This is a genomic window from Candidatus Omnitrophota bacterium (assembly GCA_028699255.1).
Classification (GTDB): Bacteria; Omnitrophota; Gorgyraeia; order 2-01-FULL-45-10; family 2-01-FULL-45-10; genus FEN-1322.
This window is the reverse complement of sequence record JAQVUX010000006.1, coordinates 57,672-115,342: the sequence shown is the minus strand read 5'-3', so window position 1 is coordinate 115,342 and position 57,671 is coordinate 57,672. Positions and strand designations below refer to the sequence as shown.

52 protein-coding genes, 3 tRNA genes and 1 pseudogene (2 of these 56 cut by a window edge) are annotated in these 57,671 nt (G+C 45.5%); 18 read left to right on the top strand and 38 right to left on the bottom strand.

The window, feature by feature from the left end:
- The 9 genes from PHS46_06240 to PHS46_06200 form a co-directional block, all read right to left on the bottom strand.
- Positions 1 to 1,403: the 5' portion of a TolC family protein gene (locus PHS46_06240; protein MDD3906107.1), read on the bottom strand. Its footprint begins 268 nt before the window's first position; the window shows 1,403 of its 1,671 coding nt (coding positions 1-1,403); it begins with the start codon at positions 1,401 to 1,403; its stop codon lies beyond the left edge, outside the window.
- Between the two features lie 12 nt (positions 1,404 to 1,415).
- Complete coding sequence (locus PHS46_06235) at positions 1,416 to 1,772, bottom strand: hypothetical protein (protein ID MDD3906106.1); 357 nt, start codon at positions 1,770 to 1,772, stop codon at positions 1,416 to 1,418.
- Positions 1,773 to 1,790: 18 nt separating this feature from the next.
- On the bottom strand, positions 1,791 to 2,900 hold the full coding sequence (locus tag PHS46_06230) for an ROK family protein (protein ID MDD3906105.1): 1,110 nt from the start codon (positions 2,898 to 2,900) through the stop codon (positions 1,791 to 1,793).
- Positions 2,901 to 2,963: 63 nt separating this feature from the next.
- On the bottom strand, positions 2,964 to 5,705 hold the full coding sequence (locus tag PHS46_06225) for a tetratricopeptide repeat protein (GenBank protein ID MDD3906104.1): 2,742 nt from the start codon (positions 5,703 to 5,705) through the stop codon (positions 2,964 to 2,966).
- 9 nt (positions 5,706 to 5,714) lie between these two features.
- Positions 5,715 to 6,254, bottom strand: a complete 540-nt coding sequence (locus PHS46_06220) for a hypothetical protein (GenBank protein MDD3906103.1) — start codon at positions 6,252 to 6,254, stop codon at positions 5,715 to 5,717.
- Entirely contained in the window at positions 6,238 to 7,059 is an 822-nt protein-coding gene (locus tag PHS46_06215) for a ParA family protein (protein ID MDD3906102.1), read from the bottom strand. Before PHS46_06215 ends, PHS46_06220 begins: the two co-directional genes overlap by 17 nt.
- A complete protein-coding gene (locus PHS46_06210) occupies positions 7,059 to 8,657 on the bottom strand; it encodes a hypothetical protein (protein ID MDD3906101.1) in 1,599 nt (532 codons plus the stop codon). The genes PHS46_06215 and PHS46_06210 overlap by 1 nt, the downstream gene beginning before the upstream one ends.
- Before the next feature lies 1 nt (position 8,658).
- Entirely contained in the window at positions 8,659 to 8,979 is a 321-nt protein-coding gene (locus tag PHS46_06205) for a hypothetical protein (GenBank protein ID MDD3906100.1), read from the bottom strand.
- A gap of 176 nt (positions 8,980 to 9,155) precedes the next feature.
- Entirely contained in the window at positions 9,156 to 9,539 is a 384-nt protein-coding gene (locus PHS46_06200) for a septal ring lytic transglycosylase RlpA family protein (GenBank protein MDD3906099.1), read from the bottom strand.
- Between the two features lie 238 nt (positions 9,540 to 9,777).
- On the opposite strand from PHS46_06200, the gene PHS46_06195 reads away from it, so the two are divergent.
- Positions 9,778 to 10,248 (top strand): FecR family protein, encoded by a 471-nt coding sequence (locus tag PHS46_06195; GenBank protein MDD3906098.1) that lies wholly within the window; start codon positions 9,778 to 9,780, stop codon positions 10,246 to 10,248.
- 254 nt (positions 10,249 to 10,502) lie between these two features.
- On the opposite strand, the gene PHS46_06190 is transcribed toward PHS46_06195, so the two are convergent.
- The 21 genes from PHS46_06190 to PHS46_06090 form a co-directional block, all read right to left on the bottom strand.
- Positions 10,503 to 10,579, bottom strand: a tRNA-Arg gene (locus tag PHS46_06190).
- 30 nt (positions 10,580 to 10,609) lie between these two features.
- Positions 10,610 to 10,930, bottom strand: coding sequence for a hypothetical protein (locus tag PHS46_06185; protein MDD3906097.1), 321 nt, complete (start codon positions 10,928 to 10,930; stop codon positions 10,610 to 10,612).
- Between the two features lie 77 nt (positions 10,931 to 11,007).
- The gene (locus PHS46_06180) at positions 11,008 to 11,364 is read right to left on the bottom strand and encodes a hypothetical protein (GenBank protein ID MDD3906096.1); all 357 of its coding nucleotides are present in this window, start codon (positions 11,362 to 11,364) and stop codon (positions 11,008 to 11,010) included.
- Between the two features lie 123 nt (positions 11,365 to 11,487).
- Positions 11,488 to 14,058 carry a cation-translocating P-type ATPase gene (locus PHS46_06175; GenBank protein ID MDD3906095.1) on the bottom strand — a complete coding sequence of 857 codons (2,571 nt, stop codon included), beginning with the start codon at positions 14,056 to 14,058 and terminating at the stop codon, positions 11,488 to 11,490.
- Between the two features lie 4 nt (positions 14,059 to 14,062).
- Entirely contained in the window at positions 14,063 to 14,545 is a 483-nt protein-coding gene (locus PHS46_06170; protein ID MDD3906094.1) for a DUF2062 domain-containing protein, read from the bottom strand.
- Between the two features lie 3 nt (positions 14,546 to 14,548).
- Positions 14,549 to 15,457, bottom strand: coding sequence for a class A beta-lactamase-related serine hydrolase (locus PHS46_06165; protein MDD3906093.1), 909 nt, complete (start codon positions 15,455 to 15,457; stop codon positions 14,549 to 14,551).
- Complete coding sequence (locus tag PHS46_06160; GenBank protein MDD3906092.1) at positions 15,454 to 16,830, bottom strand: SLC13 family permease; 1,377 nt, start codon at positions 16,828 to 16,830, stop codon at positions 15,454 to 15,456. Before PHS46_06160 ends, PHS46_06165 begins: the two co-directional genes overlap by 4 nt.
- A gap of 98 nt (positions 16,831 to 16,928) precedes the next feature.
- Entirely contained in the window at positions 16,929 to 17,180 is a 252-nt protein-coding gene (locus PHS46_06155; GenBank protein MDD3906091.1) for a hypothetical protein, read from the bottom strand.
- A gap of 82 nt (positions 17,181 to 17,262) precedes the next feature.
- On the bottom strand, positions 17,263 to 17,736 hold the full coding sequence (locus PHS46_06150) for a Spy/CpxP family protein refolding chaperone (GenBank protein MDD3906090.1): 474 nt from the start codon (positions 17,734 to 17,736) through the stop codon (positions 17,263 to 17,265).
- 108 nt (positions 17,737 to 17,844) lie between these two features.
- Positions 17,845 to 18,210, bottom strand: a complete 366-nt coding sequence (locus tag PHS46_06145; protein ID MDD3906089.1) for a NifB/NifX family molybdenum-iron cluster-binding protein — start codon at positions 18,208 to 18,210, stop codon at positions 17,845 to 17,847.
- The gene (gene arsB, locus PHS46_06140) at positions 18,182 to 19,276 is read right to left on the bottom strand and encodes an ACR3 family arsenite efflux transporter (GenBank protein ID MDD3906088.1); all 1,095 of its coding nucleotides are present in this window, start codon (positions 19,274 to 19,276) and stop codon (positions 18,182 to 18,184) included. The genes PHS46_06145 and arsB overlap by 29 nt, the downstream gene beginning before the upstream one ends.
- 16 nt (positions 19,277 to 19,292) lie before the next feature.
- Positions 19,293 to 19,982, bottom strand: a complete 690-nt coding sequence (locus PHS46_06135) for an aromatic aminobenezylarsenical efflux permease ArsG family transporter (protein MDD3906087.1) — start codon at positions 19,980 to 19,982, stop codon at positions 19,293 to 19,295.
- Complete coding sequence (locus PHS46_06130; protein ID MDD3906086.1) at positions 19,979 to 20,416, bottom strand: nitrophenyl compound nitroreductase subunit ArsF family protein; 438 nt, start codon at positions 20,414 to 20,416, stop codon at positions 19,979 to 19,981. The genes PHS46_06135 and PHS46_06130 overlap by 4 nt, the downstream gene beginning before the upstream one ends.
- Before the next feature lie 16 nt (positions 20,417 to 20,432).
- A complete protein-coding gene (locus tag PHS46_06125; GenBank protein ID MDD3906085.1) occupies positions 20,433 to 20,666 on the bottom strand; it encodes a thioredoxin family protein in 234 nt (77 codons plus the stop codon).
- A 13-nt stretch (positions 20,667 to 20,679) separates the two neighbouring features.
- Complete coding sequence (gene arsM, locus PHS46_06120; protein ID MDD3906084.1) at positions 20,680 to 21,459, bottom strand: arsenite methyltransferase; 780 nt, start codon at positions 21,457 to 21,459, stop codon at positions 20,680 to 20,682.
- A gap of 24 nt (positions 21,460 to 21,483) precedes the next feature.
- Positions 21,484 to 22,791 (bottom strand): permease, encoded by a 1,308-nt coding sequence (locus tag PHS46_06115; protein ID MDD3906083.1) that lies wholly within the window; start codon positions 22,789 to 22,791, stop codon positions 21,484 to 21,486.
- A complete protein-coding gene (locus tag PHS46_06110) occupies positions 22,788 to 23,093 on the bottom strand; it encodes a DUF134 domain-containing protein (protein MDD3906082.1) in 306 nt (101 codons plus the stop codon). Before PHS46_06110 ends, PHS46_06115 begins: the two co-directional genes overlap by 4 nt.
- A 217-nt stretch (positions 23,094 to 23,310) precedes the next feature.
- Positions 23,311 to 23,985 carry a transposase gene (locus PHS46_06105; GenBank protein ID MDD3906081.1) on the bottom strand — a complete coding sequence of 225 codons (675 nt, stop codon included), beginning with the start codon at positions 23,983 to 23,985 and terminating at the stop codon, positions 23,311 to 23,313.
- A gap of 58 nt (positions 23,986 to 24,043) precedes the next feature.
- On the bottom strand, positions 24,044 to 25,438 hold the full coding sequence (locus PHS46_06100) for an ATP-binding protein (protein ID MDD3906080.1): 1,395 nt from the start codon (positions 25,436 to 25,438) through the stop codon (positions 24,044 to 24,046).
- 477 nt (positions 25,439 to 25,915) lie between these two features.
- Entirely contained in the window at positions 25,916 to 29,191 is a 3,276-nt protein-coding gene (locus PHS46_06095; GenBank protein MDD3906079.1) for a P-loop NTPase fold protein, read from the bottom strand.
- A gap of 291 nt (positions 29,192 to 29,482) precedes the next feature.
- Positions 29,483 to 29,559 (bottom strand) — tRNA-Asp (locus PHS46_06090).
- A gap of 149 nt (positions 29,560 to 29,708) precedes the next feature.
- Here PHS46_06090 and PHS46_06085 point away from each other — a divergent pair.
- The 12 genes from PHS46_06085 to PHS46_06030 all read left to right on the top strand — a co-directional run bounded on the left by PHS46_06085 (position 29,709) and on the right by PHS46_06030 (position 45,231).
- A complete protein-coding gene (locus PHS46_06085; protein ID MDD3906078.1) occupies positions 29,709 to 30,569 on the top strand; it encodes a polysaccharide export protein in 861 nt (286 codons plus the stop codon).
- A gap of 342 nt (positions 30,570 to 30,911) precedes the next feature.
- Positions 30,912 to 32,027 carry a polysaccharide biosynthesis tyrosine autokinase gene (locus tag PHS46_06080; protein ID MDD3906077.1) on the top strand — a complete coding sequence of 372 codons (1,116 nt, stop codon included), beginning with the start codon at positions 30,912 to 30,914 and terminating at the stop codon, positions 32,025 to 32,027.
- A 45-nt stretch (positions 32,028 to 32,072) separates the two neighbouring features.
- Positions 32,073 to 34,730, top strand: coding sequence for a radical SAM protein (locus PHS46_06075; GenBank protein ID MDD3906076.1), 2,658 nt, complete (start codon positions 32,073 to 32,075; stop codon positions 34,728 to 34,730).
- An 11-nt stretch (positions 34,731 to 34,741) separates the two neighbouring features.
- Positions 34,742 to 35,959 (top strand): glycosyltransferase family 4 protein, encoded by a 1,218-nt coding sequence (locus PHS46_06070; protein MDD3906075.1) that lies wholly within the window; start codon positions 34,742 to 34,744, stop codon positions 35,957 to 35,959.
- Positions 35,956 to 36,960 carry a glycosyltransferase gene (locus PHS46_06065; GenBank protein MDD3906074.1) on the top strand — a complete coding sequence of 335 codons (1,005 nt, stop codon included), beginning with the start codon at positions 35,956 to 35,958 and terminating at the stop codon, positions 36,958 to 36,960. The genes PHS46_06070 and PHS46_06065 overlap by 4 nt, the downstream gene beginning before the upstream one ends.
- Positions 36,957 to 37,619, top strand: coding sequence for a hypothetical protein (locus PHS46_06060; GenBank protein MDD3906073.1), 663 nt, complete (start codon positions 36,957 to 36,959; stop codon positions 37,617 to 37,619). The genes PHS46_06065 and PHS46_06060 overlap by 4 nt, the downstream gene beginning before the upstream one ends.
- Positions 37,616 to 39,067: an alkaline phosphatase family protein gene (locus tag PHS46_06055; GenBank protein MDD3906072.1), complete on the top strand. Its 1,452-nt coding sequence runs from the start codon at positions 37,616 to 37,618 to the stop codon at positions 39,065 to 39,067. Before PHS46_06060 ends, PHS46_06055 begins: the two co-directional genes overlap by 4 nt.
- Positions 39,068 to 39,084: 17 nt before the next feature.
- Entirely contained in the window at positions 39,085 to 40,233 is a 1,149-nt protein-coding gene (locus PHS46_06050; GenBank protein MDD3906071.1) for a glycosyltransferase family 4 protein, read from the top strand.
- Positions 40,226 to 41,548, top strand: coding sequence for an O-antigen ligase family protein (locus tag PHS46_06045; GenBank protein ID MDD3906070.1), 1,323 nt, complete (start codon positions 40,226 to 40,228; stop codon positions 41,546 to 41,548). Before PHS46_06050 ends, PHS46_06045 begins: the two co-directional genes overlap by 8 nt.
- Positions 41,545 to 43,023 (top strand): radical SAM protein, encoded by a 1,479-nt coding sequence (locus PHS46_06040; GenBank protein ID MDD3906069.1) that lies wholly within the window; start codon positions 41,545 to 41,547, stop codon positions 43,021 to 43,023. Before PHS46_06045 ends, PHS46_06040 begins: the two co-directional genes overlap by 4 nt.
- Positions 43,020 to 43,841: a glycosyltransferase family 2 protein gene (locus PHS46_06035; GenBank protein MDD3906068.1), complete on the top strand. Its 822-nt coding sequence runs from the start codon at positions 43,020 to 43,022 to the stop codon at positions 43,839 to 43,841. Before PHS46_06040 ends, PHS46_06035 begins: the two co-directional genes overlap by 4 nt.
- 4 nt (positions 43,842 to 43,845) lie before the next feature.
- On the top strand, positions 43,846 to 45,231 hold the full coding sequence (locus PHS46_06030) for a sugar transferase (protein ID MDD3906067.1): 1,386 nt from the start codon (positions 43,846 to 43,848) through the stop codon (positions 45,229 to 45,231).
- Between the two features lie 2 nt (positions 45,232 to 45,233).
- Here PHS46_06030 and PHS46_06025 read toward each other — a convergent pair whose 3' ends face one another.
- Positions 45,234 to 46,418 carry an outer membrane beta-barrel protein gene (locus tag PHS46_06025; GenBank protein MDD3906066.1) on the bottom strand — a complete coding sequence of 395 codons (1,185 nt, stop codon included), beginning with the start codon at positions 46,416 to 46,418 and terminating at the stop codon, positions 45,234 to 45,236.
- A 130-nt stretch (positions 46,419 to 46,548) separates the two neighbouring features.
- Between PHS46_06025 and PHS46_06020 the strand changes: the two genes are divergently transcribed.
- The 5 genes and pseudogenes from PHS46_06020 to PHS46_06000 all read left to right on the top strand — a co-directional run bounded on the left by PHS46_06020 (position 46,549) and on the right by PHS46_06000 (position 52,281).
- Positions 46,549 to 47,706 (top strand): GNAT family N-acetyltransferase, encoded by a 1,158-nt coding sequence (locus tag PHS46_06020; protein ID MDD3906065.1) that lies wholly within the window; start codon positions 46,549 to 46,551, stop codon positions 47,704 to 47,706.
- A gap of 101 nt (positions 47,707 to 47,807) precedes the next feature.
- Positions 47,808 to 48,020: pseudogene (locus PHS46_06015) on the top strand (AbrB/MazE/SpoVT family DNA-binding domain-containing protein).
- Complete coding sequence (locus tag PHS46_06010) at positions 48,017 to 49,333, top strand: TolC family protein (protein ID MDD3906064.1); 1,317 nt, start codon at positions 48,017 to 48,019, stop codon at positions 49,331 to 49,333. Before PHS46_06015 ends, PHS46_06010 begins: the two are co-directional and overlap by 4 nt.
- Complete coding sequence (locus tag PHS46_06005) at positions 49,320 to 50,288, top strand: efflux RND transporter periplasmic adaptor subunit (protein ID MDD3906063.1); 969 nt, start codon at positions 49,320 to 49,322, stop codon at positions 50,286 to 50,288. Before PHS46_06010 ends, PHS46_06005 begins: the two co-directional genes overlap by 14 nt.
- A gap of 7 nt (positions 50,289 to 50,295) precedes the next feature.
- A complete protein-coding gene (locus PHS46_06000; protein ID MDD3906062.1) occupies positions 50,296 to 52,281 on the top strand; it encodes an ABC transporter permease in 1,986 nt (661 codons plus the stop codon).
- On the opposite strand, the gene PHS46_05995 is transcribed toward PHS46_06000, so the two are convergent.
- From PHS46_05995 to PHS46_05965, 7 genes are all read right to left on the bottom strand, one after another.
- Positions 52,267 to 54,045 carry a carbon starvation protein A gene (locus tag PHS46_05995; protein ID MDD3906061.1) on the bottom strand — a complete coding sequence of 593 codons (1,779 nt, stop codon included), beginning with the start codon at positions 54,043 to 54,045 and terminating at the stop codon, positions 52,267 to 52,269. The two genes, PHS46_06000 and PHS46_05995, sit on opposite strands and share 15 nt — an antisense overlap.
- Positions 54,046 to 54,071: 26 nt before the next feature.
- A tRNA-Val gene (locus tag PHS46_05990) sits at positions 54,072 to 54,146 on the bottom strand.
- A 56-nt stretch (positions 54,147 to 54,202) separates the two neighbouring features.
- Positions 54,203 to 54,772, bottom strand: a complete 570-nt coding sequence (gene pyrE / locus PHS46_05985; GenBank protein ID MDD3906060.1) for an orotate phosphoribosyltransferase — start codon at positions 54,770 to 54,772, stop codon at positions 54,203 to 54,205.
- Complete coding sequence (gene pyrF, locus PHS46_05980) at positions 54,769 to 55,482, bottom strand: orotidine-5'-phosphate decarboxylase (GenBank protein ID MDD3906059.1); 714 nt, start codon at positions 55,480 to 55,482, stop codon at positions 54,769 to 54,771. The genes pyrE and pyrF overlap by 4 nt, the downstream gene beginning before the upstream one ends.
- Positions 55,483 to 56,394: a dihydroorotate dehydrogenase gene (locus PHS46_05975; GenBank protein ID MDD3906058.1), complete on the bottom strand. Its 912-nt coding sequence runs from the start codon at positions 56,392 to 56,394 to the stop codon at positions 55,483 to 55,485. It lies immediately after the preceding gene.
- Positions 56,388 to 57,176 carry a dihydroorotate dehydrogenase electron transfer subunit gene (locus PHS46_05970; protein ID MDD3906057.1) on the bottom strand — a complete coding sequence of 263 codons (789 nt, stop codon included), beginning with the start codon at positions 57,174 to 57,176 and terminating at the stop codon, positions 56,388 to 56,390. Before PHS46_05970 ends, PHS46_05975 begins: the two co-directional genes overlap by 7 nt.
- Before the next feature lie 8 nt (positions 57,177 to 57,184).
- On the bottom strand, positions 57,185 to 57,671 hold the 3' end of the coding sequence (locus tag PHS46_05965; protein ID MDD3906056.1) for an endonuclease Q family protein. 749 nt of this gene lie beyond the right edge of the window; only the last 487 of its 1,236 coding nucleotides appear in the window; the start codon falls outside the window, past its right edge — the gene reads right to left on this strand; the stop codon is at positions 57,185 to 57,187.

Here is a 57,671-nt window from a genome sequence, read left to right as displayed (position 1 = left end):
AGGGTCACATCCTGTCTTATCTTATTGAATTCCTGCCTGGCCTTGTCAAAATCTATTTCCGATAGTTGCTTTTCTGAGTACGAATCGAGCTTATCCAATATCTTTAATTTCATATCCATCGTGGTAGCTGATGTGCCGTGGTACGTACTGACTACAGGCACCCACTGCTCTTTCGTCAGCGACCATTCTCCGGATGAACCCCAGAGGGGAACTCCGACTTTTAAACCCGCGTACCATTGCTGTCCAAGTTTCTGGTCGGCATCGTTAGCATTGGACGTATCGACATCGTCGGGCGCTATCTCTTCCTTTGCCAGCCCCCATGAACCCAGAAGATCCACTTTCGGCCAGAACTTCGCTTTAGCTATGCCTTTGCCATAATTATAGTACTCTATCATCATGGAGTTTATCTTCATTTCCGGACGGTTCACCGTGGCTATGCTGAGCGCCTTTTCGTAATCCACTTCGACTTTTTTAAATTCCGCAATCTCTTTAACATCCACTTCTTCTTTAGGATCCACATTCATAGCCTGTTTAAGAATGAGACGCGCTATAGAGAGATCTCCTTCGGCTGAGGCGAGCTGGTACTTCGCCTGGCTGGCCTGGGATGAAACATTCAAAACCTCAATTTTTGAAATTATTCCCGCTTCGGCTTGCCTGGTAACCATACCGAGGATCCTCTCAACCTCTTTTGCCAGATCCTCCTGCATCCGCATATTACCTTTTGCTTTAGCCAGTGTGTAATAGGCTTTTTTGATCTGAAGCACAAGGTCGTTGCGTATTCTGCCATAATCATTTTTTGTTATAGCCAGGTTCACTTCGGATTGCTTCATGGTATAGAATAGTTCACCGCCGCGGAATATCGGCTGTTGCCCTTCTAATATCTGTTTGCGGCCGACATATGCCTGCCCGCTTATCCTACCGTGGTATTCCTGATAATCGATCGATGCCGAAGGTAACAGATTACGACGCGCTTCAAAGAGGCGCATCTCGGCAAGCCTGACGCTCTTCTTCGCTATTTGTAAAGGCAAGTGATTGTTCACCGCGATATCTATACACTCTTGCAGGTTATATATGCCGCCGATCGGCCTTTTGCTTTTAAGGCCACGCACAACGCCGGTGCCGGGATCGGAGGGAGAGCCTTTCTTGCTGGCCATCATGCTTGCGGGAGGGGTCATACCTATAGTAAATTTTTTCTCGCCGGCTGAGTTGCCTCGGTCGATATTAAGCGTCATCCGTTTCTCATTCGGAACGACTTCGCTGTTTACATTTTTTACCGCCGGCTGTAGCTCTTTTACCGGCTCACCTGAGGTCGTGGCGGCAAAAACATGACTTTCCCCTACCCCAAACATGGCAAGGAAAAAAAATAACATTCCGAAAAGAAACACAGCTTTATTTGTATTCAAAAGATTTCCTTATTATTTACTGCTATCCTGGATATTCTTTTCCGCCAAGCCATTCTGTTTTCTATATTCCCTCATGTAGTCTCTCATGTACTCGCGATGGCGCTGACGGTGCTCTTCCCGATAAAGTTTAAGATATTCCTGGTGTTTCTTGCGCCAATCGAGCGAACGCTGGCGGCATGTCTCCTTCCAGGAAGAATCCCGGGTCTCTTTATATTTGAAATAATGCGGATTTCTATCGCGCCATTTCTTCATATTTTCAAGCTGGCGCTGGTACTGGCACTCAAGAGAGGAACATATCGTCTGGTTCGGACGATATTTATTGGGAAGGAACGGCTTACCGCATATACGGCAACTTTTTTCTTCTGTCATAAGCATACCTCTCTATGTTTAGGCCTCAAGAAAAATCTCCCGGGCCGCAAGCGTTGCCGCGCCTATGCTCACGGCATCCTCGCTAAACATCCCCGGCATAACCGTTGTACCAGAATAATTTTTGAGCGCTAATTTTCCGATCATCTTTTTTATCGGCTCGAGAATAAGGTCTCCGGCCGCCTCAAACCCTCCGCCGATCACAACCGTCTTTGGGCCGAAGATGTTGACTAAGTAAGCGATACGCAGTCCTAATATCATGCCGACGGAACGCATAATGCTTAAGGCGACCTCATCTCTACCGGCGGCGGCATCTATCACCGTCCTGATGGACATATTATCGATCCTGCCATGGGCAAGCTCTACCATGGATGTTCCTACGCCTCTGGCAACGTCGTATTTAGCAAGGCGCAGTATGCCGAATTCGTCGCTCCAGGGGCCAAGATATTTTGATTCACTACGCGAAACTATACTGCCATCGTTTTTGACAACTACAGCGTTGCCCGCATCGGAATATATATAGAGAATATCGCCGGCAAGAGCATCCTTGTTCAGCGTCTTCTCGGCAAAGGCCGCGCATAGAGGCTCGTCTCCGACAAACGTCTCGATACCGAGAATATCTTCGATCTTTTTACCTATCACCCCGTGATCACCCGCAGGAATCTTTACCCCTAATCCTACGGCTTTTATGCCGCCGGCGGCCAATCCCGCTTTTCGCGCCATTTCTTCTATAGTTTTACACATCGGCTCGATGGCATCTTTTATTTTTCCATTAGGCCGCGGTATCCGAATTTTCTCTATAATATCCAACCCCATATTGGTCAGCGTAATGTAAATATATTCCTGGGCTATATGCGCGCCAATCACACGGTTGTCGGACTTATCCAGTTCTATGAGCTCCGGTTTCCTGCCACCGGTCGATACATCAAAACCCTTTTCCAGGACGAGTTTATCAGCTATATATTCTTTAATATAATTAGATGTCGAAACTATATTTATACCTGTGGCTTTGGATATCTCCGTACGGGAGATCACGCCCTTCCTGGTTATAAGCTCCAGTATTTTAAGGCTTTTGATATCCTTATCTGAAAGTTCCTGAAAACTAAATTGATATTTTTTTAATTTTTTCATTTTCTTAACCAGGTTAGTAACTAACTTTTTCCAGTATACCTTATAACCATACAAAAGTCAAATCTATCCACGCCGCTTTTCGTATATACTTCTGGCGCGTTCCTCAAAAGCCCTGGCTTCTTCACCACGTGCGGTCTTTTCATATAAAATTGACATGTTGGTCAATGTCCCCACGAGTTCCGCGCTGTCGGGCCCATAAGCCTTCTCGCTTATCAGAAGCGCCCTTTTGTAAAGAGCCTCCGCTTCCGGATATTTATTCTGATACGAATACACTGTGGCGAGATTATTCAGGCCGGTGACTATCTCCGGAGAATCCTGTCCAAGCGCTTTCTCGTCGATCTCCAGGGCTCTTATCAAGAGAGGCTCGGATTCCGAATATTTACCTTCATTACTGTACGCGGCGGCGAGATTATTCAAGGATACGGCTAACGTATGATGATCCGCCCCGAGATTATGCTCGTTTATCTCCAGGCAACGTTTGAGCAATTCTTCGGCTTCGGAGTATTTCTTCTGCGCCATGTATATCCTGGCAAGATCGCTGGAGGCTGAGGCTATTTCCGGCGAATATTTATCGAACGTCTTATTGTAGAGCTCTACCATCTTTACGTAGAAACCTTCAGCCTCGGAATATTTGCCCTGGGATTCGTATAGATTCACCAGGTTCCTGAGTGTCGTCATCGTTTCCGAATGCATTATGCCAAACACTCTTTCATCCATGTCCAACGCGCCGATCAGGACGCCTTCGGCCTCCTGATATTTACCCTCGTTCGAATAAACTGTAGCCAGGTTATTTAAATCGGAGGAAACTTCGATCGAATCTTCACCGCAAGAAGCCCTGTCAATAGCAAGCGCCTTCAATATAAGCGGCTCCGCTTCCGGATATTTACCACAATTGCAGTAGGTGGCGGCGAGATTATTAAGATAAACTGCGGCGGCGCGGTTATCTGGTCCAAAATTCTTTTCATTTATCTCTATCGCGCGCTTTAACGCGCTTATAGCGTGAGTATATTTTTTTTGGTAGGAATAAGCCGTCGCTACCCTGTTAAGCCAGCCGGCCAATTCCGCGCTGTCGGGCCCATAAGCCTTCTCGTTTATGAGAAGCGCCCTTTTGTAAAGAGCCTCCGCTTCCGGATATTTATTCTGATACGAATACACTGTGGCGAGATTATTCAGGCCGGTGACTATCTCCGGAGAATCCTGTCCAAGCGCTTTCTCGTCGATCTCCAGGGCTCTTATCAAGAGAGGCTCGGATTCCGAATATTTACCTTCATTGCTATACGCGGCGGCAAGATTATTCAAGGATACGGCTACCGTATGATGATCCGCCCCGAGATTATGCTCGTTTATCTCCAGGCAACGTTTGAGCAATTCTTCAGCTTCGGAGTATTTCTTCTGCGCCATGTATATCCTGGCAAGATCGCTGGAGGCTGAGGCTATTTCCGGCGAATATTTATCGAAAGTCTTATTGTAGAGCTCTACCATCTTTACGTAGAAACCTTCAGCCTCGGAATATTTGCCCTGTGATTCGTATATCTTGCCGAGTCCCGCATACGACGCCGCGGCTATTGATGGATTTTCAGCAATGCATCTTTCGCCTATCGCGAGAGCGCGCTTGAAAGCAGGCTCGGACATATCTATCTTAGCCTGAAAAAGATAAGCGGCCGCGAGATTATTAAGCGATATCGCCACCGACAGATCATTGGCTCCATGCAGGCTTTCATTAAGCTCAAGTTCTTTTTTAAGAATCGGTTCTGTTTCTGCGTACCGTTTTCCGTAAGAATATATAGCCGCGAGATTATTCAACGCCTTGGCAAGCTCTTCCCTGTTCATCTTAGGCGAGGTTTCGCTTATTTCCACCACCCTTTTATAAAGCGCTTCGGCTTCGGCGTTCTTCTTCAGGCATGAATAGACGGTGGCAAGATTATTTAGTCCGCTTATTATCTCCGGGGATTCCTTCCCATATATTTTCTCGGATATCGCCAGCGATCTTAATAAAAGAGTCTCCGCCTCTGCATATTTGAGCTCGCTGATATACACGGCGGCAAGGTTATTCAAAGATACGGCTACACCCGCGTCATCCGGAGCGAGCATCTTTTCGTTTATCGCGAGAGCGCGTTTGAGCAACATTTCAGCTTCCGCGTATTTCTTTTCTACCAGGTATATGTTTGCGAGATTGTTCGCCGCAATTGCCGTTGATGGATTGTCGGCCGCACCGGAAGTTTCATAATTATCGAGAAGCAGTTTATACGCGTCCCGCGCGTCCGCGGCCCGCCCCTGCGTCTCGCACACGCCTATTAAAAATTTCAGGTCCGCCTGACGCTGTGGGTAATTTTCCCCTGCGGCTTTGATATCCATCTTTATGGCGCGTTTTATAAATTTCTCGGCGCGAGTATATTTGCCCGCCTCCGCGTAAAGTTTAGCCAGGTTGCGCATAGCCGTGGCAATATCGGAATAATTTTTGCTCACTACCGTATCCCCTACGGCGAGCGTCCTTATAGCGAGGACTCTTTTTAGAGCCTTTTCCGCTTTAGAATATTTTCCCTGGGAAGTATATATGGCCGCGAGAGTATTAAGCGCCATGGCTACATTGTCATGATACGGGCCAAATTCCTTCTTTGCCGTTTCAATGGCCTGCCTGGCAAATTGGAGAGATTCGTCGTATCTGCCCTGGCGTGCGAATTCGGCGGATTTCTGATTAAGCTGATAGAATGAGCTTTCCTGGGCACAGGCAAAAGATACAGCAAATACCGATACCGATAATATAACCACACTTCTTATAAAAATCTTCGGCATAGGTTTTAACATACACCCGCCCTATCTGTTTTGCGCTGTCCGTGAATCTACAGCGGTATTATCGGAAGAAGCATTAACCGGCTGTGTCATCGTAAGTACCGGCGCGGACGGGATCGCATCGATGTCCTCGCCCTTCCTCGTAAGAGTTTCTATGACATTCGCGAAAAGCTTCTTCTGCGCCATCAGATCACTGACTTTTTTTTCAAGCTGGGCAGAATTTTTATTTATGGCGTCCTTTTCGGCAACCGTCTTTACCAGGTTCAACTGCGCGGCGGAAAGCTCGGCCTGGGCCTTAGACATATTGTCGTGTATCTTCCCATTTTCCACAATGCCGCTCGATATCATATATGTGGTGATGCCGAATATGCCCACGACCAGAAGTATCAAAAATGGCGCGCGTGTCTTAAGCGGCGGCGTGCCGCTTATAGCATCTTTGAACTCTTCGTTACCGGGGGATATCTGCCCGACTTCGTCTTCGGTCAATTTCCACGGCAGGTTCGGCTCGTGCAATTTTGTCTTCGGTATATCGGCCGCTACATTGTCTTCAAACTTTTTCTTCATATTTAATTCTCCGGTTTGGGGCATCCCCGAGCTTCTCATCGTTTACTTCCAGTACCAGGCTCATTATATCCGAGGCCACTTTTGATTCCGGGTAAAGCTCGAATATCGATTTGCCCGTGCTTGAAGCGTCTATTATCTCGTGCGATTCTCGTATAACCGTCTCCAGCGCGTATTCCGGATAGAATTTATGCACCGCTTCTTTACATTCGGAGCATATAGGGTACTGCGCGTTGAAGCGGTTCAGGAATATGTTTATATTCCTCAGATAAAATCCGAAATCTGTCTCGATAGAGGCAAGCGTTTCCATAAGCAACTTCAAGCCATGGAATGAAAGGAAATCGGCCAAGAGCGGTATTAATATTTCGTCGGAAGCAAGGATGGCGTTAAGGCCCAGGAGGTTTATATTCGGCGCGGAGTCTATAATAATGTAGTCGTAATCTTTTTCTACGGGCTTGAGCACCTGGCGCAGGCGAAATTCCCTCAGGTGCATTTTAAACAATGGCACTTCCATTGCGGACAGCGAGAGCGACGACGGGATAACGTGCATGGAAGGAAGCGATGTAGGCCTTATGATATCGGAGACATTGCCGCCGTTTATCATAATGCTATATAAACTTTTATCCGGACGCGCCGCATCATTATGGTTTAAACATGCCGTCAGGTGCGCCTGGGCGTCGAGATCCACCATAAGGACGCGCTTGCCCATGCCCGCCAGGCAATAACCGTACGCGGAGGATATACTCGTCTTCCCCGTACCGCCTTTGTAATTAAGGAACAACTGCTTTATAGCTATAGGTGTCGTCACTATTTCACTGATTTAAGGCGATATGCCTTTATCTTCTGTCTGAGATCGTTAACTTCCCTGACTACATCTTCGCAGTATTTTACGTCCGTCTGTATCTTTTTATCACGGGCTTCTATTTCCGTTTCGAGGCGCGTGATATTTTCCCTAAGCTCCTCTTCCGCATTCTCCTTGTCCTTTATAACAGTCTTGAGCGATTCTATCTCGGAGTTCATGCCGGCAATTTTATCTTCGGCGGCCGCATTTTCGGTATCGTGTTTTTTACCGATATTGACCAGTTCGTTTTCGTTTTCCCGCATCTTCTCTTCCAGATCGGCTTTAGCGTCTTCGGCGGCATGCAGTTTAATAGCCGCCTCCTTCGCCAGAGCGTCCAGCTCGTTGTTGGCCCCTTCCGTCTCTTCTATCCGCCTGTTCTTCGCCTCCAACTCTATATTCAACTGGGCGATCTTGCCTTCGAGGGCCTTCTTATTTCTGTCGACCGCCTGCACCTCCAGAGCCATCTCTTTCCTGGCCGCCTCGATATTTTTAATAGCGTTCTTTTCGGCATCGACGACGCGTTTTTCTTTTGCCTCCAATTCGGCAATCACGGCCTTTACTTTATCTTCGAGGCCCCTCGCGGCTTCCTCTGACGCCTGCAGTTTGAGCGCTATCGCGTTCTTTTCGTTTTCCAGATTTTTATAGACCTTGTCACTGTCGGCAAGGCGCTTCTCCCTGTGTTTCAGCGTATCTTCCATCTGGGCTATCCGTCCGGCCTGCTCTTTCAGCTCTTTGGTGGCGGCGTAGAGTTTCGAGCGCAAGTTTTCCATATTGGCGGCGGCTTTGTCCCGCTCGGCGCGATGTTCCTCGACGGCCTTTTCATGCTCTTTTATCTTTTTGGAACGCTCGAGCGCCTCCTGCAATTTCTTCTCTAAGCCGACTATCTCCGCATCTTTTTCTTCGAGACGTATTAAAAGATTGTCGTTCTGTTTTAAGGAATCCTCGTGCAAGCGCTTCAGCTTCTTATTCTTATCTATTTCGTCGACGTCGCTCTGTATCTTCTTTTTAAGCTCGGCGATCTCTTTATCTTTCTGGGATATCTGTAGAAATATACCCTCATTCTTCTGAAGCGCGCCGGCATGGGTCTGTTTTAGCGACTTATTTTCGGATTCAAGCGCGGTAAGTTTATTGCGGTATTCGGAGATAGATTTTTCTATCGCTGTATTTATGAGGGATTTTTCTTTTTCGCTGTCTTTTATAAGGCTTATGGATTCTCTCTTAAGCCTATCCTGCAATTCAACTATGGCCCTGTCTTTTTCTTCTATCTCGTTCAAAAGCGTGTCGCTCTTGGCGCGGGCATCTTCCTGTATCTTTTTAAGGCGGATGTTTTCGGCTTCAAGCTCGCTCAGTTTTTCATGATGGGCAGGGGTGGGGTTCTTAACACTCACCGGTGGCGGCGAGGCGACCTTGGCGTCTTTATTGAAAAGCTTCAGCAGATCTTCTTTTGGGCGCCCCATCTTAGAAGATAGCGCATCCAGGTTCAGGGGATTTTTCTTGCCGGAGGACCTGGACTTCTCTTCCTCGATCCTTGCCATTATCTTCTGTTTTATTTCGCTAATTTCCATATTAACTTAACGCCTTATAGACCTCTTCCAACGATGATTTCGCGGCGGCTAATTCCCGCTTAAGGGCATCGTTTTCCGCTTTAAGCGCTTCGGCCTCGCCAAGCTTATCGGAAGAACGACCGGATTCGAGATTTACGATTTTCTCGGAAAGGACAAACCTCTCGCGCTCGGAAGAATCAAGGCTAGTTTTTAATTTCTTTATTTCATCTTTGCAAACATTTATCCTGGCTTCGGACTTGATTATCCACGTAATGATGAAAATCAGGCATATTCCTATTATCACAAAGAACATCGTAATATTGGCCAAACCTATATCCAGCATTCGGTACCCCCTCCTCAAGCGAAACGAAGAAACTTCTTTATTTTAATAAGGTATTTTACACCATATCTCAAGCGTAAGTCAAAGTAAAATTCCACCCCGGGGTGGAATTTTGATATTTAAGTCCAGGAATTTCTGCTGAGGGATTAATTTTTTAAATATGTCGATCTGAATATTTTTCATTCTTTAACGATAATAGCAACTCTGGTGAGCCCTTTTTCCAACCTGCAGATATCCTGGAATGCCCTTTTGGAGAGGTCGATTATCCTTCCTTCTCTTACGAGCCGCTTATTAGGCCCTCTATCAGTAACCACAACTTCCGTAGACAAACCCGTATCAAGGCTTTTCACTATCAGTACCGTGCCAAAATCGTAGAACCAGCTGGCGCATGTTCTGTTTTCCGGATCGAACGGTTTCCCGTTTGCCATCGGCAATCTGGCGCATTCGTATGAATAATAGCTTGCCACGCCTTCACTTATAACTAACCCGGGCCATGCATAACCAGCCAGAGCCACCACTAATAAGATCAGAATGCCGATTTTTAAAACTTTCGCGATTCTCATGGGCTCACCGTCATGTTAAAAGTTTTTATTAACTGCCCAAAAAATATCCAATGACTTCGTTATGGCCATCGGATGTCTGCATTCTATCTTTTCATGTTAAGTTTATCATATATTCAACGAAATACAACCACCCCCTTATCCTCCTTTTTTATTTTTAACCATCGTTCGACCTCCGAGGTCGAACGGTTAACTTGACTTTGCCGGTTTTATCCGGTATATTTAGTCCAAGGTGACCAATATGAAAATATCAAAAATTTTATGCGCGGTGCTCGCGCTTTGTCTTTTTACATACAATTGTTTTTCCGAAGAAATAAAGCGCTCGGTCATCGTCAGTAAATTGGGTGGAGAGGTTATGATAAAACATGGTGGGCCTGGGACGTGGGAAAATGCAAAGATTGGAGACGTCTTAACCGAAGGGTCGTTTATTAAAACGGGTTTGGGAGGTAGAGCGGTACTTACGGTAGATGGCGCTACTCATCAAGCCGCGATTGTGGACATGGATGAAAAATCGCTCCTGTCATTTACCACACTGGCGCACGAAGCGACGACTGGCACAAATAAAACACTCCTCGACCTTGCTATAGGACAGATTCTTATAAAAGCGGAAAAACTCGATACGCCGGAATCGAAGTTCGAAGTAAAAACTCCCACCTCGGTAGTCGGTGTGCGCGGCACCAAATTTTCCGTCAAAGTTGACGCGGTGAAATAGGAAATCACGCACTTGCCCCTTGCATAAACATGTGGAAATTATCTTAGATGATAGGATCTGAGATATTTTTGGAGTCCATCGATTTTGCTTGAAGAAAACTCATAGCAAAATCGATGCATCTTAGACTCCAGGACCATAAAATTTCCTAAAGGAAATCACGCCCTTGCCCCTTGCATAAACATGTGGAAATTATCTTAGATAATTTCCACATATGCTTCGGGGCGTTTTCGCTATAGTGTTACACGGGCGAAAACTGGCGCGCCTGGCAGGATTCGAACCTGCGACCACCTGGTTCGTAGCCAGATACTCTATCCAACTGAGCTACAGGCGCTAGAAAATTTGCAGTGCAAATTCTTATTCTCTACTTCACCACGCTTCCCGACACCATTTCCCTGTCGGAGGTAATGATAGCGATACCTTTTTCATCGGACGCGGCTAATAACATGCCCTGGCTTTCGACTCCGCGCAATATCGCAGGATCCAGATTATCTACAAGCACGACCTGCCGTCCTATTAAATCTTCTTTCTTATATGAATTCCTGATGCCGGCAACTATCTGCTTAGTTTTATCGCCCACCTCAACTATAATAACATACAAACGGTCGGCATTAGGATGATCATTCACCTCTTTGATCTTCGCTATCTTCAGTTCTATCTTCCTGAAATCTTCATACGTTGCCATAAATTCACCTCGACAAAAAGGCGGACATCTTGGGGTTCGAATACTCGGATGTCCGCCGTTTTGCGTTGTCTTAAAAACTACTCCGCTACTTTTATAGCGGCGGCCTCTTTTGTGCCTTCTTTTGATTTTACCTTTACTTTTTCCCCTATCTTGAGCTGGTTCAAAGTAATGGCATTCAAAGTGGCATCAAGGACTTTCGTGCTCTGGGTTACCGTAAACTCGACGGCCTTACCGGTATCATCCGTTATGGTAACTGTGCCGTTGGCTATGCCTTTTGCCGGCTCAGCTACTGTAACATTAACCAGTTTCCCCACCACTGCCTTAGCCTGCTGTGCCGGTGTCTCCGTTTTCGCCGGAGCCGCGGCCTGATCCTGAGCAAAAGCCGCTCCGGATGCAAACGCGATCGCGATCAATACCAATGCTACTTTCCTCATCTTTCTACCTCTCCTTTTTTTACAGCCGTATGTATTATACGACTGCTTTCACCCGGACCCCAAACCCGGTAAACTCAACGTCATTATACTCTCGGGGCGTAATTATAACAAGTATAAAATGCGTCATGCCTCCATAAGGTCTATATGCATCTTTCTGAAGGCCCACTTCAAAAGCTCGAACCATAAAATGCTCCATACTCCGGCGGCAAAGCATATTACCATGTCTTCCGAATGTATCTGCCCAAAATGGAACATGTTCTGTAAAAACGGAATGTATATTACCATTAAAAGAAAGCCGACGGCGCCGATAATAACGCCGGTTAGCGCCTTGTTCGAAACCGAAAATACGGATATTATGCCTCTGGTCCACGACCGGTTCGTCAGTATAAGGCACAGGTTGGATATAATAAGCGTTGTGAATGCGAGCGCACGGGCGCCGCCTTCCGTCTGGCCAAAACGCAAGGCGAGCAGGAATACGGCTATCACTGCCGCCAGAGATGACAATCCCTGGAGCAGGCTTAATGCGAGTAACTTTTCCCCGAATAACGCGCCTTTTGGATTTCTGGGTGGCCGATTCATCACGTTCTTCTCAGCCGGTTCCGATTCGAATACTATCGAACAGGCCGGGTCTATAATCAGCTCCAGAAAAACTATATGAGCCGGATATAATATTATCGGCCAGCCCATGATAACCGGAATTATGGCGGCGCCCGCTATCGGGATATGAACGCTTATTATATACGCCATCGCCTTCTTAAGATTGTCAAATATGCGCCTACCGAGACGCACCGCCTCGACTATAGACGAAAAATCGTCGTCCAACAGCACTATATCGGAGGCCTCCCTGGCAACGTCCGTGCCTCGGCCCCCCATCGCAATACCTATCGCCGCCGACTTTATGGCAGGCGCGTCATTGACTCCGTCGCCTGTCATAGCAACCATCTCGCCGGCGGCCTTCAGGGCATTGACGATCAATAATTTTTGTTCCGGCTGGACTCTGGAAAATATATTCACGCCTGCGCATTTTTCCCGCAACTGATCCTTCCCCATTCTTTCGAGTTCCGGCCCGGTTATAACAGCTTCGGGATTTTTAAGCCCTATCTCTCTGGCGATATTCTGGGCGGTGGTCGGATAATCACCGGTTATCATCACCACCCTGATGCCGGCGCCGTAGCATTCCTGTATAGCCAGAGGAACGCTGGAGCGTATAGGATCGGCCAGGCCTATAAGACCTATGAATTTGAAATCGAAGTCATGTTGCGATGACGGTAGTGTCGCTTTATCAAACGAGGCTTTAGCCACACCCAATACACGCAAACCGATGCCGGCCATCCTGTCAATCGCGGCGGATACCTCTTTTCTTTCGTTCTCATCTAAATGGCATAGTTCCTGTATCGCCTCCGGCGCGCCTTTGGTAGAAACGACAAAGCCTTTCCTATCCGGCGTTTCCCAGACATGGGATAAGGCCATCATCTCCTTCGATAGAGGATATTCTTCTACGAGAGGCCAGTCATTGTGTATATGTTCTGTATTATAAAGGGTTGTGTGCCCCAACTCTTCGAGCGCTTTTTCCATCGGATCGAAAGGGTCTTTCTTGCTTGCGAGTATTCCGTATTCGACGACCTCATGGAAAGATTCGGGTAGCGGCGCCTGACGGCCGGGGACGATATCATAAAACTCTTTACCGTTAAACAATTCCTTTATCGACATTTTGTTCTGGGTCAGAGTGCCTGTCTTGTCCACACATAGAATCGTCGCGGCGCCCAACATCTCTACAGCCGAGGCTTTTCTGGTCAAAACATTCTTTTTGGATATGCGCCATGCGCCGAGCGCCAAAAATATGGTAAGCACCACCGGAAACTCCTCCGGCAACATCGCCATGGCTAAAGTTATGCCGGATAATGCCGCGTCAAGCCAGTTGCCGCGAGTAAAACCGTAAACCATGACTACTGCCAGGCAAAGGAATAGAGCTATAGTAAATATTACTTTGACTAACCTGCCCGTCTCCTTCTGCAGGGCGGTCGGCTCTTCCGCTATCTCCTCTATCGCCTTACCGATCCTGCCCATCTCCGTGTCAGCGCCTATCAACGCCACTCTTGCCAGAGCCTGCCCGCGCGTGATAAGGCTCCCCGAGTAAAGGAACGGAGTGTCGTCTCCTCCCGGCCGTCCAAATTTCGGTTCCGCGCCATTAACCGCCGCTTTCCGAACCGGCACAGACTCGCCGGATAGTATCGACTCATCCGCGGCAATATTTATACCCCATAGCATAACCGCATCCGCCGGCACCCTGTCGCCTTCCCTTATTATTATAATATCGTCCTTTACCACTTCTCTGCCGGGTATCCTCTTCTGCGCGCCATCCCTTACAACGAGCGCGCGCGGGCTGGAAAGATCCCTCAGGGCCTCCAGGGCCCTTTCGGATTTGCCTTCCTGATATATCGTGATACCCATTATCACAAAGACAAATCCCAAAAGCATCACCGCATCCTGCATCTCGCCCAGTATAAAATATATAGCTCCGCACGCTACCAGAAGCAGGAACATCGGCTCCTTAAATACGCTTAAGGCTATCGCGAACATACTGCGTGTATTTCCGAGCGGCAATTCATTATAACCGTCGCGCTGTAAGCGCGCGGCTACTTCCGATTCCGAGAGGCCTTTGATATTTTTTAATTCTATTTGCGGCAACGGCATATTTTTAGGACTTTCCGTTATTTTTAATAAACTTCATCACCGTAAGAATCATAACATAAGCCGTTCCCGCAGAAAATAGCGCCATAACGAGATACCCTGTTATAACGGGAAGAGCGATCCTCATAGCCGATAATTTAAATAATCCCGATAGATGAAAATCTTTTAAAAGCTCCGCCCATTGTAGTTGTATGGCCGAGCCGTCGACGCCAAAAATAAAAGCGCCTATTTTAACGGAAAATAAAAATATTACGAAACTTATCCATGTATTGGTTATAAGAGCGGCCAAAAGTGCGGCGGCGCGATTAACCTTGAAAAGTACCGCCAGGAATACGGCCGCTATGGGCCCGGCCATCGGCAATACACCGGCAAAAACGCCAATGCCGAACCCGGAAGCTATTTTCTGCGGGGTGTCGTCGATCTTTACAAGCTTCTCGTATATAAGCCTGAAAAAACCGGTTATAGCATCAAATACATTCCGTTTTCTCATGCATCATAATCCGCTGTAATAGTTATACGTAAGAAGCGACAGTTGCGATATCAGCCTTTTTGTAGGCCTGGCCGTAGTGTATTTATGTTTTGTCAGGACACATATTATAAAATCACCTTTGGGTGTATAGACGATACCAACGTCGTGGCATATGCCGTTCTCCAGTCCGGTCTTGTGAGCGACCGTAGTGGCAGGCGGTAATTTTTTAGGTATCCTGTCGTTTACTTTCTGCTCCGCCAAAAGCGCCAGGCATTTATTCGAAATATCTTTGTCTATAAACTTGCCGCGATACAGTTTTTCCAAAAGATACGCCATGTCGGAAGCGGTTGTATAATTTTCTATACCCGCCCTGCGTGATTTAAAATCCATCATTCTGCGCGATAGGTTGGTATTTTTAAGACCGAGCTTCGCAAAATAACCGTTAAGCTCTTCAAGCCCCAAACGGTTTATCAGAATATTAGCGGCCGTATTATCGCTCTCGGTTATCATCAGATAGATAAGGTCCCGTATCCTGTGTTTCGACCCGGCCACCATATCTTTCAACTTCCCGGAGCCGTCGGTCTTATCGGCCCTTCTTAATATTATTATATCATCAAAACTTAGCCTGCCTTCTTTTTCCGCGCTGAAATACGCCATCATTACGGGTATCTTGACCAGGCTTGCCGACGGCATTACTTTGTATTCACAAGACTCTATCCGCCATCCGGTCTTAATATCCTGTATCACTATAGCCGCTGTGCCTTTATATCCCCGGGTTTGTCTGTTTATATTATGCTTCAACCGCTCCCACGCAACGGCACGTTTCGCAATTATCCGGGCGCGCTCCGCCGATATTTTCTGAAAACGGTCGTATGAAAATACGAGCGCGGTTATAGCTAAGGCAATGAATAAAAAGATGATGATTTTTTTCATCTATAAAAAGGCAGAAATGTGAGAGCGAGCCAGACCACTATAGTGGTTGATAAGCCCACCGTCAGTCCGATGCCGAACCATCGCAGGAAGGTGATCCGTATATTCTTCTCTTTTTCCAACATGCCGAGGGCTACTATGTTGGCTGTTGAGCCGACAAGTGTTATATTGCCGCCGAGGCACCCCCCGAAGAGAAGCGCCCACCAGAAAGATTGCGTAGCTATGTCTTTAAAACCCTGGATTACCGGAATAAAAGCCGCTACTAAAACCACATTGTCCAGAATACTGGAACCTATGGCCGATATCCATAATATCACGCCCGTAAGAAATGTCTGGCTATTCCCAACCATTCCCGCGAGCCGTTTTGCCAGTTCATCCGTAGCGCCGGTATATTGGAGCGTACCCGCCTGAGCGAAAAGAAGCATGAAGAAAAGTAGCGTCCACCATTCTACATCCCGCTCGACGTGTTTTCTGGCATTCTTACGTTTCCAGATAAAAACTCCGCCGCAGGAAATAAGAGGCGCGGCGATAAGTATGGTATTTGCCCCGAGCCCCCACAAAAGCTCGAGACGGTGATGAAGCGCTATTGCAAGGATCGTTGCGCCGAATATCGCTAAACCTATCTTAAGGTCTTTAGTGAAAACCATCGGCTTTTCCATGGAAGCGATCCTGGCCTCCGTAAAACGCCGGATGTTCTTATCGAATTGCGCGAAGGATTTCCTGTACCAGACAAGACAGATCGCGATCGTCACCATAAGGCACACCGCCGCCAATGGGGCGGCTTTTATTATAAAATCCTCGAATGTCAACCCGGATCTCGTGGCTATCAATATGCCGATTGGATTGCCCAAGACTGTCGCGGAAGAACCTATATTGGTAGCGAGAACGGATGTTATTAGATACGGCACCGGGTCTATTTCGAGCCGATCGCATATCTCCAGCACGGCTACGATCATAAATATTATCGATGTAACTTCATCGACCATTGCGGCCATCACAGCCGAAACGGCCGAAAGTATTATAATAAACTTGAAAGAATTAAGGCGCTTTATCCCGAGAAGAAGGTGGGAGATTATATTAAAAAAATTGGCCTCTTTCAGCATTCCCACAAGCACCATCATACAGACTAAAAACAAAATAACGTCGAGGGAGGCAAACCTTACGAGATGTTCGATATCTATGGTCCTGGTTGCCAGGAGAAGTGATGTGCCGATAAAAGCAAAACTGAGACGGAAATCCCAGAAGAAAAGCGTGCCCAGTATAGACGCGGAGAATATCGACACCGCCAGTGATTGTTGACAATTCAATCCGATCTTTACAGCCGCCAGGCCTAAAGATAACGCTATAGCTATGAGGATAAGGAATTTTTTTGTCATATTTTGTTATTATATACTCTTATATCAAATTATCCAATAACAATGTAGGGCACCTTTAAAGGTGCCCTACATCATAACTAACCTTTATTAGGAATGGTTTATATTCCTAACTGTGATTTCCCTGAATTATCGGTAACGAGCGACACGTCATTACCCAAAGCGTCTACCGCTACTACGCTCTTCGGGCATGTCTTGGCGCATTCTGTCTTAGTCGCGCCACATGTGCCACAGCATCCTTTACCAAAAGTCTGGATGCACTTACTCATTTCATTAAAACAAGTCTCCGCGCTGGCCGGCACGGCAAACGCCAAAAGAGCCACAACCGCTATCAAAACCATAAAATACCTCATACTGCCCCCTTTCTTATGCTATACAACATATATAAAGATACACTACGATTCTAAAAAATGCAAATCGAAGTGCTTTCGCGTGTTACTTCTTACTCTTCCGCCTGTTCTCCATGATATTCGCCACTCTGGCATTAAGTTTGCTGAACTGCTCCGGGGACAATATCTTTCTTAAGTCCAGCACACTTTGGAGCCGGTAATCGAGCACTTGAGCCTCGAGTTTTTTCAAGTCATTATTTATCTGCTTTATCTTGTTCGTGTCCAACTTTTCCTTGTAAAGCTCCTGGTACATGGCCGCTTTTTTTACCCTTACCTCGCCGAGCGCTTTTTTCATTTCCTCTCTATACTTATTCCTGCTGGCGTCCAGCGCTTTCTTTTGCGCTTCCGTTAAATTAAGATCTTTATAAATATCCGGTTTTTTGCTTTCTACGCCGACCGCCGCCATACTTTCCTGTACGGTAGTCTTATCAACGGTTGACTCCGCGCATATAACGCCCGCCGATAAGACCAATGCGGTAAAAACAAAAAACCCTGCAACCTTGAACTTACCGATATTCATACACCCCTCCTATGTTATTCTATCGCGCAAGTATATCACACTTTGACCAAAATACAATATCTTGCAACCGATGCACAAAACCTAATCAATCTGTCTATTTCATTCACATTAGTGACAGCCGTGCTGCGCGCAGGCATTCTGCACAGTTATTTCCTCAAGCCCACCCTTAGTAAACTGACTGATGATATCTGTAACTGTTCCCGGGATAGCCCGATAAGCCTTGATCCCGCCCTCATTAAGCTTTTGCACTGCCCGGCCTCCCATTCCACCGGTAACCACAGCGTCAACCTTCTTGCCTATTAATTCGTTCATTGGCTGACATGCCCCGTGCGAGTGATGCTGGTTGGTATTACTAATGACTTCTATGGAATCTTTCTCTGTGTCAATAATGGTAAAATATGGTGCACTACCGAAATGCCCATGAACCTTGGCATTTAACCCTTCCTTATTTTCTGTTGGTATACATATTCTCATTTCTATGCTCCTTTCGTAGCAAATGATTAAAATATCTCCGTTTAAAATAAAGTGAGACGTTAACCAGGCTTATGAGCACGGGCACTTCTACCAAAGGACCTATTACAGCGGCAAACGCGGCACCTGAATTAATGCCAAAAACAGCAACCGCTACCGCAATGGCAAGCTCAAAATTGTTGCTGGCCGCTGTAAATGAAAGTGTAGCCGTTTTTGAGTAATCTGCCCCTGCTCGCCTGCCCATATAGAAAGACACCAGAAACATGACTATGAAATAGATAACAAGCGGTATCGCTATGCGTACCACATCAAGCGGAATCTTGACGATGTACTCTCCTTTAAGTGAAAACATAACCACGATGGTAAAAAGAAGCGCAATCAGGGTTATTGGACTTATGCGTGGAATAAACTTCCTCTCATACCATTCCTTACCCTTAAGCTTAATCAGGCCAAAACGGCTGATGATCCCGGCAAGAAACGGTATCCCTAAATAAATAAACACACTCCAGGCAATCTGCCCAATGGTAATTCGTACTACCGCTCCTTTAAGCCCAAGCCATGCTGGTAAGACCGTAATAAAAACCCACGCATACACGGAATAAAATAACACTTGAAAAACGGAATTAAATGCCACCAGGCCTGCGCAGTATTCGGTATCACCCTTTGCCAGCTCGTTCCACACAATAACCATAGCAATGCATCGCGCAAGCCCAATCATGATCAGCCCTGCCATATATTCAGGATATCCACGCAAAAATACAACCGCGAGAATAAACATAAGAATCGGGCCAATTACCCAGTTCTGGATAAGCGAAAGCCCAAGCACTCTTGTGTTACGGAAAACATCTTCCATCTCTTCATATTTAACCTTTGCTAAAGGCGGATACATCATAAGAATCAGACCTATCGCGATCGGAATATTAGTCGTCCCTATCTGAAATTTATTCCAAAACCCCACGATCTGCGGATAGAAATATCCTGATAATACACCAACACCCATTGCTAAAAATATCCATAGAGTCAGAAATCTATCCAGGAAAGATAACTTTTTAACTATGCCTTCGCTCACATTATTCTCCTTCACCTTAAAATAATCTGAAAATATATATCCCCGTATAGTATAGGCCAACAAGAATGAATATGATTCCGGTGATCTTCCTAGTATAGTATTCGAGCCTCGTGATCTTATTAAACCAATGGCTCAAGGATGTCACGCCCAAGGCTATGGCAACAGCGAATACAAGAACCGGTAAGCCTGTGCCAATTCCGTAAATAAAAGGCAATACGATACCGCTTTTACTGTTAATAGCTAAAGGAATAAGGCTCCCGAAGTATAGCGCGGCAGAAATAGGACAAAACGCCAGCGCAAAAATAAAACCAAGCAAAAAGGCACCCGGTGCGCCAGACTCAGCAAGTTTATTATGATGTTTTTGCGATAACGACAACCCAGGCAAGCGAAGTGGTATTACTTCAAGCAGGATGAGGCCGGTGAGAATCAGAATGGGCCCCAAAGCCTTGCCCATGTATTTCTGTAAGAATTGAGCAACCTGCGGGACACTCAAAAGAGAGTGAATAATAATCCATCCTAATACCGCATACGAAGCCATACGTCCTAGCGTATACGCCAACCCCGAGATGAACACAAGCGCCGGATGAGCTATTTTTTTGGATAGAAAAGAAATAGCGGCCACATTACTGGCTAAAGGACACGGGCTGATGGAAGTCAGAATCCCCAGCCATAATGCCGATGCAAACCCTATTAATATCTCTGTCATTCGGCTTCCTTTAATAAGTCAGCGACGGCGCTCTTCACGTAATCTAGAAATCTATTTTTATTGCCGACATACTCCCAGATCTTATCCATATTCTTCCATTTAATTTCCTTACCGTCTTTAACCAGCGACAGGATAAGTGATTTTGTATAAAGCTTATAATCGCCAGTATAGTGTTCGTTGTCCTTATCCTCTACGTTGACGACTTTATACTCTAGTTTTCCAGAAGCTACCGCATCTTTAAAATTAGTCTCTATCGCTTCCTTAGAATACTGCTCCAATTTATGGCAGGTGGGACAGCGCATGTCTCCATGAAAATAATATGCAATAAGTTGCGTGCCTTTGGCATTACCTCCTGCTTCGGCTATCGAAGAAAAAATTATGCCGCTACTACTTAGCGCGGCAACCGCCAGAAGAACTAGAAATAATTTTTTCACCTTTTCCTCATTGTGCTTATTTTGAGATAATCTTTTTAATATCGTCCTTGCTTAATACCTTACCCACAGATACAACAGTACCGTCAATCGCTAACGCCGGAGTCATCATGACCCCATATTCTGTAATTTTGACGATATCGGTGACCTTGCCTATTTCGGCCTGAATATTTAACTCCTTCACCGCTGCTTCAGCATTAGCGGTAAACTGTTTGCATTTCGGACAGCCGACTCCTAAGATCTCGATCTTCATTGCGCGCCTCCATTTATACTTTTACAGCAGAAACTTTTACGCTAACTATCGCGTCTTGAGCACCCTTAAGATTATCGAACATAGCATCAACCGGATAACTCGATTCACTGATCACCTTGATATCCTGAAATCCTGCTAATGAAATAAAATTTAAATATTCGTCTTTCTTAATAGCTCCTGCAAGGCAGCCTACGTACGCCTCAACTGACTCCTTAAGCTCTTTCGGCAGATCTTTGGCAAGCACCAGATCTGAAACCATAAGCCTGCCGCCGGATCTCAAGACCCTGTAAGCGTCTTTAAATACTTCCTCTTTATCAGGCGAGAGGTTAATAACACAGTTTGATATGATCACGTCGACCGAACCATTATCTACCGGTAACTTTTCGATCTCACCAAGCCTGAATTCTACATTCGCATAATTGCCCTTCCTGGCATTTGCCCGGGCTTTTTCGAGCATCTCCGGAGTCATATCTACGCCGATGACTCTGCCTGTCTTGCCGACTCGCCCGGCCGATAGAAATGCGTCAAATCCTGCACCGCTACCCAGATCAAGCACAACATCTCCTTCTTTTAAAGATGCGAGCGCAACAGGATTACCGCATCCAAAGCCCAAATTCGCGCCTTCGGGGACAGCGTTCATTTCAGAATCGCTGTAACCAATCTTCTTACTGATCTCTTTTACCTGATCTGTTCCGCAACAGCAAGGACTGGAGCAGCAGGATACGCTTTTCGCCAATGCGTTCGCGTAACCATCCTTGACGATCTTTTTTATTTCTTCCGATTTTCTCTTCATATTTTCTTTATACCCTCTCCCGTTTCATTTTTGAGCCATTATCCCGAAAATGTACCCAACTATAGTTGAGAATCCAATTACGAGTAAACAGAATACGAGCGTTTTGCGCCACTTTAATATTTTGTTAATGACTAAAATGCTCGGGAGCGACAATGCTGGGCCCGCCAATAGAAGCGCAAGTGCAGGTCCTTTGCCCATTCCTAAGCGCATCAGCATTTCAGTGATCGGTATCTCAGTTAACGTTGCGAAATACCAGAGCGAGCCTATGACAGATGCGACAAGGTTAGATAAAAGTCCATTGCCTCCCACAAAAGCCGCTACCGCTTTCTCCGGAAGTATTCCACCGATAAAGCCTGTTACAAAGACACCTCCGAATAATAGCGGGATTATCATCATCCCAAAATCCCAAGTCGCAGTCATCCACTCCTTTATCTCCGCACGAGTAAACCATTTCTTGAGCATAATGAGGATGGCCAGTAACATGGCGCCTGCCAGATACCACTTCATAGCGTGTACCCGCATTACAAAATTATCTTCCGGAGTTATTTTTGCAATATCTTTACGGTCAAGGCGTACAGCGTCTATGACCCTAACCCCATCAGGATTATATTCTTTTACCTCGATAAAATCTTGTGTAGAGTATTGAACGCTGGCTTTCATCACCGCTTCATTTTTCATTGTAATGGTAACATCGTTGGTATTATACCAGTCGCTGAAGACAAGGAACATTATCATACAGAAGAAATAAAGTCCCGTCTTCCATAAGGATCTGGTTGGAGGCGATGCGGGTGGCATAGCCATAGCCGCTTTGTTACGAACGTGTTCCGACTTTCTGAATATGAACGCCATGGAAAGACCTATGATAAAGGCAAAGCCTATCGCGCCTATCACCCTGGCTAATCCTATATCAAACCCTAGAACGCGCGCAGAAAGAAATACAGCCATAACATTTATAGCAGGACCGGAATATAGGAAGGCGCTCGCGGGCCCAAGCCCGGCCCCCATGGTATAGATACCTGCGAACATCGGAAGCACGCTGCATGAGCATACCGCAAGTATAACCCCCGAGATAGACGCTACCGTATAAGCTAGCGGACGATTCGCATCTGGGCCAAGATACCGCATTACGGAGGCTTGAGACAAAAATGTCGCTATAGCTCCGGCAATGAACATGGCAGGCACAACGCAAGCTAATGTATGATTAATGACATACCATTGAAGAAGCTTAAACGCCTCAAAAATGGCATTCGACACCTTGGGATTACCCAGTGGCAGAAAATACATCACTATGAATATGCCTACGAGCCAGTATAATTTCTTTAAATCTTTCATCGCGTATCTCTCCTTATCACTTTACAACAGCCCCCTTCAATCCTTATGGCTTTAATATTTACTAATCCATCGGCTATCTTGTTACGTGCCGAGGATACAATCCTTGAGAATGTAGGTCTGGATATCTTAAGTCTTTTTGCCGCGTCAACTTGCTTCAAGCCCTCAAGATCCGCGAGCCTTACCGCTTCAAATTCGTCAAGGGTCAGACACACGCATTTAACCTTATTTAAAGGTTTGCATATAGGCTTAAAACACCTTTCGCCCGGGACACATTTTATCCATCTGGTTTTTTTTGGTCTCATTTTACCGCCTCGTTATGAACATATGTTCATTACTAATTATACACTATTACTCTGTAATTATGCAATATTTTTTATTAAGTCCCGCGTGGGGGTAGAATGAGTATCTGCGACAAGGATATCAGTTGGAAAGGCCGTATTTTTTCTCGAGAGCCCTTACGCGTTCTTTCAACTCCGCCTATTCCGGGCCTATTCCGGGCCTATTCCGGGGACACACAACTTAATTATTACTCTTTTCATTTTCCCTGGGCCCCGGTTTCTGTTTTCGCAACGTCCTGCCCGTAATTTTCTCAAGATGTTTAATGAATACTTCGTCTCCTAAGGGCCTGCCGGTATTACTATTCGATACTAACCGTTTTATAAGCCCCTTGTCCTCTTTGCTATCCGATAAATATGCTTTCCAATCCTTAATATCATCCGTAATAAAACATGATTCGATAAGAGTGTTGGGTTTCTTTAAAGCATGCGCCTGCGCGCTTGACCAAGGATATAACCAGGCATGTTTGACTATTTTAGCGCGAACGGGATTATTCTCCACATACCGAATGGCGGCATATAAGTGTTGCTCGGACAAAGGGCATGATTTAAATCTACCTTCCCATAAATACCCTCTCCACTTTTCTCGAAAATTTATCATGCGGGTATAGCGTTGATGTACTTCAGAAAATCCGTCGGCAAGAGCGTCTTCGTGCTGGGGAACAACAATCACGTGAATATGATTGTCCATAAGGCAATAAGCCCATATTTTCAGTCCACATTGTTTCGCGTGAGCGTGCAAAAGATTCAGATAAAAAGTACGATCGTTATCGGAAAAGAATACGTCCTGGCGCCTGTTGCCTCTTTGAGTGACATGATGCGGAATACCGGGAACAACAATACGAGCTATGCGAGCCATACAAAAATCATAACAGAAATAATAAAGATGTCAATAATTAAGTTGTGTGTCCCTGGAATTACTGGGACAGCGTGATAAGCTTATCTTTATGGATAAGATAAACGTTGTCTTTCTTAGCCAGCTCGACCATATCCTTCGTAAAACCGCTTTTACTAAAAAGAATATAGTGCTCCTTGCGCGATCCCTTCTTCCAATTAACATACGTTGCTTTTTCTTTTAGTTCGGTATAGATGTTGGTACCGACCTGTTTCTCTGACCACTTAACTTCGCCAAACAGGATGTCCTTTGTTTGAGAATTGAGAGCGACAAGATCAATCTCCTTCTCGTTTTCCCACCATTTCCCAACACGCTCAAATGTAAATAGCTCGTTTCTGAAATCATTTATCATCTGACGGCAGACCGCCTCATACGTCCAGGCTTCGAGCAATTTAAAGCTCTCTCGCATTTTTCTTAAAACCTCATCATATCTTTGTATCTCCAGATCACTCTTATAGGGGAATACATACTGAAACCAAAACCTAAAGAAATTATCGGTTATTGCATATAGCCCTTTTCTAGATTTATGCGGCGTCTCTTCAGTAACGGGCACTTCCTTTTCTGTTATCTGAAGCCGCTCAAGCGTCATAAGGTACTTGGTAAGTATATTTTTCTCAAGACCTGTTTCGTTCACGATCTCGCCGAATTTCCTCTTCCCCCACGAAATAGCCCGTAAGATCGACAGATAATTCTTCGGCTCTCTAAACTCTTCTTTCAGAATGAACTCAACCTCATTATGCAGGAATTCCGTATTTAGAAACACTTTCTCCTTGATATTATTATCAATGGAAAGCGCCGGATCCCACTGCAAAATATAAGCAGGGATGCCACCGGTGATAGTATAAACACCTAAAGACTCATCAAAATCCTTCTTGGGAAAAAACTTCCTCGCCTCTTTGAATAGAAGCGGCTTAATCAGGAACTGCCCCGTACGTCTGCCATATAAAGGAGCCTTGTATGCTAGGGCTTCGGACTCCATCATGCTGATACTTGAACCGGACAAGATAAGGAATATGCCGGCATCTTTCAAGCTCTCATCCCAGCCTTTCTGAAATACCGAACTTATAGATTTATCGGCTTCAACAAGGTAAGGGTACTCGTCTATCGCGAATATGAATTTCCCTTTTTTGTGTTTCTTTATATAACTAAAGACCTCAAGCCAATTTTGAAATCCATGGCTTTTCAACATATCGTCTTTAAACATATCGCCGATGATCTGGCCAAGCTCTCGAAGCTGTTCCAATGATGTTCGTTTATCGGCGAGAAAATATACAGACTCTTTATCTTTAATAAACTGCTTTATAAGCTCGGTCTTGCCAACTCTGCGCTTCCCATAGATTATGATAAGCTGTGATGAGCCTTTTGCCCATTTATCTTTTAATGCTTTAAGTTCGATTTCCCGATTGATAAACTTCATGTTTTCCACCTCTTTCAATTAGTATACTCTAAAGTAGTATACTCTAAAGTATGCTAATCGTCAAGGGGGGCGTTCCTTTTACTTGAATATCTATCCAGCTCCCCAATATTATTCATATTATTCTGTAAGTAGGCTTTGCCATAATGAACATATCTCTGAGCAACACTAATATCTTTTGTGGCCGTGATCGCAGAGCATCTCGGTCTAAGTAAGGCGAAAAATTCTGGCTGGGAAAACGTAGGAATATTAGGTGCGGTGTGAGATGTCCCCCATTATGCATTGTATTCATTGAGTAACATGATGAGGGATGCCGGGAACAACAATACGAGCTATGCAAGCCATACAAAAATCATAACAGCAATAATAAAGAGATTAATAATTAAGTTGCGTGTCCCCGGAATTGAATTAGAAGTTTGGAATTGAAGTTTGAATTGAAGTTTGAATATTGATTCGCAAACAAATTACTTAACCCTAATGTCACTTTGTCATTTTCTCGACTTTATTCCAAAACGTTTCTTCTTTTTTATCCATTTTTTCTTTTGTTGGCATAGATTTCAAAAATTCATCAGCTACTATTTTTTTGTTATTTGCGTCCGCAATTTTTTCTATGATGCTTAATAAGTGATCAAAGTTTGACTCATGATCATTATATGCTGGTTTGCACTCTGCCAATTTGGATAATCCTATTTTTTTTGTTTCGATCTCCGCATTTTTTTCAATTAATTTATAAACGATTAACGTAACAAACTTATCTCTGTGTGTAAGGCTCAAATCATTCCATAAAAATATAACTGTATCAAACGCGAAAGTATTTTTTTGAGTCAGGATTTCTATTTTTTCCAAACTATTTATCAAGTCGTTAACAATAGTTTTGCATGTTTCCAAATTAAGAACTTTTGAATTTTTTCCTTCTTTTAAAGCACGATACCCGATTTCCTCTCGTTGCATATCACCAGATATCAATTCGCCCCTAAGTTGAACTATATATTTTTCTAGTATTTCCTGCGAATCTCCACAATTTAAAGCAGATAAAGCGGTATAAAATTCGGCTTTTTCATTAGCATTAATCAAGGGGAGTTTTTCAATTATAGCTTGAGCAATCAAAGATGGTTTTTCAACCTTATAATTGGCACTTTTGATTTTATTCATAGCAGTCATATAATGCGAAGACACTATCATGTTTACAAACAATGCATCTTTCAATTCTGGGCCATAATTCGTCCACAATGAATCAAAAATTGCTGGATATTGCGATGCGCGTATGAAGAAAATTGATTTATACTTTTCTTCTATGAACTTTTTTACGCCTAGATTAGTCAATTTGGAAACTATTTCTGAAATTAAATTTGGCTTGGTATTTGTAAGAAACGGGGTTACAACACTATTAATAGTTGACTTCATATCTGCCCCGACTTTTTCTTCGATAAGAATCAAAGGAATTATGTACTCTGTTCTTATTTGTTCTGAGCCAGCAGCGTTATATCCGCTCAATAAATCTTTTGATAAAATAGTTATTTCTTTATTGTTATTAATTACGTCGAGATTAAAATTGGCTAAAACAGTAGAAAGTGATGCTAAAAACTGGCGTTTTGACTCGGTTAAAGGTTGAGGATTGACTAGTTTTAATAAATTGTCTAGTTTAGTAATCAGTGCGAGTTTAATGTTGTTATTCATCAGACTATCACAGCTTTTCAAAATTTTTATTCTTCGCTCTAGTTTAATTTTCTCGCCCTCTTTCGTTTCTTGTACCTCAGCATCAGAGATCTGATCGACTATTTTGCCAAGAGCATCTTTCGATATAAAAAATTTGATTAAATTATTATCTTGGCATAGCTGCTCAATGATTTCTAGATCATGTGTATAACTAACAGCTATTGTTTTTTGGATATCATTTTTTTCCTCCTCAAACCACGACATATGTAATGAGATTTGGTGAATTAGACTCTCTTGATATTTCTTTAGATCAATGGTTCCAAACAGCTCATCCGATCCCGGTAATTTTGATTCCGATAATAATTTTGAACAGCGATTTATTATTGGTTTTCTCAATGTCGGTGAACATTGGTCGAGAACCATAAAAATATCCTCTGGATCAAAACGATAGAAATAGTCGGCAAGTTTGCTAGAAATTATATCAATTGCTTTATTATGGAGATTTTGGCTAAAATTAATACCAATTTTCCGGGATCCGCTAATTGAGACATTCAAAATATGGAAAAGCCTCGTTAATCGATCGGAGCTATTATCAAGAAGGTCCAGAACTATTTTCTCATAGGCAGTTATCAGTTCTTTGTTCACTTTTATCATCTTAAATTTTTCTTCGATGAAACTTTGTTTGCCGTCTAATAGGGCTATTCTAATATCTTCGCTTTCGGGTATTTTGAGTTCTTCCGACGATTGCTTTAAATATAAAAATGCTCTTGGATATTTTGTAGTATACAATTGCGTACTTCTAAGAAAATCATCCAGCTTTCGGTCTTTGTTAAGTATATTTTTAATTTTTTCAATTAGTTGAATTTTGTGGTCCCTATAAGAAAAATTAATTTCGTCGAGAATGCTAGGATCATCTTTAACGATTTCAAAAAAATCGGGCCAGTTATGTCTTAATATTAAAAATTTAGTTAAAAATGGAATGTTTTTTGTTATAACACCTTCGGGCAATAAGCTTTTCGATATTTCAGATTCTCTTTCTTTTGCTAAGAGGAGATAAGAAATCAGCATATTTATAAACTGTTTTATTCTTCTAGGATTTTCTCTAAATGCTGTTGTAATAATTGTACCAACTTCTGAAGCATTGAATTCGGGTATCTTAGTTATTCCTAATAATTTCTCTGTATAATTATCCAAATCACTTCTGATAAAACTGGGAATATTAATAACGGTGTTAAAGAATTTCCTTAGATACTCATCCGGGTCGATTTCTTCATACACCTTCTTAAGATGATCCTTGATTGCTTTTTCGTCACACTGAACTACATAAACACATTTATCTTTCTCTAAAAAAGTTTTTACTGTAGACAATAACTCTGTGGCTTTTCTATGTTCGCATCTATCAAGATTATCAATCACGATGATTAACCTGTCTACATTTTCCATTTCTTTAAGAACTCTATCAAATTCACTTTCAAATTCATCCGGCTCGCTCAAACGATCTTGCTCGATTGTGGTCGTTTCAACAGAGATGGATTGGGCAATGGTCTTGATGCTCTCGTAAAGCATTTTTAGAAAAACAAGAAGATAAATGACAGTAAAAATAAAAACGGCAGAGTTTGTCATTGCCATTTGTCTGTAACAATACACATTTATTATGAAAATCAATACTAGCGGTATGATATAAATGCTGACATGTATCAACCACGTTAGCCATTTAATTTTTATTTCCGGTGTACCAATATTAAAAAACAATGCCTTATTTAATTTGAATTTATTACCTAACTTTTTTTGTTTTTTTAGACTGTCTACCAACGTAATTAAAAATTGCCTTCTTAAACAATCTCGCTCGTATTTCCAAACATCGAAATAAACTACTGCGATTTTTTCAATTTTTAGTAACATATCTCTAAAAAAGTTCGAAATTGTAGTTTTGCCTGTTCCCCAACTTCCGAACAGGCCAATAGTAAATGGCATAGGACATTCCATTGTTATCTGTTTTATTATTTTTGCAATCTCAGCATGCTTAAACTTATCCTCTGTCAATTTATTTACAGCGGAATCTGATAAGTAACTCGTGCTAGAAGATTTTTCTTCAACCATTTTTTCCTCCCCATGCAAGTTTTTCCATACTCTGCTTGGTTCCGTTTACTGTGCCATTTTTGTGCCATGCCTTCCAAGAATAAAAAAAGCAACCGCTTGGGTTGCTATATGATTATCTATATCGGCCTGCTATGCATTATCAAAACTCCAAAGGTAGCTCCTCGGTCTAAGCGCGGCGAAAAATTCTGGCCATTTTATGAATTTGCATTTAGGTTAAAATGGGCATATTTTTTCGCCAGACCTTCGGAGCAAAATTAAAAAGCCGATATTTAAACAGAAGCTTTTTAATTTTGGCGGGGACGACGGGGATCGAACCCGCGACCTTCAGATCGACAATCTGACGTTCTAACCAGCTGAACTACGTCCCCTTTAGAAATTTTGCGACCTTATTATATAACCCCCGGCTTCATATGGCAAGGTTTTTTTACGCATTTCTTTCGTGCCTTGACGCACAAGTGGTTATATGTTATATTAGAGTAAAATATTTGTATAATGAAATTTGCTAAGCGAGGTGCAAATGAAAAAATTTTTAGCCTTATTATCTATGGCATTATTAGTGGTATTTGCGGGCGCGCTCACATACGCTCAGGAAGCACAAAACTCCGATTATCGTATAGCTGTAGGCGATCTTCTTAGAATCGAAGTGCATGGAGAGCCGGATTTTAGTAAAGAGGCTCGCGTAGCTGCCGATGGTACTATCACCTATTCTCCTCTTGGCAATATTGATGTTGCCGGATTTACCGCACGTGAAGTAGAAATAACGCTTGTCGGACTTTTAAAAGAGGGTTATTTCTTAGATCCGAAAGTCAGCGTTTTTATTAAAGAATACGCTAAGGTATACGTTTTGGGTGAGGTTAAAAAGCCAGGGGCTTATGAACTAAAAGCCGGACTTACCGCCGTCGAGGCAATCGCGCTCGCAGGTGGTTTTGGTGAATACGCCGATGGAGATGAAACAAAGATTATGCGAAAAGACGGCGATAAAGATACCGTCATAATCGTTCCGGTGGCAACCATCCTGCAGACCGGCGACAGATCAAAAGACATTATATTAAAACCAAACGATACCATATCGGTGCTTGTAGACCAGAGAGTCAACCCTTTTACTAAAGAATACGCTAAGGTATACGTTTTGGGTGAGGTTAAAAAGCCAGGGGCTTATGAACTAAAAGCCGGACTTACCGCCGTCGAGGCAATCGCGCTCGCAGGTGGTTTCGACGAATACGCCGCGGGAGACGCTACAAAAATAATACGAAAAGACGGCGATAAAAATATCGTTATAGTTGTTCCTATTACTACTATTCTGCATACCGGAAATAAGTCAAAAGACGTACTGTTAAAAGCGAATGATACAATATCTGTTCCAGAATCATTTTTCTGATAATAAACGAGGATTAGCTTGGCATATCCGCAAGAGATGACAATTGATGATATCAAGCATATTTTGAAAAAGCGATGGCTCATAGCCATTGGCTTTTTTTCGACCGCATTAATAGCAACCGCGCTGTATATCTTTGTTGCACCGCCTGTTTACATGGCAACCTCGAGCATTCTTATAGAAAAAACACCACCGAGAATTACTAATATTCAAGACGTCTATCAACCGGATTACAGCGAAACACAATATTATGAAACACAGGCCAAAATCCTGCAATCGTATACCCTGACTGAAATGGTATTTAAACATTTACGGTTGGGTGAAAAAAATATTTTCAATGACACTATGGATCCTATCGAACAGATAAGAAAAAAAATAAGCATAGAGATTGTAAAGAATAGTCACATTGTTCTCATACACGTCGAAAACAATGATCCGCGATTGGCAAGCAATATTGCCAACGCGCTTGCCAATGCCTATATCGAAGAAGATACCAAAGCCCGAACTATGGCGGCGCAGGAAGCCGCTTTAAGGGCGGGGCGTATTTTTAGAGAAGATGTAGAGATTTCGCGAATACGCATTGTCGATCTTGCGAGGCCTCCGCGCGAGCCGATACGCCCAAGACGCCTCATCGATTTTATCGTCGGGTTATTGGCAGGGATATTCCTCGGAGTTTTGGCGGCATTAGGCCTGGAATTCGTCGAATCTACAAAATTCACCGCCGCAGACGCGCGCAATCTCGGTTTTCATTTTCTCGGCTATATCCCATCGGTCAATATCTGGTCGAATTCTGCCTGTGATAAAGAATTGGTCTGTCATAAATATACCGAGTCTGCGGTTTCCGAATCGTTCCGCGTAGCGGCGGCCGCGATACGTTTTTTGACCCATGAGAAGCGTTCACTAAAAAGCCTTCTTATCACTTCTACGATGCCGCGGGAAGGTAAAAGCTTTGTGTCCTCCAATCTAGCGATAACTTTTGCTCGTATGAACGAACGTGTTCTTCTGATAGATATGGATCTGCACCGCGGAGGCCTCCATACAATATTCAACCTTCCTCAAAAACCCGGCATTAGCGAATTTTTAACCGACAAGGCGGCGATAGACAACATTATACGGTCCACTTCAATACCAGGCATATCCCTGATTTCCACCGGGGGCTTCTGCGTAAACCCGGCGGAATTGCTTTACTCGAAAAAGACCGTTTCTTTGATATCATTATTAAAAACAAGATTCGACATTATCCTTTTGGACTCGGCCCCAATGCTCAGCGTTGCCGACACCTCCCTTCTCTCATCTGCTGTCGATGGAATAGTGCTTGTCGTCAATGGCCCGCATACTTCCGTCGGTATGATTCGTGAAACGAAAGATAGAATAATAGAATCGCACGGAACAATAACAGGCATAATAGTCAATAGGGTAATGGACGGGGTTGGAGAATACGGCTATTATGAGAAACGCTGATAACGGCTGTCCCAAGCGCTGTAAGATTGCCGGAAAGTTTGAACAATGCATAAAAAAAAGAGTATTTTTAATATATCCGCACGATACTTCCCTTCACTTATAAACGCCAATATCGCATATCGAATCCCGTTCCTGTATCCTCTCTTGAAAGAGGCGCATTCCTATGCGGCGGTCAACGTAACCGACCGGTGCAATTTCCAGTGCGTTACCTGCGGCGCATGGCACAGTGACGGCGCCGGAGAGCTTACCACAGACGGATGGAAAAACGTATTAAAACAACTTAAAGATAACCGCATATCGAATGTGGTTTTCGCGGGTGGCGAACCGCTTCTACGGAAAGACCTGCCGGAACTCGTAGAAACAGCGAAAAACTTCGGTATGAGCGTCGGACTGATCACAAACGGCTATCTCCTCGATAAGCCTCTGCTCGACACGCTAATAGAGTCAGGTACGAAATTCATAGCCGTATCCGTTGACGGTATAGGAGAAGAGTTCGAATCCGTCCGCGGCATAAAAGGCTCGTATGAAAAAGTGGAAAAAGCGTGCGAGCTTATCGCAAGCAGGATAAATGAAGGAAAGCTTAGGGGCATCATAAGCTTCACGCTTACAAAAAAAACGATAGCTTATCTGCCCTCTGTTTTAGCCTTCCGGGAAAAATTAAATATCCCCATCGGCCTTAATCTTCTCGATTCGACCCCGTATTTTTTCAGAGCGGGGCGGTCATCCATGGAAAGAGACGACTACTGGCCGGATGAAACTACCGTCGCCGAGGCACAACGCATTCTGGTCGAGCAGAAAAACCGTGATCGGGATTCCGTCAATCTTTTATACTCTGAAATCACTTTCATGCGCAATTATTTCGCAAATCCGCGGCAAGAAAAACTTCCCTGCGTTACCTCCCAGAAAAGGTTGTGTATCGATTCGAGGGGAAACGTATTCGGGGGTTGCTGGTCAATGGGAAGACGCGGCAATCTTACCATAAATCCGTTAACGGAAATACTACGCTCGCCCGAATATAAAGCGGCGGAGAGGTGCATGTTCTTCAAAAAATGCCCCGGGTGCGCCTCGGGTATTTCGATAAGCCTGCGCCACTCCCCGATAATACTGTTAAAAGAACTCTTTTACGTCCTGTTCCCTATCCTGCGAAAAAGCATATATCAAATAACGAATCCCGACCGGCGGCTTATGCCGCCCCTGCGGACAGTCACCAGAAACAGCGCATACAATCTTCTCACATTATTACTCCCCGCTCTTTTATTGATATTCGCAACGCCATTTCTCGTTAAAGAATTGGGCCTGGAGCTGTATGGAATATGGGCGATTTGCAGTATATTGCTTGGGTTAGCAGACCTGCTGGATTTTGGACTTAAAATGACGGCTACCGCCTTCATTCCAAAATACATTGCAAAAAAAGACCTGGATGGCCTCAACAGGCACATAAACAGCATCCTGCGTTTTACGGCGTGGCTGGGCGCTCTTTTCTCGATTTTGCTCTTTTTGGCCGCGCCGGTATTAGCATCGCATTTTTTCAACGCCTCCGACCGGCATTACGCCGATTCGTTAAAATCTTTTTATCTACTGGCTCTGGGCGTCCTGCCGACCATCATAGTAAATCTTATGGCCTCTATAGCGATAGGTTTCCAAAGGTTCGATGTTTCAAGCGCTCTTTTAGTGGGTAGGAATGCGCTAAATACCATAGGAGTTGTCGTCATAGTGTCTATAACCAGTGCTTTGGCACCCGCCGTAGAATATTCCGTCATATTGAATTGGTGCTTCGCTTTTATCGGCATCTTTATGCTAAAAAGGGTATTCCCCGGATGGAACATGCGTATTGCGGGCACCCTGCGCGAGCTTAAAGAGATAGCCTCGTTCGGCGGCATTTCCCTCCTCACTAACGTAACGCTTACTGCCATGGGAATATTCGACAGGCTCTTTATCGGCTTCTTTTTGAACGCGGCGGCCGTAACACTATACAGTGTTCCTATGGCCATACTTGGCAAGGGAGAACAGATCATCGTAAGGATTGCCCAGGTCTTCCTGCCTCATTTAAGCGGAGTGGTTGAAAAAGATCTCGACCGGGAAGAAAAAGACTGGAAGAAGATATTCAGGATAGCGCTGGACGCGGAGCTCTTTCTGGCTTTTCTCGCGGCAACCTGGATATTCATTATGGGAGGGCCGGTCTTACGTATATGGATGGGCAATGCTTTCGCGGAAAAAGCGACATGGGTGTTAAAGGGGCTCACCGTCGGTTATTTATTCAGGACGTGCAATATCGTCCCCTCCTTTGTGTTGTTCACTTTAAAAAAACCGTCTGTAAACCTTTGGGCTAACGCGACGGCTGGGCTGACATACCTGGCTCTTATAGCGATGTTTGCCTTAAAGGTGCCGCTCGGTGTTCTCGCTTTTTCATCCGGCGCTTATGTGATATCCTTACTTGTATCGTTCGTGTATCTATCGGGGGATATGAAAAAAAGTTTCATGTGGCATGCCGCGCCTTACATTATAACAAGTGTTCTCATAACTGTATTTACGCGCTTTTTAGCGCCGGGGATTGAAGAGATGGGCGGCGTTTTACCTGTCGCAGGCGTGTCGGCGGGGATATTCATTTTGTACGCCGTCCTTGCCGTAGGGTTCCTTTCGCTCAGGCATGAGCCGTTGCGGCTTAACATGATTTTTCAATTTCTCAAAAAAAATAAGAAGTAATAGGGGCTGTCATGGATAATTATCACTGGTGGTGGGAGGAGACAAGAAGATTGCGTATAGAAAACAACAAGCGCGCTCCCCTCTTGATATGGATAACCCAATCGGTGCCCTTAGACAATGAGGCGGGCCAGACGGTACTTAAAAAATATCTGGCGCTCTTCAGTGTGATTTTTGAAAAAATTATTGTACTTATGCCGGGTGCCGACGGTGCGTCAAACGGTTCACCTGACTGGATCAGCTGGGTTTCCGTCGAACCGGACGGCCGGAAGAAGAAAAATCTCTTTGCGAAAATGTGGGCGGGTTTTCGGATACAGTTAGCCGTGTGTCGAGTCTTGCAAAAATACGATTTAAAAAACGTTAAAATACTCTTCTTCCTGGCGCACATATTCCCCATACCGCATCTTTATGCAAAAATGCGAGGCGCCATTACCATGTTTACTTTTGTCGGAGACGTTTCTCTTATCGCCTCAACTAAATATTCCGGCATCAAGGGCCATTTCCTATCTTCCATACTCGCTATTCTGCAAAAACTCCACTTATGGTTAAGCTCATATATCTTGATAGAACACCCGATAATGGTACAAACTTTCGCAAAAATACTCGATAAACACGCTCCAAAATTGGTTGAGATGCGAAATGTGGTGTATGTCGACCTGTTTCATAAAAAGCTCCCCATAGAAAAACGCGAATTCGACTTATGTTTTGTAGGCCGGCTATCTGTCGAAAAAGGTGTGCCTCAGCTTTTGGATGCTTTTGAAAACTATAATAAAACAACTGCGAAGAAAATAACGATGCTTGTGGTCGGCAGTGGAAACCTTGACAACTTTGTCCGCAATAGAATAAAAAATATTCCTAATGTGTCATTAAAAAGTTGGGCTGGATATAATGACATGCCGGCGATCTTTAATAGTTCCAAAATACTTATTATGCCATCTATAAGCGAAGGGTTGCCCAACGCCGTGCTGGAAGCACTTGCATGCGGGACCCCTGTTATCGCGACCTACGTAGGTGGTATGCCGGGCGTAGTCATACCGGATAAAACAGGTTGGCTTTTAAAAGAAAGCTCATCTGCGTCTATAGAAAACGGCTTGCGCGAAGCATTCTCTTGCAGTAACGAAGTCCTTGAAAAATTTTCCGAGTATTCGGCGCGTTTCATAAGCGAGCGCTATTCTTTTGAAGCAAGTTCGGCACAATTAAGAAAAAACCTTATCGTGCGCGGGATAATATGAAAATTTGCATAATAAGCAACAGGGGCATTTTTTTAGATGAGGGCCAGCGCAACGTAGCAAGCGCATTTGCTTATGAGCTGTCTAAAAAGCATGAGGTTTTGCATTGCAATGTACATGAAGCGGCAACACCCGGCTTTTTTCGCAGAACATTGAAAACTTTTGACCCCGAGATTATGCATATATTCCTCCGGGCAAATTTTAAGACATTCTTATTTGCCCGGATATGCGGGGTATGTCTTCCAAAGTGTAAAATAATCTTTGCCGCGCTCCAGCCGCCTTCGTTACCATTCTTCGGCAGATCACACATGATGAAAGTATTGATGCCCGCCTGCGTAACAGCGTTATCCGCTGATATTGAGGCCGCATTTCACGATGCAGGCGCAAAAACCGCACGGCTTAAAATCGGTGTTAATATTTCGCGTTTCCACGGCGTTTCACAGGAAGAAAAAACGGCACTGCGAAAAAAATACGGTCTGCTCTGCGCCATACCGCTCGTGCTTCATGTGGGACACATCACTACGGGACGGAATCTTGAGGCGCTTTTCCCTCCGGAACCAGTTAAAGCGCCCTATAAAATACTCGTGGTCGCCAGTCCGATTTTCCGGGCGGATACACCTGTCTTAAAACTACTTATTAAAAATGACGCTATAATAATACGGCGCTATTTGCCGAATATCAATGAGCTCTATCAGGCTTCCGATATCTGCGTTTTCCCCACAATAAATCCATCGAGCTCTATTGCGGCCCCGCTTTCGGTTTTTGAAGCAATGGCAACGAATATCCCGGTAATAACATCGCGCTTCGGCGCGCTTCCGGAGTATTTCAACGAAGGCGAAGGCCTGTCATATGTTAACAATCCATCGGAAATCTATGAAAAGATCCGGGAGTCCGTCCTGAATATCGGGAAGGCGCCGGTAAAAACACGGGAAAAAGTAATGTCTCATACCTGGGAAATCGCTTCGAGCGAACTTTTGAAAATATACAATGAGGTTTTGGAATGAAAGGAAAACTTATAGTTATTATGGGCACGGACGGATCAGGGAAATCAACGCTCGCGCATTCTATCGGCAAGATTATCTCCTCACCGGAGGCGCCATACAACGTAATATGGGGCGGTTACGAGCTTTTATTATTGCGTCCGTTCGTCCTTCTGGCAAAACGCATTCTCATGAAAGAATCCTCCCCTCGAGGGGATTATGCTTCATACGACAAAAGTTTGAAAAAAGCCGGCACCAATAAATTTGCCATGTTTCTATATGAAACGGCGGTTCTTTTGGAATATACGCTCGAAATGTTCTTCAAGGTAACGCTCCGGCTCCTTGTTGGGCACGGCGTAATATGTGATCGATACTTTTTTGACACCGTTGTAAATATAGCTTCGAATCGCGGACTCGATGAAAACGCATTTCTGGCAATGCTCAAGCATTGGGCTCGGTTCTTTCCAAACCCGGATATAGTCATATTTGTATCGGTCCCATCGGAGATATCGATGGCCCGCAAAAAAGACATCCCGCATATCGATTATCTCAAGCATAGGCTTTATTATTACAAAACGATGGTTAATAACACGGATATAATTACCATAAACGGGATTGGGCCGGCTTCCGATGTGCTAAAAGAATCGCTCGTAGTAATCAGACAGAAAGGCGGCGTATCATGAATCGCATGATCATCCTGGGATTCGATGGGATGGATAGGGATGTGGCTCACTCCATGATCGGACGTCTGCCGAATATTGCTTCTCTTGGCGCTTCGACCCCGAAGACAGACTTCTCGTCGATCTTTCCTCCGGATACGACGCCGGCTTGGGCCAGCATCTACACCGGCATGAACCCGGCGGAACATGGAGTCATTAATTTCGTTAATGCCGCTGATAAAAACGGCGGTTACCGGCCATTCAAAGTAGAGGATGGGTTTATAATGGGCAAAACATTCTGGGATGAACTGTCGGCTTCGGGCATAGGAGTATGCGTAGTTCTTCCTATGATAGTCTCCCCCGGATGGGTGGTAAAAGGAGGCATGATAACGCGTTCGACCGAGCCGCGGTCAGAAACCACCCCCCTATCGGCATTTCCGCGTAATCTTATCAAAAAGTATTCTCCTGACCCTAAAAAGCTTAATCTTGTCCCCGAGTTTTTCGCAAAATCAAAACTCAAAAAACTTGTCGATACTTTGCGCGCTCGCCTTGCCGAAGAACACAGGCTCGCCCTAACAATGTTCGATAAAGAAGGTTGGCGGTGTTTTTTCGCGTACTATTCGGCATTGGATGAGATCCAGCATGTCTTCTGGCCGTACTATGACAAAAATCATCCTTTATATCCTGGCGCCAATGAATTTGAATCGGTTATACCGGATTTTTACACGGAAGCCGACAGGATGATAGGAGAGTTTGTCTCACGTTGTGAAAAAGATGATGCCATAATGGTATTAAGTGATCATGGCCACGGACCCCGCCCTTCGCAAACGGTCAATATCAATGAATGGCTTAGACATCGGGGATATCTTGCGGTAAAAGAACGTTCGGTGCGAAATACTGAAAAAAACCGTCACTTTAAAAAAATTCTCGGTAGTTTTATCGAACGTTTTGGCGCGGGCGGTATTGTTATGCGATTGGCAAAAAAATTTCCGGTATGGAAACAGATATTCGCTTCAGCAGGCGACATCGACTGGTATAATACCAAAGCGTATGTGTCGGATCTTTCCGCGGTAAAAAATTATAGCTATGGCGGCATCCGTATAAATGATACTGTCAAAACCGAAAAAAACAGGGTCATAGAAGACATTATCGATTCACTCCAAACTTTAAAGGATGAAAAAACCGGCACAAGTGTTGTAAAATGGGTCTTAAGGCGCGAGAAGTTGTATAATGGCCTATATCTGCACAGGTACCCGGAGATACTCTTCGAGCTCGACGAACGTTATGGGGTAGGCTGGGCATGTCATGAGGGGCTTTTCACAAACGAGCCGGGCATTTTCCAGCTTAAACCGGGCGCACATAGACGCCGGACGCCCATCTTATTTACGAAAAACATTTCGGAAAACCTTTTTAAAGAACAAATGACCCTGACGGATATCGCTCCTATTATAAAAAAATCGTTCGGCATATAAATATAGCCGAGGGGAAAATGGCGCAAAAAAATATACTTATATGGGAAGTCCTGCCTTTTTTGGGAGGAGGACAGCGGGTCTCTTTGCAAATAGGCCTGGCGCTCCAAAAAACCGGTAATTATAATGTTGAGTATGTTATCCCGGGGGACGGGGATCTTTCGGATGCGTTGAGGTCACACGGATTCAGATATCACATCCTGCCGGTAAATAATTATTCGCTAGTCACTAAGAATATTTTTGATTATTTTAAATTCGCCTTTGACTCTTTCCGGACGGTTGGCGCTTTTTATGGTATTTTGAGAAAAAGCCGCGTGGATCTGATTTATATAAACGGTTCACGGGCTTTTATATGGGGAGCCATCGCCGGACAATTATTATCCATACCTGTTATCTGGCACATCCATAACCCGTTCCGTGATAAATTCGTTACGCGACTGTTAGGATGGTTTGGGTCATTACCCGCCGTAAAAAAAACGATATTCGTTTCCTATGATATCTCTAAGACATTACCGCGGCTACATAGTAAAGCCGTGGTAATCTATAACGGCATTGACATATCGCGGTTCACGGGCGTAAACGATGCCGGCATCAGGAAAGAGTTTGACATAAAACTTGCCGATAAAATAATCACATCCATCGGTATAATCCAACCGGAAAAACATCAGGACACTATTATCCGCGCTTTTGCTATGGTGGTCAAAAAATATCCGGATGCGCGGCTATTCTTGGCGGGCCGTACTCGCAAAGAATATATTGCATATATGAACGAACTCTCGCGTCTCGCCGAAGCTTCGGGTGCCGTTGAAAAAATTAAATTTTTAGGTGAAAGGTCTGATATACCGGCCATATTAAAAGTGAGCGCGCTTTCGGTCGTAGCTGGACAGGAAGGTTTTTCGCTCGCTCTTTTGGAGAGCGGCGCAGTGGGGATCCCGGTAATAGGCCCGGACATAAGCGGCGCGGCTGAGCTGATCGCACAAAGCAATGGCGGCGAAACATTCAGATATAAGGATCATATATCTTTATCCGATACGATCGTTAAAATATTACAGGATCCTGTGCTGTTTCAAACATACGCGCAAAACGGACTGCGATTTGCGAAATTACATACCACCGAAATATTTTCTGAAAAAATAATTCATGAGATAGAGAGGGTTTTGAATGGCTGATCTTTCGCAATTCTTCGCGCAGTTCTATATTCTTGCGCTGGTCATAACGGCGTTTCTTATGATAGCCGTCCTTGCGCTTTTCTTCACGAGAGGGTATGGTTTCGCCAACGCGCTTATCCCACTAAACGGTATCCAGCGTTACAGCCTCGCTATCGGCTTTGCCCTGAAACCATACCTGATCTTCAGTATCCTCCTCTTCGGAAGAATGTTATTGATCAAAGACCTGCGGCAAAGAATAAATCGCGTCCTGACTATCGCCAGGCCAGGCATAATACCGCTGATCGGACTCATGGCTTCATTTCTTATATCAGGGATTTTTACGGGGAACTCGACAGAGTCGATCCGCAATTACCTTTTGATCGCCTGGCATCTGGCAATTGTCGCCGCTTATCTCGTATACATCCAGGAAGAAAAAGATATCGCGTTGACAAATCGCGTTATTACAATCACCGGTGTGGCATACGCTATTATCGGGATCTCGTCATTCACTTTATTCATGAGTGGTTTGACGAAAATTGCTTCCGGCAGAGAAGACGCCGGCATGTTATATCTTTACTCCACAGATATCGTAGCCCGATTGCGCGCTTTTGAATGGGATTCACTCGCCTATGGTAATTATATATTACCTCTTCTTTTTTGTATCATTGGGATAACGCTTTCGCGCATAATTAAAGGGCAAAAATCGGTATATTATATATGCGCGTCTCTACTACTGGTTGCTCATCTCGTTCTCACGTTTTCCCGCGGGATAGCTTTCAGTTTTTTGGCCGGCATATTGTTTTTGACATTGCACATACCGCAAAAAATCATTAAACGACTGATTGGTTTGCGCTCTATTCTTTTAATCACCCTTTTTTCAGCGGCTTTTATCCCTTTCCTCGGATTTATAATAAAGGGGTTTACTTATCGAAGCGCATTCATGGCAAGTCGCGGCACTTTATGGAATCAGAGTTACGATCTAATGTCGCGTCACATCTGGTGGGGCGTAGGGCAAGGCCGTATTACCGAATATATTACAAAGCAGGCTCATAATAGCTGGTTCGAATTAGGCGCAGAAAACGGTATATTTGCGCTTATCTTTGCGATATGGTTTTTCGGGGTAACGATTTATAGAGGCTCTTCCGCGGCAAAATGGCTTTTGGCGCGATCGGATCCGCGAGGATTCATTGTTCTCGGATTTACAACCGGCCTTTTTGCTATGACTATAATGCTATTTTTCATAAGTGATTTCTTTAAGATATACTTCTGGCTACAGGCAGGGCTCGTCGGACTTGTCACCGCTGTTTATCGGCCGGAAAAGGAGGCGATCCCATGAAAATACTACTGCTGAATCCTCCTTTCAAAACAGAACTTGGCAGATTTTCGAGATCGTCGCGCAGTCCGGCTATCGCAAAAAGCGGAACGCTTTACTATCCCATATGGCTCGCATACGCGACAGGCGTACTTGAAAAAGCCGGCCATGAAGTAAAATTAATAGATGCCTGCGCGTACAAATATGACCGGCCAAAAACAGTCGAGCTCGCATTAAAATTCCAACCACGGCTTATAGTAATCGATACGAGCACACCGAGTATTTATAATGACATAGAAGTCGGCGCGTTGCTTAAAGACGCTCTTCCGAAAAGCGTGATAGTCCTGGTAGGAACGCATCCAAGCGCGCTGGCGGAAGAAACGCTTCGTTTGAATAAAAAAATTGATGCGATTGCGCATGGCGAATATGACTATACGCTACGTGACCTCGCCGGCGCTTTAAGCCACGAATCCGGGATGGCAGGAATTGCGGGGATTATTTACAGACAGGGTGAGATAATAATTAAAAATCAAAACCGCCCTTTCATAGAAAATCTCGACGACCTGCCGTTCGTAAGCGCCGTTTATAAAAAACATCTCGATGTGAGAAAATATTTTTTCTCGGCGGGGTTGTACCCTATGGTAATGACAATGGCGGGCCGAGGTTGCCCTCACCGCTGTTTCTTCTGTGTATATCCTCAGACATTCCACGGCCACTGCTACCGACTCAGAAGCGCCGATAATGTAACAGCAGAATTTGAATATATCATTAAGGATATGCCTGAAGTAAAAGCTGTAGGTATTGAAGATGATACTTTCACCAGCGACGTTGGGCGGGCACGCAGGATATGCGAACTCTTGATAAAAAAGGGCACGGCGCAACGCATAAGCTGGTGGGCTAACGTGCGCGTAGACCTGGATTTTGAAACGATGAAACTTCTAAAAGCGGCCGGTTGCAGAATAGTCATACCCGGCTTCGAAAGCGGCTCGCAGAAGATCCTTGATAATATGAAAAAAGGGATCAAGCTCGAGCAGTCGCTCGCATTTGCGCGAAATGCGAAAAAGGCCGGCCTTCTCGTCCACGGCTGTTTCATGGTCGGCAATCCGGGGGAAACGCGGCGGACGATGCTCGAAACGCTTAAGTTCGCGATAAAACTGGGGCTCGACACCGCCCAGTTCTTCCCGCTCATCCCCTATCCCGGGACTGAAGCATATGCCTGGTCGAAGGCAGGTGGTTTTTTAAAAGAGACCGGATATGATAAATGGTTAACCACCGAAGGATATCATAAGGCGCTCGTCGGCAGTGCGGACCTCACCGCCGCGGAGATAACCGCGTTCTGCGATTATGCCCGTAGAAAATATTATTTGCGGCCGGGGTATATATGGTATAAATTAAAACAGTGCCTATTTAGCGGCGCGGAGGCAAGGCGGACATTCAGATCATTAAAAACGTTCGCCAAATACCTGCTAAAACAGGAATTAAAACAAAAGCCATTATGAAAATATCTTTCATAATTCTTACATGGAACAGCGCAAATTATATCGCCCGGTGTCTCGAGTCGATCTTCGGGAAATGCGCCGCCGAAAATATCGATTACGAGGTTATCGTCATAGACAACGGCTCGAAAGACGGGACGGGCCTTATTCTGACACATTATGCCACGAGTATAACGAAGATATCGCTCGACAGAAATATGGGCACCACCAGAACCCGCAACCTCGGCTTAAAACATGCGACAGGCGATATAATATGTTTTCTCGATTCGGACACCGAGATATTAAAAGGAAGCCTTTCGGAAGCGTGCCGGTTATTATTATCCGATGAGCGTATAGGCATATTAGCCCCGCGGCTTATTATGCCTGACGGAAGCGTACAGCAATCGGTAAAACGCTTCCCTTCTCTATGGAATAAACTCTGTAAACTTAAGTCAATACTGGGGTCGGGCAAGGCAGGCATATGCGAATATTATACGTCGCTACCGGCCGATACCGCCGTTACGGTAGACAGTGCGATATCGGCGTGCTGGTTCTTCAAAAAAAGCCTTACGGATCTGATAGGGTTGCTGGATGAACGCATATTCTATGCGCCTGAGGATATCGATTACTGCCTCAGGTCGTGGAAAGCAGGAAAGGGCGTCATATACTATCCACGACTTGAAATTTTGCACCATACTCAGCAAATAAATCATGTGAAACCATTCAACGCCCTCTCCCTTTCTCATCTGGCGGGCCTTTTATACTATTTCGCGAAACACCGTTACATCATCCACCCCCCGGCTTTCGGCGAGTGGAACAAACTTGATAAGGGAAAATCCTGATACTATGAAAATAAAAAATACCGTCGGAAAAGAATATTTTAGCGGAATAGTTTTTGCCGGGGACCTGCTTGTTATGTATTGCTCGGACATATTCGCCTTATTCTTAAGATTCGGCCCGGAATTTCGTCAAACAAAAGATTTTACCTATTACACACAAATCGCCCTCTTCACGATTCTGGCTAGGGCGCTTTTTCTATACATCCTCGGAACTTATAGAAAACCGGAATATAAGGGCACTTTTATTGCTTTTACATATATCATAAAGGCAATAATACTTGGTTTCTTCGCCATAATGACCCTGGCATATTTCCTGGAGACATACAGGTTTTCACGCCTCGCCGCTATATACGCAGGACTTTTAAGCATTGTGTTTTTGGGTTTCTGGCGTTACGCCGCCGCGCATATCGTGAGATTATTTATGGATAAGGATTTTTTAAAAGCAAATCTGCTTATAATAGGCGCGGATGACGACTCGGAACAGGCGCTATTCACACTTCTGCATGAGGTCGCCGAGATAAACAATATTGTCGGATTCGTCCGGTGCGACGATAAAGAAAGGGGTGTCAACCTAACTCAGTTTCCGGTTGTGGGAACGCTTAAAGACATAGAAACTATAGCGAACCGGTATCCTGTTGATAAAGTTTTTATCGCTACGGACAATCTTTCCGACACCAATCTCGAAAATATACTTTCCGCTTTTCGTACAAAAAAGAATGTCGTCTTCTTCGCATCTGCCGATACCCAGCAAAGGGTGACAACGCTTTTTGGGGCTCCTTTTGATTTTTTTATCGCCCGCAACCGCATACCTACCTGGTATCCAATGGTAAACAGGCTCATAGATATAGCGCTATCGCTTATTCTTTTGTCGATAACACTCCCGTTAATTCTTATTTCTGCCGTTATTATAAAACTGACTTCGAGAGGGCCTGTTTTTTACTATGATAAGAGGGTCGGCTACAAAGGCAGGATATTTATCATGTATAAACTACGAACAATGACCGGCAAAGCACGTATAGAAGGATGGACCAAACCCGGGAACGCCCGGATAACACCTGTCGGCCGTATTTTAAGGCATTTCAGGATAGACGAATTGCCACAGCTTATAAATGTCATTTTCAACGATATGAGCACAGTCGGGCCGCGGCCGGAAACCCGCTATTACACCAATATCCTGTTAAAAAAATTGCCTCATTACGCGGAAAGGCTAAATGCAAAACCGGGAATCACGGGATGGGCGCAAGTGAATATGGGATACGCCTCTACTATAATGGAGAGCCGGCGAAAACTTTTCTATGATATCTATTACGTCCGCAACAGATCTATAACGCTTGACCTTCTGATACTTCTGAAGACGATAAAAACCGTAATTATGGGTATAGGGGCGAGATGATTTTAAAGGGCTAATTTTGCGGAAGCCATAATAATATTGTCGGTATAACTGTATTTTCCAAACCGGGATCCTCTACGGGAATATTTATACTCAAGCCCGAGGATCCAGTGCGCTGTCGGTTTGTATTCGAGCATCACGTCCGCCGTATAAATCCTGTCTATGCGTTTTCCGACATCCCAGGCTTCGGTTGTAACTTCCGGATATACGTCCGCGATGTAATTTCCACCCGCCCTTATCGCAAGCTTACGTGTGAGTTGACGCTTGTACCATCCCCCGAATGTCGTATAAGAGAAATAATTATTGCCGGCATAGAGAGAATCTATGAGGGTGCGCAGGCCGTAAAACTCGATGTATGTCTTTCTGTCAGGGCGGTACATTAATCGCCCTGATGCAATACAAGTATTGAAAGCCCTGCTATTTTTATAAAAATCCGCATACCTTATACCGGCGCCTATTTCCGCTTGAAGACAACGCGTTATGTCCTCGCGCACGCCGAAAATCCACTGATAGTATGTGGAATTACGAAAGTTTACCTTATCGTAAAGTGTATAGGCGTAATTGTAGCTAGATATAAGAGTGGTCTTATCGCGAGGTTTACAATAACCCGAAACGGAAAAAATATACCTGTTATAGTTTGGCACCGACGTTGAAAAATACTGTGCGCGCACTTCTTCAAAACCACCGTATAAACCGGTCTTTTTATTATCATATCCTACATAAGCTTTTACGTTATTATATATGCTCTTTTCCAACCCAACCAATTCCGTGCTTTGCGGATAGGCCGTTTTATAAAACGTCTCTTCAGCTTTCATAAAAAAATTATGCCCAAGATCCAGTCTGGCCGAAGATATCAGAGTGTGATCTACTCTTCTTTGATGTATGTGCTCCCAGTATTCCAGGATATCGGCATTATAAGCGGCTTTGAATTTAAACTTACTGTCTTCGGCATCACTTGAGCGCAATTTCACATTCGCGCCTATAGTCGTGGTAGTTATATTATCATTATTATGGGCTCCGTATGCGGCAAGGAATATGTTGTCATCGTATGATTGTTCGATAGCCGTCCACGGACTAACCTTTAGTGATCCTATGCGTATCTCGGTATTTTTAGCTGAAGCAGTAGAAATAAATACGGTGAGGAAAGCCGCTGTTGATATTATTAACAGGGTATATTTGATATTAGCCATTTGTGATAAGTATACCCGCTACAAGGCGAGCGGTCAAGAAAAGAGTGCGAAGCATTCGTTTCGTAAAAAAATAAGTTGTACGGACACCGGGTAAATAGTAAACTGTATACTTACCTAAGGAGGGAGCGGCGTGATAATATCTAAACGCCATAAGAGAACGGGCCTTACGACGAAAGTGGCGCGCAGGATACACGAAATACCGGCGCACGACTGGAAGAAGGTATTCCCGGACATACTCGAAAATTACGAGTTCTTCCATGCTCTTGACGAATCGAACCTCGAGCAATTCCCTCCATACTATATAATCGTCTACGACCGCAAAACCCCGGTAGCGGCAACGGCCTGCTTCGTCGTTAACTATTCGCTCGACACCAGCATAAACGGCCCTTTAAGACGCATATCCAATTCCATTAAAAAAATATTACCCGGTATATTCAGCATAAAAGCGTTTGTGTGCGGCATGCCGATCGGCCAGGGGCGCATAGGCATAGCTGGGCAGAGCGACCGCATAATGCACACGATATTACGCCGGATAGAGCAATTGGCTAAAAAAGAGAAAGCGCCGATAATAGCGTTCAAGGACTTCGATAAATCGTACACCCCCCTGCTCGATCCCTTGCAAAAAAAAGGTTACGTTAAATTTAACAGCCTTCCTACGACCGAACTCAATGTATGGTTCAAGGATTTCGAAGAGTACCTGAATACACTGAGCGCTCCTAATAGATATGACTTGCGGCGAAAATTTAAAAAAGTAGACGGGCATGTAAAAATCAACTTGCGGATCGTCGACTCACTCGATGATAAAACATTGGGTGAGGTTTATCGCTTGTACCTCGACATAGTCGCAAAACACGACATGGGTTTTGAGCTCCTTCCCGTAGAATTTTTCCAGAATATATCGAAAAATATGCCGCATAAGGTAAAGTTCTTCCTCTGGGAGATCGACGGTAAGCTTGTGGCGTTCCTTCTCTGCCTGGTATCGGAAGATATGCTGATAGATTATTACGTAGGACTCGACTATTCGGTCGCATACAAATACTATCTCTATTTCATCAAATTCCGCGACGTGCTCACCTGGGCTATCCACCACAAAATAAAACGATACGAGATGGGCATCACCGGCTACGAACCGAAACGCCGCCTCGGATTTGACTTCATCCCGCTTTACCTCTACGTAAAACTCCGCAACAGGATGCTGCGCCCGGCATTCAACCTTATATGCCAGTTCTTGAAGTTCGAGAACTTCGACCCCGTATTGAAAGACATAGCAAAGCGCAGATCCAAATAATCGTTGTTGACACTATTCGCGGTATGCGTTATCATACTTGACATACATTTCATACAAATCAAAGGAGAATGATCATGAGTTCTATATTTCAGGGTAATGCTTACGGCTCGGTAACGGTCGGGGAAAGAGGACAGCTGGTTATTCCGGCGGTTTTGCGCAAAGAATTAAAAATAAAATCCGGCGACAGGCTTATGGTTTTCGCCAAGGCCGATACAAAGGTGGTGCATCTCATGCGCGAGGCGGATTTTACATCTTTTCTGCATAAAGCTTCTAAAGCCATATCCAAAATGGAAGGCGAACTGCCCAAAAAATGACACGTTTAAAATTCATCCTCACGATATCGCTATCTATCTTCTTAGGCGCCGCATCTTATGCGCACGCCGAAGAGGCGCTTGAGTGGAAAGAGTGCGTAAAAGAGGCTCGCGCCCAGCATCCCGACCTCGCAAGCGCCGCGGCAAAGATAAAGCAGAATATCGCCGCCAAAGAAGTTACCAGAGGCGCCGTCATGCCGCAGATAACGGGCACGGCGAGCGAGACCACATCGAAGGGCGCGGTATTCGGCAGTGCCGGCGGCGGGTCTTCCACGATCGAATCCTCTACCGACAGCAATTCGACAACTACTTATGATTATGGCGCAACAGTCCAACAGCTTCTCTTCGATGGTTTTAAAACTTCTTACGATCTCTCCGGTGCGGAAAGAACCATAATAGCCTCGAGATATACCTACGATGTTACGTCGTCAAACATACGCCTTAGCCTTAGAACAGCATACGTTGCTCTTCTTACCGCGCAGGAGCTTCTCAAAGTTACCGAAGAAATCGAAGGCCGTCGTAAACAGGCCATGGAACTTGTCAAATTGCGCTATGAGGGCGGCAGAGAGCACAGAGGCTCTCTTCTCACCTCAGAGGCGGATTGGGCACAAGCAAACTTTGAGGTCAACCAGGCAAAAAGAAGCATCTACCTGGCCGAGCGCCAGCTTACAAAAGAATTGGGACGGTCTAAATTTGTGTCCATAACAGCCAGGGGGGATTTTGTAGTCGCGGAAAAAGACCGCGACAGGCCGGACTTTGAAAAATTGTGCGAATCGACCCCCCTCCTGCGTCAGCTCGTCGCTAAAAAAGAGGCGGCCAAATTCGGATTAAGTTCCGCCAAGGCGCAGTTCTTCCCGCAAATTTACGCGACGGGAACGATGAATAACACCAACATTGATGCCTTCCCCGATAAAAACGAATGGTCATTCGGCACCAGCTTCTCTTTACCTATATTTCAGGGGAACATAATCGCTGGTGTGCCAAAAGCTAAAGAGGCGTGGAAGCAGGCCATGGAGGACGAACGCAGTGGGCGCGACGGCGTAATTTACACATTATCGAACACGTGGACAACCCTGCAAAACACCCTGGATCAGGTCGAAGTATCGCGAAAGTCCCTCGAAGCCGCGAGCGAGCGAGCCAAGATATCCACCGCCGAATATTCCATAGGTCTTTTGACATATGACAACTGGATAATAATAGAAAATAACCTCGTTACGGCAAAGAAAACGCTTCTATCCACCCAACAGGCCGCGTTGATAGCGGAAGCAAATTGGATACAGGCAAAAGGAGGAACTCTCGATTATGACGCACAATAGCAAAAGAGCGATCTTTGTGAGCGTATTGATTTTGATATCCGCCGCGGCGATCTTGATGATCATGCCTAAGGGGAAATCGTCCAAAGAAGTTGTCCGGGAGATATTTCCTATGGTAGGAAATATACAATCGGTAATAAGCTCCACTGCCATCGTACAGCCGCAGAGTAGATTAGAGATAAAACCGCCGATCAACGGCCGCATAAACGAGATACTGGTTAAAGAGGGCGAGACGGTAAAGTCGGGGCAGACCCTGGCGTGGATGAGCTCGACCGAAAGGGCCGCTCTTCTCGACGCGGCACGCGGACGCGGTGAAGAAGCGATGAAATACTGGGCAGACGTGTACAAAGCCACGCCCCTCATATCGCCCATAGACGGCCAGGTTATAGTCAGCACCGACAAGCCCGGACAAACCGTTACGACCTCCGACATCGTCGTAGTTATCTCGGACAGGCTTATCGTCCAGGCCCAGATTGACGAAACGGATATAGGAAAAGTGCGTCTCGGCCAAAGCGTCGGCATATCGCTCGACGCTTATCCCGATATAAAACTAAACGGCGTGGTCGACCATATATATTATGAATCGGAAACAGTAAATAACGTGAATATCTACCAGGTGGACATAGTTCCTGAAACAGTGCCCGCCGTATTCCGCTCCGGCATGACGGCCACGGTAAATATCCTCGAGAGCGAAAAGAATAACGTCCTTACGATACCGCAGGAAGTCGTCAAACATGGCAAGGATGGTGATTATGTCATCATCGGACAGGCTCAAGGCAAGAAGGAAGAGCGTAAAATAGAGCTTGGAGCTTCTGATGAAAAAAATGTGGAAGTTCTTTCAGGATTATCCGAAAATGATCGCATCCTCGCCGTAAGCCAAAAGTTTACCATGCCGGATTCTTCTTCTAAAACCGGTAAAAATCCGTTTATGCCATCGATGCGAAAAGGCGGTAAATAGTAAAACTATGATCGAGTTAAAAAATATAAGTAAGACATACCATACGGGTACGGTAGGAGTCGCCGCGGTGCGCGGCGTATCCGTCAAAATAGGGCATGGAGAGTTCGTCGCGATAATGGGGCCCTCCGGTTCCGGTAAATCCACACTCCTGCACATCTTAGGCCTTCTCGATATGCCGGACTCCGGGCAATATTACCTCGCGGGCAGTGACGTAGCAAATGTCACCGATACGCAGTCGGCGGCGATAAGAAACCACCTTATGGGATTCATATTCCAGCAGTTCCATCTGCTTCCGAGAGTTACCTCCTTAGAAAATGCCGAGCTTCCTTTAATATACGCCGGCAAGCGCCACTTAAAAGAACGCGCTCTTCAAAAGATCGAGGCGGTGGGCCTTTCGCACAGGGCCCTGCATAGACCTAACGAACTATCCGGCGGCGAACAGCAACGCGTCGCGATAGCCCGTTCATTGGTAAACGATCCGCCGCTTATTCTTGCCGATGAGCCGACAGGAAACCTAGACTCAAAAAGCCAGAACGAGATCATTGCAATATTGGAAAAATTGAACGCCGAAGGCAAGACCATAGTCATGGTCACCCATGAAGAAGAGGTGGCCGAACACGCGGCACGCATTATAAAAATGCGCGACGGGCAAATAGTATCCGACGAACTGAATAAGACACAAAAGACCAGTGGAATTATCCGGACTAACGAAGAGGATGCTGGGCGGCCGGATATAAGCCATATACTGGCTGAAAAAACACCCAATATAAAACGCGCGGAGATAAGCGATCACTTACGACAAGCGTTCTGGTCGATAGTATCACACAAACTGCGCTCAGCGCTTTCGATGCTCGGCATACTCATAGGAGTGGCCGCGGTCATAGCTATGCTTGCTCTGGGCACAGGCGCGCAGGAATCTATCAAAAAACAGTTAGCCTCTCTCGGCTCAAACCTCCTCATGATAAGATCCGGTTCCCATCAGACGCGCGGCGTAGCGCTCGGCGCAGGCGCGATAGCGCGTTTCACATCCCAGGATGTGGAAGCAATATCAAAAATACCCAACGTAAAAAACGTCTCGGCCAGTGTATCCAGTAGCGCCCAGGCGGTATATGCCAATGAGAACTGCAGTACGCAAGTCCAGGGAGTAAGCGTAAATTACGCCCAGATGCGCGCCGCTGTGCCGACGACCGGCAGGTTTTTTACCGAGGAGGAAGTGCGTATGCGCGCGCGCGTAGCGGTGGTCGGCGTAACCGTTCTTAAACAACTTTTCCCTAATGAAAATCCTCTGGATGCCTATATCAAGATAAACCGGATCAATTTCAAAATAATCGGTATCCTGCCGGAAAAAGGCGCGGCCGGGCCTAATGATCAGGATAACATTATTATAATACCGGTAACGACTGGCATGTACCGGCTCCTGGGCAAACAGTACATCGATTCAATAGATGTTGAGGTGAATGACATAGCGTCAATGGACGAAGTAGAGGATGCGATAAAAGCGCTTCTTATAAAACGCCACCGGCTTACGACACTTAAAGACCGGGAAGAAGCGTTCGAGATACGAAATATGGCCGACATCAAACAGACCCTCGAAGCCACGACTAACACCATCTCCATGCTTCTGGGATCGATCGCCGCTATATCGCTTCTCGTTGGCGGGATAGGTATCATGAATATAATGCTCGTTTCTGTAACCGAGCGAACCAGAGAGATAGGTTTAAGAAAAGCTATCGGCGCGCGGGAATCGGATATCATGATGCAATTTTTGATAGAATCGGTAACCATGACTTTGAGCGGCGGGATAATCGGGGTGTTGCTGGGTTCTGGAATAGCCGCGCTCTTAGCTATGGTGGTTGGGTGGACTATAAAGGTGACTGTCTTCTCGGTAGTACTTGCTACTACATTCTCCGTCGCTATAGGACTCGTATTTGGATTATGGCCTGCGCGTCAGGCGTCCAAATTAAACCCCATAGAAGCCTTAAGGTACGAATAACTGCCTTCGCATACTGTATATCTTCTTTACAGCTTCAATAAATATTATGATAACGAGCGCTATCATTATAACCGACAAAGCCGCGTTCATATTTCCCTGGAAGGTATGCTTGGGAATATAATTATCGGTTATGTTCATGATACCGGCCGTTACCGTGGTAACGAACATGAACACGGCGGGTATAAACGTTATAAGTCCATATCTCCAGTTCTTGGAATGTTTCAAAATATAAACCGTGCCGATCGCCAATGCGAGCGTCGCTAAAAGCTGGTTCGCCACGCCAAACATCGGCCATATGGTCGTAATATCCCCGTTATAGACGAGATAACCCCATAGCGCACTTACCGCCGCGCCGCTCAAGAGTGAGCCGGCAAGCGTCTTGTCGAACTTCATCCTTGGTTTGACCAGCCTGGCGAGTTCTTGCAGTATATAACGCGCTACACGCGTGCCTGTATCGACCGTAGTAAGGATGAAGAGCGCCTCGAACATGATCGCAAAATGGTACCAATAACCCATCAGCCCCTTCATGCCGGGGATAGACGACAGTATCACCGACATGCCTGCGGCGAGCGACACCGCCCCGCCCGCCCTGCCGGAGAGCGTCTCCCCCGTCATCCGCTCGATCTCAGCAAGCTGAGTTGTACCCAGGCCCATTTTAGCGAATACATCTGCCGGGACATTTATGGCAAAATAATCCCCGGGCAATAGTACCGTCGCCGCTATGAGCGCCAGTATGGAGACGATCGACTCTACAAGCATGGCCCCGAAGCCTATCATCTTTATGTCGGATTCCTTGTCGATCATCTTGGGCGTAGTGCCGGACGCTATTAACGCATGAAAACCGCTTATGGCTCCGCATGCGATCGTAATGCACACGAAGGGCCAGACCTTCCCTGGTATTATCGGTCCCCCTCCATGGATATAACTGGTTACCGCGGGCATTTTTAGTATCGGATCGACTAAACATATGCCGCCGGCAAGTAGTATTATGGTGCCTATCTTCATGTACGAGCTCAAATAATCACGCGGGCATAGGAGAAGCCATACAGGCAGGACCGACGCTATAAATCCGTATATAGGTAAAATTATTGAAAGGGCTGTTTTTGATAATAAAAAGTATTGGCCAAACGCCGTCTTTGCGATAGGCTCGCCAAATACGACACCCGCGACCACGATAACGACACCTATGATCGACGCTTCTACTACCTTACCGGGGCGCAGTTTGTACATGTAAAACGCGACGCAGAGAGCGGCCGGTATCGTCATAGCTATGGTGAATGTGGCCCATGCACTTTCGCTCAACGCGTTCACCACCACTATGGCCAACCCCGCCAGGGCAGTGATGATTATAAAAAGAATCGCTATTCCGGTTATGAGCCCGGCGGTTTTACTGACATTCTTCCGTGCCAGACGCGTAAGAGAAAGCCCTTTGGTGCGCACGGAGGCGAAAAGTATGACCACGTCATGAACCGCGCCGCCGAGAACAGCGCCGATAAGAAGCCACAGGAATCCGGGGAGGTAACCAAACTGCGCGGCGAGTACAGGACCAACCAGAGGCCCCGCGCCGGATATAGCGGCGAAGTGGTGGCCGAACAAGACATATTTATTCGTCGGGTGATAATCGCGTCCGTCCTTAAAGGTATGGGCCGGGGTCTGATTCTTATCGTTAAGAACAAGAACTTTCGCCGTAATGAACTTCGCGTAAAAACGGTACGCGAGCGCGAATACGAGTAGGGCTACTATTATGAGTGTTAATGCGTGCATAAGATAGTTATGTTATTGAGTTAAAGTGGTGGGCAAGACAGGGGTCGAACCTGTAACCTATCGGATGTAAACCGATTGCTCCGCCATTGAGCTACTTGCCCTTAAGAGAGATTATAATACCATAATCGCTGTTTCCGGCGCAATCATTTAGGATTTTCTACTTCCTCGAGCCGGGTTTTGTTATGGGAATATTGTTTTTACAGAGTGGGCACTCGCTCTCTTTATAGGTCTTGACGTCTATCTTGGCCAGCGCAAAAAACGGCGCGCCGAAATCTACCGGTGACGAGCTCCTGTCGATGATACTTGCAACCCCGATGACTACGCCGCCTGCTTTAGAAACCAGATCCATCACTTCCTTAGTCGAACCGCCCGTCGTTATGACATCTTCCACGACCAGTACCCGCTCGCCGGCGGAGATCGCAAACCCCCTGCGGAGCACCATCGCCCCTTCCTGTCTTTCCGTGAACAGCCCTCTCACTTTGAGGGCGCGGGCGACCTCGTATGCGAGGGTTACCCCGCCGAGCGCAGGCCCCACAACAAGATCTATTTTACTTTGCTGGAATTTTTTCGCAATCTCGCGCGAAAACTTTTCCGCGATATCCGGATACTGCAATACGAGCGCGCATTGCAGATAATTCTGGCTGTGCAGGCCGCTTGATAATTTAAAGTGCCCGGTAAGCAGGGCGTTTTTTTCGTGGAATAATCCTAAAACATCTTTTTCCGTCATGACTCCATCTCCCTTAATATCTCCTGCGCCGCGTCAGCCGGGTCGGCGGATTCGGTTACGGGCCTTCCGACTACTATATAATCGGCCCCCGCCGCCACGGCCTCCTTCGGCGTCATTATCCTTTTCTGGTCATCTACGGCGGCCCATGCCGGACGCACTCCGGGAGTCACTATCAAAAAATCCTTGCCGAGATTCTGCCTTATGGCTTTTGTCTCCGTCGGTGCCGCCACCACTCCGTCCAGCCCCGCCTTTTTAGCAAGATGGGCAAGCCGTAAAACCGCTTCCTTGGGACTGCCCTCAACACCTATATCCTTCAATGCCTTCTCGTCAAAGGATGTAAGTATTGTAACTGCCAGGATATTCGGTTTCGCTATGCCGAGCCGCGCGGCTTCGGCCGTCACAGCCTCGGCCGTACGTCTCATCATTTCATATCCGCCCAGGGCATGCACATTGAACATTAACGGCTTAAGGCTCGTTACCGCTACGGACGCTTTCGCGACGGTGGTCGGGATGTCGTAAAATTTCAGGTCGAGGAATACGTCACAACCGGTTTCGCGTATCCTCTCGACTATGCGCGGCCCGCATGAGGAGAAGAGCTCGAGGCCGATCTTAAAAAATCCGACATATTCCTTCAATTTTTCCGCCATTTCTATGGCGGCGTCTTCAGTCTTCAGGTCCAGAGCTACTATAAGTTGTTTGATCGGTTCCATTTATGCTTTTAACCCTCCGATGATATCTTTTATACGGCGATAGCCGGCATGCTCTAAATATCTTCTTATATCTTTGATTACGCACCCCGGGGTGCGGGGATCGGTAAATACGGCGGTTCCAATCTGTACGGCAGTGGCCCCGCAGAGCATAAACTCTATCGCGTCTTTGTAATTGATTATGCCGCCCGAGCCTATTATGGGAATATCCACTTTATTGTAAACATCCCATACCATCTTTAAAGCGATAGGTTTTATCGCCGGGCCGCTTAGGCCGCCGGTTATATTTCCGAGCTTCGGCTTTTTCGTTTCAATATCGACGGCCATCGCCGGGAACGTATTAACCAAAAGCACGGCATCGGCACCGGCCTTCTCGGCCGACGCGGCTATCACTGAAATATCCGTAACATTCGGTGTAAGCTTCGCGATTAACGGCAACCTCGTCGAGCTTCTCACGGCGCGGACTATCCTTCCGGTAACGTCGGGATCCTGCGCTATGAGTCCGGCCAATGTCCCGTGCCTTACGTTGGGGCACGATAGGTTTATCTCAAGCGCTGATATTTTCGCTACAGCGCTAAGTCTTTTGGCAAGCAAGGCATATTCTCTTTCGTTATTACCGGCTATACTTACCACGATCGGTGCTTTTATCCCTTTTACCTTCGGCAGTTTGTTCTTTATAAAATCATCGAGTCCTTTGTTCTCAAGACCTATTGAATTAAGCATTCCCGAAAATGTTTCCGCGATGCGCGGCGGCGGGTTCCCGACGCGGGCTTCAAGCGTTATCGTCTTTAATACAACGGCGCCGAGCGCATTTACGTCGAAGAGCTCGCCGTATTCCGGGCCAAACGTCCCGGATGCGGTCATAACTGGATTTTTAAGTTTCAATCTGCCGATATTAACCGAAAGATCTACCATATTATCTCCCCGGCGTCGAAAACCGGACCGTCTTTGCATACCATTTTGTATCGGCTATCCGTTTTAACTTTTACAGGACAGCCTAAACATACACCGACACCGCAAGCCATGTGCTCTTCGAGCGAAACCTGACACGGGACGCCGCTACTGTATGCTAAGCGTGATACCGCCTTCAGCATACCGGTCGGCCCGCAGGCATATATTACCGACGGACGAGAAGCGGCGGCTGAGAGCGCTGTCAATAATGGGTTTGTCACAAGACCTTTAAGCCCCTTCGAGCCATCGTCCGTAGTAATTACCGCTTTTGCGCCGAGTTTTTTAAACTCCTTTTCGCATAATATATGCCCCTTCGAGCGCCCACCGATCAAAACATGAATTTTTATACTTTTTCTCTTCAATTCTTCGGCTAAAAAGAATAATGGCGCCACGCCGTTACCGCCTGCGACCAGAATGGCCGGGCGTTGACGCGCGCAGGTCGCAAGACCGAGATCAAAACCATTCCCGAGGGGCCCAATAATGTCGAGTGTCTCTCCGGGTTTTTTCTGCGACAATGCATCCGTTCCACGGCCGACGACTTCATATAAAAGCTCTATGCCTGCGTCGATGACCCTGTGAATGCCGAACGGCCGGCGCAGGAGCGGGTCGGTCTCCTGCGAGCACCTCACCTCGACAAATTGCCCCGGCCGTGAATAACCGGCAAGATATGAGGACGCGATACGCATCCTGTAGAAACCTTTGGCGATTTCTTTGTTCTTTAGTATCTTTGCCTGTACTTGTTTCATAATTTTACTCAAAAGAAGCTCAGTTGTTTGTCGCCGGGCGAGCCGCTGTCTCTTAAAATATCGACGGTGCCGTATTCTCCGTCATAACCCGGCTTTATTTCGACATCGCCTTTTCTTACGTTTATTACGCCTGCGGCTATTCTTTCGGGAAGAGCGGACTGTAACTCCCGCTCGTCCATCCACAGCAGTATATTGAACTCCGTCCCGAAATTTTTTATCAGCCGGAAATATTCTCTCTCAACCTTTACGGACCCTGCCCCGACGCCGAATGCGGCGCCTATTATTTCCGTAAGCGGCACCATCCTTTTAAAAGAAGGGCTCCGCGCATCGACATAACCTTCAGCCCTGTCGCAAAGGTCTTCGAGCCGGTGCATTACGCCTATTGTAACCTTCTTGCCGCACACAGGGCAAATATTATTTATCGTCTTCGATTCCTGCGGGCAGAGGCGCGCATTGCATCCTCTGTGGCCATCCCAGTGGTATTTGCCTTCTTCC

Coding starts and splice junctions, on each gene's coding strand:
- PHS46_06145 (MDD3906089.1), bottom strand. CDS start 18,210: ATGAGAATATGTATACCAACAGAAAATAAGGAAGGGTTAAATGCCAAG.
- PHS46_06175 (MDD3906095.1), bottom strand. CDS start 14,058: ATGCCGTTGCCGCAAATAGAATTAAAAAATATCAAAGGCCTCTCGGAA.
- PHS46_06200 (MDD3906099.1), bottom strand. CDS start 9,539: ATGAGAATCGCGAAAGTTTTAAAAATCGGCATTCTGATCTTATTAGTG.
- PHS46_06055 (MDD3906072.1), top strand. CDS start 37,616: ATGAATCGCATGATCATCCTGGGATTCGATGGGATGGATAGGGATGTG.
- PHS46_06045 (MDD3906070.1), top strand. CDS start 40,226: ATGGCTGATCTTTCGCAATTCTTCGCGCAGTTCTATATTCTTGCGCTG.
- PHS46_06000 (MDD3906062.1), top strand. CDS start 50,296: ATGATCGAGTTAAAAAATATAAGTAAGACATACCATACGGGTACGGTA.
- PHS46_06010 (MDD3906064.1), top strand. CDS start 48,017: ATGACACGTTTAAAATTCATCCTCACGATATCGCTATCTATCTTCTTA.
- PHS46_06185 (MDD3906097.1), bottom strand. CDS start 10,930: ATGGCAACGTATGAAGATTTCAGGAAGATAGAACTGAAGATAGCGAAG.
- PHS46_06230 (MDD3906105.1), bottom strand. CDS start 2,900: ATGAAAAAATTAAAAAAATATCAATTTAGTTTTCAGGAACTTTCAGAT.
- PHS46_06135 (MDD3906087.1), bottom strand. CDS start 19,982: ATGACAGAGATATTAATAGGGTTTGCATCGGCATTATGGCTGGGGATT.
- PHS46_06060 (MDD3906073.1), top strand. CDS start 36,957: ATGAAAGGAAAACTTATAGTTATTATGGGCACGGACGGATCAGGGAAA.
- PHS46_06210 (MDD3906101.1), bottom strand. CDS start 8,657: ATGGAAATTAGCGAAATAAAACAGAAGATAATGGCAAGGATCGAGGAA.
- PHS46_06085 (MDD3906078.1), top strand. CDS start 29,709: ATGAAAAAATTTTTAGCCTTATTATCTATGGCATTATTAGTGGTATTT.
- PHS46_06040 (MDD3906069.1), top strand. CDS start 41,545: ATGAAAATACTACTGCTGAATCCTCCTTTCAAAACAGAACTTGGCAGA.
- PHS46_06100 (MDD3906080.1), bottom strand. CDS start 25,438: ATGAAGTTTATCAATCGGGAAATCGAACTTAAAGCATTAAAAGATAAA.
- PHS46_06030 (MDD3906067.1), top strand. CDS start 43,846: ATGAAAATAAAAAATACCGTCGGAAAAGAATATTTTAGCGGAATAGTT.
- arsM (MDD3906084.1), bottom strand. CDS start 21,459: ATGAAGAGAAAATCGGAAGAAATAAAAAAGATCGTCAAGGATGGTTAC.
- PHS46_06075 (MDD3906076.1), top strand. CDS start 32,073: ATGCATAAAAAAAAGAGTATTTTTAATATATCCGCACGATACTTCCCT.
- PHS46_05970 (MDD3906057.1), bottom strand. CDS start 57,176: ATGAAACAAGTACAGGCAAAGATACTAAAGAACAAAGAAATCGCCAAA.
- PHS46_06125 (MDD3906085.1), bottom strand. CDS start 20,666: ATGAAGATCGAGATCTTAGGAGTCGGCTGTCCGAAATGCAAACAGTTT.
- PHS46_06070 (MDD3906075.1), top strand. CDS start 34,742: ATGGATAATTATCACTGGTGGTGGGAGGAGACAAGAAGATTGCGTATA.
- PHS46_06235 (MDD3906106.1), bottom strand. CDS start 1,772: ATGACAGAAGAAAAAAGTTGCCGTATATGCGGTAAGCCGTTCCTTCCC.
- pyrE (MDD3906060.1), bottom strand. CDS start 54,772: ATGACGGAAAAAGATGTTTTAGGATTATTCCACGAAAAAAACGCCCTG.
- PHS46_06065 (MDD3906074.1), top strand. CDS start 35,956: ATGAAAATTTGCATAATAAGCAACAGGGGCATTTTTTTAGATGAGGGC.
- PHS46_06165 (MDD3906093.1), bottom strand. CDS start 15,457: ATGAAAAAAATCATCATCTTTTTATTCATTGCCTTAGCTATAACCGCG.
- PHS46_06110 (MDD3906082.1), bottom strand. CDS start 23,093: ATGAGACCAAAAAAAACCAGATGGATAAAATGTGTCCCGGGCGAAAGG.
- PHS46_06050 (MDD3906071.1), top strand. CDS start 39,085: ATGGCGCAAAAAAATATACTTATATGGGAAGTCCTGCCTTTTTTGGGA.
- PHS46_06220 (MDD3906103.1), bottom strand. CDS start 6,254: ATGAAGAAAAAGTTTGAAGACAATGTAGCGGCCGATATACCGAAGACA.
- PHS46_06160 (MDD3906092.1), bottom strand. CDS start 16,830: ATGACAAAAAAATTCCTTATCCTCATAGCTATAGCGTTATCTTTAGGC.
- PHS46_06155 (MDD3906091.1), bottom strand. CDS start 17,180: ATGAGGTATTTTATGGTTTTGATAGCGGTTGTGGCTCTTTTGGCGTTT.
- PHS46_06180 (MDD3906096.1), bottom strand. CDS start 11,364: ATGAGGAAAGTAGCATTGGTATTGATCGCGATCGCGTTTGCATCCGGA.
- PHS46_06150 (MDD3906090.1), bottom strand. CDS start 17,736: ATGAATATCGGTAAGTTCAAGGTTGCAGGGTTTTTTGTTTTTACCGCA.
- PHS46_06005 (MDD3906063.1), top strand. CDS start 49,320: ATGACGCACAATAGCAAAAGAGCGATCTTTGTGAGCGTATTGATTTTG.
- PHS46_06080 (MDD3906077.1), top strand. CDS start 30,912: ATGGATCCTATCGAACAGATAAGAAAAAAAATAAGCATAGAGATTGTA.
- PHS46_05995 (MDD3906061.1), bottom strand. CDS start 54,045: ATGCACGCATTAACACTCATAATAGTAGCCCTACTCGTATTCGCGCTC.
- PHS46_06205 (MDD3906100.1), bottom strand. CDS start 8,979: ATGCTGGATATAGGTTTGGCCAATATTACGATGTTCTTTGTGATAATA.
- PHS46_06225 (MDD3906104.1), bottom strand. CDS start 5,705: ATGTTAAAACCTATGCCGAAGATTTTTATAAGAAGTGTGGTTATATTA.
- PHS46_06095 (MDD3906079.1), bottom strand. CDS start 29,191: ATGGTTGAAGAAAAATCTTCTAGCACGAGTTACTTATCAGATTCCGCT.
- PHS46_06115 (MDD3906083.1), bottom strand. CDS start 22,791: ATGAAAGATTTAAAGAAATTATACTGGCTCGTAGGCATATTCATAGTG.
- PHS46_05975 (MDD3906058.1), bottom strand. CDS start 56,394: ATGGTAGATCTTTCGGTTAATATCGGCAGATTGAAACTTAAAAATCCA.
- pyrF (MDD3906059.1), bottom strand. CDS start 55,482: ATGGAACCGATCAAACAACTTATAGTAGCTCTGGACCTGAAGACTGAA.
- PHS46_06170 (MDD3906094.1), bottom strand. CDS start 14,545: ATGAGAAAACGGAATGTATTTGATGCTATAACCGGTTTTTTCAGGCTT.
- PHS46_06105 (MDD3906081.1), bottom strand. CDS start 23,985: ATGGCTCGCATAGCTCGTATTGTTGTTCCCGGTATTCCGCATCATGTC.
- PHS46_06035 (MDD3906068.1), top strand. CDS start 43,020: ATGAAAATATCTTTCATAATTCTTACATGGAACAGCGCAAATTATATC.
- PHS46_06195 (MDD3906098.1), top strand. CDS start 9,778: ATGAAAATATCAAAAATTTTATGCGCGGTGCTCGCGCTTTGTCTTTTT.
- PHS46_06025 (MDD3906066.1), bottom strand. CDS start 46,418: ATGGCTAATATCAAATATACCCTGTTAATAATATCAACAGCGGCTTTC.